This is a genomic window from Pantoea sp. SGAir0184 (assembly GCF_043544755.1).
The window spans coordinates 2856881-2914374 of record NZ_CP028050.1; the positions used below are offsets into that span (position 1 = coordinate 2856881).

The window sequence follows — 57494 nt, forward strand, 5'->3', positions numbered from 1 at the left end:
AGCCCGCCGCAAACAAAGGCGCTGATAAACAGCCCGAGCGTCACCGGCAGCGCCGCGCTCAGCTTAAGAAAAGTGTCGGCAAGAAAAGCGAAGTCGTTCATGCTGCTGCTCCTTAGTGCTGTGCCGCAGTGCGACTTTGCCATGCGCGGCCGAGGCGCGATTCCGCGCAGCGAAACGCATGGTTCGACAGCAGTGTCAGCAGCAGATAGCAGCCACCGCCAATCAGGTAAAAGGTGAAGTAATCGCGCGTTGAACCGGCCGCCACCTGGCTGGCGCGCATCAGCTCGACGATGCCGGTCACTGACACCAGCGCCGAATCTTTCAGACTCATCTGCCAGACGTTGGACATCCCCGGCAGCGCGTAGCGCACAATCTGCGGGACGAGGATGCGCTGGGCGATACGCCAGCGCGGCATCCCGATGGCTACCGCCGCTTCGACTTCGCCCTTCGCCAGCGCCAGGCGCGCAGCGCGATACACTTCACCCTGATAGGATCCGGAGATGAGCCCGATAGCCAGCGCGCCAATCAGGAACGGCGGTGCTTCAATAAAGCCGTCAGCACCAAACAGCTGGCCGACCAGCGTGATCAACCCCGATCCACCGAAGTAGAACAGGTAGATCACCAGCAGCTCCGGGATGCCGCGAAACACCACCGAATAGCTTTCACCCAGCCAGCGCAGCCAGCGCTGGTGCGAGAGTTTCGCCGCCGCCACGCCGGAACCGACCACGGCGCCAATCATCAGCGCCGCCAGCGACAGCAGCAGCGTGGTACCGGCGGCGCTCAGAATCAGGCGACCCCAGCCATCTGCACCAAAACTCAGCAGGCTCATCATCTTTCACCTCACTTACGGCGTTACGTCAGTTTTAAACCACTTCTCGCTCAGCTTTTTCACCGTGCCGTCCGCCAGCGCAGCGTGAATGGCGGCATCGAGTTTGGCCTTCAGATCGTTATCAGCCATGCGCACGCCCATCGCTTCGCCTTCCCCCCAGATCGGACCGCCCAGCTGCGGGCCGCTGAACGTCAGGTTGCTGTTCTCTTTACGCGCCAGCATCGACTGCGCGAAGGTCACGTCATCAAACACCGCATCAATACGGCCCGCCTGCAGATCGAGAATCGCATCCGCCGAAGCGGTGTATTCGCGCACGTCGGCCACATCTTTGAAGTATTTATCGATAAACGGCGTATACACGGTGCCGGACGCAATACCGATGGTTTTGCCCTTGAGCGCCGCCTTCAGCGGGGCGATGGCCGCATTGATGGCAGCCTCGTCGTCGTGCAGTTTGATGATGTTCTTATCGGCCGGCAGCAGCGGGTTATCTTTGCTGGTGATGAAGGTCGCCGGCGTTGACGCGTACGGCGTGGTGAAGTTGACCACTTTTTTCCGGTCCGGCGTAATCACAATCGCATCCATGATGACGTCATATTTCCCGGCGTTCAGTCCGGCAATCATCCCGTCCCAGTTCTGCAACACCAGCTTGCACTGAATGCTCATGCGCTTGCACAGATCTTCCATCAGTTCAGGTTCGAAGCCGCCCAGCTTGCCGCCCGGCAGCGTCAGGTTCCACGGCTCATAGCTGCCTTCAGTGGCGATGGTGATGGATTTCCACTCTTTAGCCTCGGCAGCCACGCCGGCCAGCATCAGGCTGGCAAACAGCGTGGTAAGGCAGAAACGGCGAAACGGGGCACGGTGTGTCATACGTCTTCTCCTGGTGGTTAACAAATCTGGCTGTCTCTGTTGGCTGATACAGCGCAAATGACATTTCATGTATATACAAGCTAGCTTGCGGCAGATCATTGTCGGCATAAGCTTTTTGTGAGCCAGCCAGAATAAATAGTCATCATTACCGCGCGGTCTTTACTTGTACATACAAGCTAGCAAGGGCTGTGCCAGATCGGCAAAGACGGTAAACGGAGGGGATCTGCGTCAGACGAAACGCGTCGTGCACACTTTCAGGGCAGGGGTTGCACAGCATTGGGGAGTGAGGCAGCGGATGTACATCCACCACATGAGAAACGGGGTCACCGTGATGGCGACCCGCATCAATTAAACGGATTTGCCCGCCTGCAGAAACGCCTGCAGCAGCGGCTTCAGCACGTGCTGCAACCGCGTGGCGCGATCCTGCTGCCAGGCAAACGGCGGCGCCTCATCCATGTAATTCAGCTGCGCCAGCTCCAGCTGCACCGCCTGCACGCCCTGCGCTGGCTGGCCGTAAGCGCGCGTGATATAGCCGCCTTTAAAGCGTCCGTTCACCACCCAGCTGTAGTCGCTTTGTGCGGCGCACACCTGCTCAATCGCCGCGATGCTGGCCGCCGAACAGCTGGCGCCATCGTTAGTGCCGATGTTCAGATCCGGCAGCTGGCCATCGAACAGGCGCGGAATCACCGAAGCGATGGAGTGCGCATCAAACAGCAGCGCATAGCCATGTTCGGCTTTCAGCCGCGCCAGCTCCTGCTGAATCTGCTGATGATAGGGTTGCCAGATAGTCTCGAGATAGCGCTGACGCGCCGCGCTGTCCGGCGTCATGCCGGGTTTGAAGGTCGGCGTGCCATCAAACAGCGTCTCCGGATAGAGCCCGGTGGTGGCCGTGCTGTACAGCGGCTGGTTGTCCGGCGGACGGTTGAGATCGATCACGAAGCGCGAGTAGTGCCCGATCAGCACGCTGGCACCGAGGTCGCGCACAAAGTCGTACAGCAGCGGAATATGCCAGTCGGTATCCGGCAGGCCGCGCGCGGCCTCGCTCAGCCCGGCGTCGACCTCCGGCGTCAGCTGGGTACCGGCATGCGGAATACTGACCAGCAGCGGCAGCTTACCGGCGGTGAAATGAAAAGGGGTCATTGCGCTTCTCCACGATAGATAACCTGGCACGGCAGTTCGCCGCCCAGCCAGTAAACCAGCTCAGCCGGGCGAGCCAGCGGCCAGTGGACAAAATTGGCTACTTTGCCTGGCTCCAGCGAGCCGTGCGTGGCCTGCAGGCCAAGCGCCTTCGCGCCCCACAGCGTGACGCCGGCCAGCGCTTCCTCCGGCGTCAGGCCAAACAGCGTACAGCCCATGTTCAGCATCAGCCGCAGCGACAGCGCCGGTGACGTGCCCGGATTGGCATCGCTGGCCAGCGCCATCGGCACGCCGTGCTGGCGGAACAGTTCGACCGGCGGACGCTGCGTCTCGCGCAGCAGATAGAACGCTCCGGGCAGCAGTACCGCCACCGTGCCATGCTCCGCCATCGCGCGCGCATCCTGTTCGGTGGCATATTCGAGGTGATCGGCAGAGAGCGCACCATAGCGCGCCGCCAGTGCGGCACCGCCGAGTGCCGACAACTGTTCAGCGTGCAGCTTTACCGGCAGGCCGAGCGCTGTGGCGGCATCAAATACCGCGCTCACCTGCTGCGGTGACAGCGCCAGGTGTTCGCAAAACGCGTCGACCGCATCCGCCAGCCCCTCCGCTTTCACCCGCGGCAACAGGCGCTGGCAGATAATATCGATCCAGCCCTGCGGGTTATCCCTGAACTCTGGCGGGAAGCCGTGCGCCGCCAGGCAGGTGGCCTGCACATCGGCAGGCACCGACTGCGCCAGCTCGCGGATAGCGCGCAGCAGAGTAAGCTCGCTCTCTTCATCCAGCCCGTAACCGGATTTAATCTCCACCGTGGTCACGCCCTCAGCCAGCAGGCGATCGAGCCGCCAGCGTGCCGAGTCGACCAGCTGCTGCTGGCTGGCCGCGCGCGTGGCGCGCACCGTCGACAGGATGCCGCCGCCCTGCGCGGCGATCTCCGCGTAGCTCACGCCGTTGAGCCGCTGTTCGAACTCCTGGCTGCGATCGCCGCCAAACACCAGATGCGTGTGGCAATCCACCAGACCGGGCGTAATGATGCCGCCGTCAAACTGCTGCTGCCGGCGCGGGGCAAAGTCCGGTAACGCGCTGCGCGGGCCGACCCACACCAGCTCGCCGTTATCCACCGCCACGGCGCCATCCTCAATCAGGTTATAGCGACCGTCACGCATGGTGACCACATCGGCCCCCAGCCACAGGCTGTCGATCTGTTTACTTGCCATCCCACTCCCCTTTTGTCTGGCGATTTACACTGCGCCTCAAAGTATGTATATGTATATACAACTTTCCGCCCTTGAGGATCAACCATGGCAGTTTATTTTGCCCCACGCGCACGGCTGGCCGACGGCTGGCAGGAAAACGTGCTGATCGCAACCGACGATCAGGGATTTATTCGCGCCCTTACCGCCGACAGTACGCCCGGTGACGCCGTGCGCCTGGCCGGCCCGGTGATTCCGGCGATGGCCAACCTGCATTCCCATGCCTTCCAGCGCGCCATGGCCGGGCTGGCGGAAGTGGCAGGCGATCCGCAGGACAGCTTCTGGACGTGGCGCGATCTGATGTACCGCATGGTGCAGCGCCTGTCGCCTGAGCAGGTCGGTGCCATCGCCACCCATCTCTACATTGATATGCTCAAGGGCGGCTACAGCCAGGTGGCGGAATTTCACTATCTGCATCACGATCCGCACGGCCAGCCCTATGCCGACGATGCGATGCTGCACCAGCTGATGCAGGCGGCACGCACTGCCGGTATCGGCCAGACGCTGCTGCCGGTGCTGTACAGCTACAGCGGCTTCGGTGCGCAGCCGGCCAGCGACGGTCAGCGACGCTTCATTCAGCACACCGATGCCTATCTGCAACAGCAGCAGCGCGTCGCGCAGTGGAGCGCGCAGCAGCCGCTGATCAACCACGGCCTGTGTTTCCACTCGCTGCGCGCGGTAAGCGAAGCCCAGATGCATGAGGTGCTGGCCGCCAGCGCTGCGCATCTGCCGTTGCACATTCACGTTGCCGAGCAGGAAAAAGAGGTTAATGACAGTCTGGCATGGAGCGGCGAACGGCCGGTGGCGTGGCTGTATAACCGCTTTGCCGTTGATGCACGCTGGTGCCTGATTCACGCCACCCATCTCGATCAGCAGGAGATCGCGCGCATGGCGGACAGCGGCGCGATTGCCGGTCTGTGTCCCACCACCGAGGCCAATCTCGGCGACGGCATCTTCCCGGCGGTGGAGTACATCGGGCGCGGCGGACGCTGGGGCATTGGCTCTGACAGCCACGTTTCGCTCAGTGCGCTGGAGGAGCTGCGCTGGCTGGAGTATGGCCAGCGGCTGCGCGATCGTCGCCGCAACCGCATCACGCTAACCGATCAACCTTCGGTCGGCGATCTGCTGTGGCAGCAGGCGGCGCAGGGCGGCGCGCAGGCCTGTGGCATTGCCAGCGGTGAGCTGGCGGTGGGCAAACGCGCCGACTGGCTGGTGCTGGAGGAGGATGCGCTGCTGGCCAGCGTCAGCTCCGCCGCGCTGATCAATCGCTGGCTGTTTGCCGGCAGCAGCCAGCAAATTCGAGACGTGTTTGTTGCCGGACAGCCGGTGATTCAGCAAGGCCACCACGCGGCGGAAGAAGCGGCCGCCGCTGGCTTTGCCCGGGCAATGCGGGCGCTGCAATGATCGCGCGCTTTGACTACGCGCAGCTGCCGGTCAGCCGCTGGCGCAACGGTGGCGGGGAAACGCGCGAAATTATCAGCTATCCGCCGGGCGCAGCAGAGTTCCAGTGGCGCGCCAGCATCGCCACCATCGACGCCGACGGGCCGTTCTCGCCCTTCCCCGGCGTCGATCGGGTAATTACCCTGCTTCAGGGCGATAGCGTGCTGCTGCGCTGTGAACAGGCCGAACAGCCGTTGCTGCCCCAGCAGCCGTGGGCCTTTCCCGGCGAATGGGCGATAGAGGCGCAGGTCAGCGGCAGCTGTCAGGACTTTAACATCATGACGCGGCGCGACAGCTGGCGCGCGGCGGTAAGCGTGGAGCAGCTGGCGGTCAGCAGCCTGCATGGCGTGGCGTATGTGCTGGCCGGTACATGGCGCAGCAGTGCGGGCGAGACGCTGCAGGCGCAGCAGGGGATGTGGTGGCTGCAGGAGCAGCAGCAGCTGGTGCCGCAAACGGCAGAGGCCAGCCTGCTGTTTATCGCGCTTAGCCGTGTCCCCTGAAGCGGCCCAGCAATTTGTAGCGTGAGCCTGGATAGAGCAGGCGCGCATAGGTGACGATTTTGTTGTCGCTCCACGTCTGGCGACGGATAAGCAGGCACGGCTCGTGCTCGTCCAGCGCCAGATGCTTACGCTGGCGCAAATCCGGCAGTACCGCTTCAACAATATGCTCACCGGCGGTCAGCGGGGCGACGCGCATCAGATAGGTGTACGGCGTCAGGCTGTGGTAATCCTGGCTGAGGTAGTCAGGCGCGACCAGCGGATTGACCAGACGATCTTCCAGCTGCACCGGCAGCTCATTTTCGTAGTGCACGATCAGCGAATGATACAGCGTCTGGCCGGTGGAGAGTCCCAGCACCGCCGCCTGTTCCGGATCGGCCTTCATCTGACCTATCGAGAGAATTTTGCAGCTGTGCGTATGGCCGCGCTGGGCAATTTCATCGGCGATGTTATGCACTTCCAGCATTGCGGTGTAGCCCTTCATCTCCGCGACAAAGGTCCCGACGCCCTGCATGCGCACCAGAAATCCTTCGCTGGTGAGCTCCCGCAGCGCGCGGTTGATGGTCATACGGCTGACGCCCAATTCATTGACCAGCTCGCTCTCCGACGGCACCCGCTGGTTGGCTTTCCAGTGACCTTCGCGGATCTGGCTGACGATTGCCTGCTTAACGCGCTGGTAAATGGGCGCGGGTTCATCCCCCATCGCTGCCGCCAGCTGTGCGATTGCCGTTTGCTCCGCCATTTCCTGTTCCTTTTCCGAATGATGTGTGAAGTTTACTGTCTCGCCGCCTAAATGTATATACATCCAATGGTGCATACCCTGCCCGCGTGGTGCAGCCGCCGCCCGCTTTTGGTGCAGCGCACCAGGCTGGAGGTTGCCGCACCCGCATTGCGGCACGTTTCACAGAATACGATCAATCTGGCACAGCGCTTGCTACTTGTATAGACAAGATTAGACACTTATGCTTCACTCACAACACTTATAGCGCCTCTGGCGGATGCCATCGCAACTTGCGCTCCGCCACAACGTGGCAGATAACTTGTATAGACAGGAGTAGACTATGTCAGGTTCGGTTCAGGCAATTCGCCTCGTTCCCGGTGAAGTGGACCTCGCCACCTTACGCCGTATTTATCAGGATAAGGTGACGCTGCAGCTGGCAGAGGAAGCGCGGGCGGATATTGACCGCGCACGTGAAACCGTCGAGGCCATCGTCGCCTCGGGCAAGGTGGTGTACGGCATCAACACCGGCTTCGGCAAGCTGGCGCAGACGCAGATCCCCGCCGAACGCCTGGCGGAACTGCAGCGTAACCTGGTGCTGTCACACAGCGTCGGCCTCGGCGATCTGCTGCCGGATAACGTCACCCGCCTGGTGGTCGCCAGCAAAATCATCAGCCTGGCACGCGGCCACTCGGGCATCCGCATGGAACTGATTGACGCGCTGCTGGCGCTGTTCAACGCCGGCGTGATGCCGTGCATCCCGGTGAAGGGATCGGTTGGCGCGTCCGGCGATCTGGCGCCGCTGGCGCATCTCTCCCTGATGCTGCTCGGTGAAGGCCAGGTACGTATTGACGGCCAGCTGGTGCCCGCCAGCGAAGGCCTGGCCCGCGTCGGCCTGCAGCCGATTGTGCTGGGGCCAAAAGAGGGTCTGGCGTTGCTCAACGGCACCCAGGTCTCTACCGCGCTGGCGCTGCGTGGGCTGTTTGAAGCCGAAAATCTGTTTGCCGCCGGGCTGATGGCCGGCGCGCTGTCGCTGGAAGCGATCAAAGGCTCGGTTAAACCGTTTGATGCGCGCATCCATCAGGCGCGCGGCCAGCACGGGCAGATTGCCGTCGCCGCTGCGGTGGCGACGCTGCTCGAAGGCAGCGAAATTCTCAGTTCGCACAGCAACTGCGGACGCGTGCAGGATCCCTATTCGATCCGCTGCGTACCGCAGGTGATGGGCGCCTGTCTCGATAACCTCAGCCACGCCGCGCGCGTGCTGCAGATTGAAGCCAACGCCGCTTCTGACAACCCGCTGGTCTTCAGCGACAGCGGCGACGTGATCTCCGGCGGTAACTTCCACGCCGAGCCGGTAGCCTTTGCCGCCGACATCATCGCGCTGGCGATTGCCGAAGTCGGTGCTATATCCGAACGCCGCCTGGCGCTGCTGCTCGACACCGGTCTCTCCGGCCTGCCGCCCTTCCTGGTGCGCGACGGCGGCGTGAACTCGGGCTTCATGATTGCGCAGGTTACCGCTGCCGCGCTGGCCTCGGAGAACAAATCGCTGGCGCACCCGGGCAGCGTCGACAGCCTGCCGACCTCAGCCAATCAGGAAGATCACGTATCGATGGCCACCTACGCGGCACGCCGCCTGGGCGAGATGTGCTTCAACACCGCTGCCGTGGTCGGCATTGAAGCGATGGCGGCGGCGCAGGGCATCGACTTCCACCGCCCGCTGCAAAGCTCTGCCGCGATCGAACAGGAGATGAGCCGCATTCGTGCGCAGGTCGCCTTCCTCGATCAGGACCGTTTACTGGCGCCGGACATTGATGCCATGCGCCTGTGGGCCAGCAGTTACGTCTGGCCTGAAACCCTTACTGCGCTGCTGCCAAGCCAGCGTTCTACTGCTAATTAAGGAACCGATGATGAGCGAAACTTTGACTCAGGCTGTTGCCCGTGAAATCCGTGCGCCGCGCGGTAATGAACTGCACTGCGCCAACTGGCTGATTGAAGCGGCATACCGCATGATTCAGAACAACCTCGATCCTGACGTGGCCGAACGCCCGGAGGATCTGGTGGTGTATGGCGGAATCGGTAAAGCCGCGCGCAACTGGGCGTGCTTTGAACAGATTCTGCGCTCGCTGCGCGCGCTGCAGCCGGAAGAGACGCTGCTGATTCAGTCCGGCAAGCCGGTCGGTGTGTTCCGCACCCATGCCGATGCGCCGCGCGTACTGCTGGCCAACTCCAACCTGGTGCCGCACTGGGCGACGTGGGATCACTTCCACGAACTGGATAAGGCCGGGCTGATGATGTATGGCCAGATGACCGCCGGTTCATGGATTTATATCGGCGCGCAGGGCATCGTGCAGGGTACCTTTGAAACCTTCGCCGAAGCCGGTCGCCAGCACTATAACAGTGACCTGACCGGCCGCTGGATCCTCACCGCCGGTCTGGGCGGCATGGGCGGCGCGCAGCCGCTGGCGGGCGTGCTGGCCGGTGCCTGCGTGCTGGCGATTGAGTGCCAGGAGTCGCGCATCGATTTCCGTCTGCGCACCCGCTACCTCGACCATAAAGCCTACAGCCTGGATGAGGCGCTGGCGCTGATCAAAGACGCCACCGAAGCCGGCCAGGCGATCTCCGTGGGCCTGCTGGGCAACGCGGCCGAGCTGGTCCCGGAACTGGTGCAGCGCGCGAAAGCGGGCGGCATGAAGCCTGATATCGTGACCGATCAGACCTCCGCGCACGACCCGATTAACGGCTATCTGCCGGTGGGCTGGGACGTGGCACGCTGGGAAGCTGAGCGCGTCAGCAATCCGAAAGCGGTAGAGAAAGCGGCACGCGCTTCCATGGCGCAGCACGTGCAGGCGATGCTCGACTTCCACCACATGGGTGTGCCGACCGTGGATTACGGCAACAACATTCGTCAGGTGGCGCTGGATGAAGGGGTGAAAAACGCCTTTGATTTCCCGGGCTTCGTGCCGGCGTATATTCGTCCGCTGTTCTGCGAAGGCAAAGGCCCGTTCCGCTGGGTGGCGCTCTCGGGCGATGCGGAAGATATCTATAAAACCGACGCCAAACTGAAAGAGCTGTTCCCGGAACACAAAAACCTGCACCGCTGGCTGGATATGGCGCAGGAGCGCATCGCCTTCCAGGGCCTGCCGGCGCGTATTTGCTGGCTGGGGCTGGGCGAGCGTCATAAAGCCGCGCTGGCATTCAATGAGATGGTGCGCAACGGCGAGCTAAAAGCGCCGATCGTGATCGGTCGTGACCACCTCGACTGCGGCTCGGTGGCGTCACCTAACCGTGAAACCGAGGCGATGAAGGATGGCTCGGATGCGGTGTCAGACTGGCCGCTGCTGAACGCGCTGCTGAACACCGCCGGCGGGGCCACCTGGGTGAGCCTGCACCACGGCGGCGGCGTCGGCATGGGCTTCTCGCAGCATTCCGGTGTGGTGATCGTCTGTGACGGTACGGCTGAAGCGGATGCGCGCCTTGGTCGCGTACTGTGGAACGACCCGGCCACCGGCGTGATGCGTCATGCCGATGCGGGCTACGAGCTGGCGCAGACCTGCGCAGAGCAGCACGGTCTCAATTTGCCGATGCTGAAGTAGTTCCAGGTGCGCATCAATGCGCACCCTACGGGAAGTTACCCCGGCTGGGCAATGCCGCAATGTCGGTCCGTTAAGCCTTAAAACTGTTCCCAAAGGTTGCACTGTACAAGGTCGGCATTGATGCCGACCGCGTGCAGCACCAGCACGGCGGTATCTTATCGCGCCCTGTAGGGTCGGCATTGATGCCGACCGCGCGCAGCGCCAGCACGACGGTTTCCCATCGCGCCCTGTAGGGTCGGCATTGATGCCGACCGAGTGCAGCACCAGCACGACGGTTTCCCATCGCGCCCTGTAGGGTCGGCATTCATGCCGACCTTGCCCCCATCCGCTTATGCCAATCCGCTATAGCCTATAGCCAAATTATTCCTTTCCACGATAGACGCCCCCCACGCTTACCACTACAGTGGACACTTAACTTCCCGCGTCGGAGATTGCGCAGCTGACGCTGCTGATGGAGCCTTACCTTATGAGCCTGCCTGCTGTCCTGCTGGAAAACGCCCTCACCTGGCGTCGTCAGTTACATCAACACCCTGAACTGGGTTACCAGGAGCAGCAGACCAGCGAGCTGGTGGCCCAGGTGCTGACCGATGCCGGACTGCAGGTGTTTCGCGGCCTCGCCGGCACTGGCGTGATCGGCACGCTGGAAAACGGTCCCGGTCCGGTCATCGGGCTGCGCGCCGATATGGATGCCCTGCCGATCACCGAAAAAGGCGAGCCGCAGTGGAAATCGAGCCGGCCTGGCGTGATGCACGCCTGCGGTCACGATGGCCACACCGCGATACTGCTGGCCGCAGCCTGTCAGCTGGCCGCCACGCGTAATTTCAAAGGTACGGTACACTTCCTGTTTCAGCCGGCCGAAGAGAATCTCGGTGGTGCGCGCAAAATGGTGGAGGAAGGTCTGTTTCAGCGCTTCCCGATGGATGCCGTGTACGCGATGCACAACTGGCCGGGATTGCCGGTGGGATCGCTGGCGGTAAATCCGGGCGCGATGATGGCATCGCTGGATTCGTTTGAGATTACGCTGCACGGCAAAAGCTGCCATGCGGCGATGCCGGAAAGCGGTGCCGACCCGATGGTGGTCGCCGCCGAGCTGATTCTGGCGCTGCAAACCATCCCGTCGCGCCGCCTGTCACCGCTGGCGTCGGCGGTGGTCAGCGTCACCCAGATTCACGGTGGCGAGGCCATTAACGTCATTCCGGAGCAGATCACGCTGCGCGGTACGGTGCGATGTCTGCAGACCGACGTGCGCAATCGCGTGCGCGGTCTGATTGAAGATTTTGTCACCACCCTGCCGCGCCCGTTTGGCGTCAGCGGCGAGATTCACTGGTATCCCGGCTATCCGGTTACCGCCAACCATGTCGCCCCGGCGGAGCAGGTGCGTGACGTGGCGTGCCAGCTGCTGGGTGAACAGCAGGTGCACTGGCAGGTTAACCCGTCGATGGCGTCTGAAGATTTCGCCTGCATGCTGGAAGCCTGTCCCGGCGCCTATTTCTGGCTCGGCGCTGACGGTGCCACGCCTTCAGCCCCGCTGCACAATGCCAACTATGATTTCAACGATGCGCTGCTGCCGATTGGTATTACGTTCTGGCAGCAACTGGTGGAGAGCGTACTGATTAAACGCTGATGGCGCTGCTCAGCAAACCATTTCAGCTGCGCAGGCGTGCCCCCCCTGCGCAACCGCTGCGGTGACCGCCGTCACCGCCCAGGTTTCTCGTGCATGGCCAGCCGGGCAGCCCGGTTAAATCCCCACCTGCTGTAACCGCGTTTCGGCATCGGCCATTGTTGCGGCTTCACCGGTCGCCACCAGACAGCACGCCAGCTGCAGGCGCAGCGCCTGCGGCACTGCGCGTTCACCGGCCAGCACCTCACGGATCCACGCTGCGGTATCCTGGGCGCCTTTGCTCTCTGCTAACGCCAGCGCGACCTCTGGCTGCCGCTCGACCCACACTTCCGCTTCTGCACCGGCACCGCGAATATAATTAATCGCCGGGCAGCGCTGCGGATTGGCATAGACCTCACCTTCAGTGCCGTTCAGCAGAATGGCCGGTGCATCGATATCCTGGAAGAATTTACCCACGCGCGGCACATATTCCGGATGCGACACGCTCGCCAGCCGCAGCGCGGCGCGTTCGGCAAACGGCGTCGCCAGCTTGGCCAGCGTGTGCGCGCTGTTACGCACGCCCATGCGCCAGCGCAGCGCCAGCTGTTTAGCCATTGGCGCACATAAATCATCGATGGTGATGAACGCCAGCTCGCCAGCGTCGAGTTTCGCCTGCGCCTGTTGCGCGCTGGCCACTGGCGCAATATCCAGCGCCGCCAGCACCGCTTCGCTGGTCACGCGGGTTGGGTCGTCGCTGACGCCGTGCAGCAACACCGGAAAACCGAGCTTCACCAGCAGCAGTGCCAGCAGCGGCGTCAGGTTGCCCTGGCGACGCGCGCCGTTATAGCTGGGGATCACAATGGGCATCGGACGCTGTGCCGGGGCCTGCAGCCGCATCATGCGCTGCTGCATCGCGTGGTAGAAGCCGCGCATCTCTGCTTCCCCTTCGCCTTTGATGCGCAGCGCAATCAGCACGCCACCCAGTTCGAGATCCGGCACCTCGTCCGCCAGCATCGCGCTGTAAAGCGCCACGGCAGTGTCAAAGTCGATATCGCGTGCGTGATTCTTGCCGCGGCCAATCTCTTTAATGATCTTATTCAGTTCCATCATACTTTCCCGCTTCCAGGGCGCGCCGTCACCCGGCGGCCAACAATCGTGCATCCGGCTGTTGCCGCATACTCAGGATTTCTTGCTGCGCTTCGCCGGTTTGTCCGCTTCCGGCACCGGCGGTTGTTCAATCGGAAACACCGGCAGCGCGGCCAGCAGGCGGCTGCCGTAGGTTTTGCTCAGCAGCCGGCGATCGTAAATGACGATTTCACCAAAACACTGATGGCTGCGGATCAGACGCCCGACCTGCTGGATCAGCGTAAACGATGCGCTGGGTAAACTTTGTACTTCAAACGGGTAGCGTTTGAGGCTCTTCAGCCACTCCCCTTCGGTCAAAATTACCGGACTGTCCACCGGCGGAAAAGCAATTTTATGGATGTGCACCTGCGACAACAGATCGCCTTTCAAATCGAGCCCTTCGGCAAAAGATTGCAGGCCAACCAGAATGCTGCTTTGTCCGGCGGTCACCCGTTGCCGGTGAAGCTCCACCAGCCGTGAACGCGGCTGATCGCCCTGCACCAGCATCGACAGACGCAGCTCCGGCACCAGGCTGACAAACTGCTGCATCGCCCGTCCGCTGGCAAACAGCACCAGCACGCCTTTGTGCTGCTGCGCCTGCATTTGCTGGCGGAAGAAGCGCGCCATCTCAGCGATGTGCTCCGCTTCATTGGCCAGCAGCGGCTCATAGCGCATTTGCGGGATGATCAGCTTGCCCTGATCGACATGATTAAACGGCGAGTCGAGTGCCACAAAGCGGTCGCCGGCCTTTTGGTTCAGGCCGGACATCTCCTGCAGGCGATTAAAGCTGTTCAGCGAACGCAGCGTAGCCGAGGTCACCACCACGTGCGGGATTTTGCGCCACAGCAGCTTTTCCAGCTGGTCGCTGACGCGAATCCCGGCGCAGTGAAACAGCAGATGCGCCTGGCCGTCACGAATTTCACGCGTCACCCATTTCGACACCGGCGCGTTGGACGCTTTTTCCATCGCCGCCAGCCGCCACAGTTTGCTGATGGATTCAAACCAGCCGAAGTGGCGATTGAGCTGCAGGATGGCTTTGTGCAGCCGCATGATATCGGCCTTGCCGGTCTGTTCGCCCAGCTCGTTGAGCAGCCCTTCGCTCAGGCCACGCAGCGCATCACTCAGCTTAAACAGCCGCGCGCACAGGGTCAGCAGTTCTGGCGGCAGCTCACCGAGCACAAAGCGAAACTCGCCAGGCTGATTGTCGCGCGGCAGCAGAGGATTGAGCGCGTTGCACAGCGTCTGCAGCTGTTCGCGCATCTCATCACAGTGTCCTTTCAGGCGCTCGGGATTGCTCAGCGGCGGCGGGGATTTCGGCCGGAACTGCGCCATGATGGTCTCCACCAGCCGCACAAACAGATCGAGCTGCAGGCTGCTCCAGCCCGGCGTAATCTCCGCGCTCATCTCCAGCGCATCCCGCGCCACTTCCGGCAGATGGTGCCCTTCATCCAGCACCAGCATCAGGTGTTTGGCCGGCGGCAGCACTGACTCATTCTCCATCGCCGCCATCACCAGCGCATGGTTCGCCACCACCACATCGGCCTGCTCGATTTCGCGTCGCGCCACAAAGAACGGGCATTCGCGGTACCAGCGGCAGTGGTGTGCCAGGCAGTTCGCTTTATCAGTGGAGAGGCGCTGCCACAGGCTGTCGTCAATCGCCACGTCGCTGTGATCGCGCAGGCCATCCCACTTATAGCTGCTGAGGTCTTTCTCCAGCCGCGCGCAGAATTTCTGCTCCTCTTTCGAACCGGTCATCGCCTGTTCGTCGAGATACAGCAGCAGATCGCCCTGCTGATCGTCCGTGGCTGCCAGCGCGGTCAGGTTGCGCGGACAGACATAGCGTCCGCGACCAAAAGCCGCGGTGAAGGTGAGGTCAGGAATGATTTTCTTTAATAGCGGCAGATCTTTGCTGAAGATCTGATCCTGCAGCGCCACGTTGGCGGTGCTGATGACTAAACGTTTCTCTTCGGCGCGGCTGACCGCAATGCCGGGAATCAGGTAAGACAGGGTTTTGCCGACGCCGGTGGGCGCCTCAATGGCCAGATGGCGACCCTCGTCACCGGCCAGACTCTTCGCCACTTCGGCGATCATCTGGCGCTGCGGCGCGCGCGGGATAAAGTCAGGAACCTGCTGCTGCAGCGCCTTATACCATTGCGCAATCTGGCTTTTTATCGCTGCTGTCAGGGCCATAGTGAATACTGTTGGTTAAACCGGCCTGTATTTTTACACAGTATTGCCGCAGCGTCAGCTTTCGCGCTCAGTTTTTCGCGCTGGATTCAGAATTTCGCGCATCGCACGGATCAGCGGCTCGCGCGCGCGGCCGCGCCGGAAGGCGAACGAAAACGGCGCGCGAAAGTGAAAATGGTGTGGCAGCAGGCGCAGCAGCTGGCCCTGCTGCTCGCGGCTGCGCGCGTAATGCTCGGGCAAAAAGCCGATATAGCGCCCGGAGAGAATCAGCGTCAGCTGCGCTTCAATGCTCTCCACCGACGCGGTGCTATGGCGGAAACCGCGCTTGTTGAGCTCCTGCTGGTTCCAGTAGCGCCGCGTTACCATGCCGGTCTGCTGCACGCGACGCACATCCGCATCGCCCTGCGCCAGCGCATGCTGCGGACTGCAGTACAGCCACTGCTGCTCCTCGTACAGCGGCAGCGTCACCAGATTGCTGGCGCGCAGCGGAAAGTGCCCGATGGCCAGGTCGAGCCGATCTTCCAGCACCTGCTGCTGCAGTTCGTTGGGCTCACACACGCTGAGGGTGAGAAACACCGCCGGAAAGCGCTGATTAAAACGGGCGATAACCGCCGGCAGATCCAGCGTGCTGTCGGTGACGGTGGCGTCGACCACGCCGAGCGCAAATGTGCCGCCCTGCGCGCTTTTCAGCGTCTCCACCTGCGACTGCCAGCCGCTCAGGGTCGCCAGCATTTCCCGGGTATAGGCGTAGAACTGTTCGCCTTTGCTGGTCAGCGCAAAGCCTGCGCGCCCGCGCTGGCACAGAATAAAGCCCAGCTGGCTTTCCAGTTCACTCATGTAGGCGCTGATGGCCGGTGTGGTCATGTTCAGCGCCTGCTGCGCACGCGAATAGCCCTGGTTTTCCACCACGCTGGCGAACACCTGCAGCAGTTTCAGATTGGGTAAGGTTGGCACCGCACTTCCTTCAGGGATTGCTGACAATAGTTAACGAATCGCTGAAGTGATTATCGACTGACAGGGATTTTTTCTGCAAGCCGCTTTGGCGATGATGCAGCCATTCCCTGAAAAAGAGAGCTTTCGCTATGTCGCAACAAAATTTGCTGTTCCCGGCGCGCGTGCTGCGTGGTGCGGGTGTGATTAACCAGCTGGGGGCCATCTGCGCCGGGCTGGGCCAGCGCGCACTGCTGATTGGCGGCCAGCGCGCGATGCAGGCGGTGGCGACGCAGGTGAAGACGCAACTCGACGCCGCTGGCGTCACGCTGCTGGCACCGGTGTGGTTTGGTGGCGAAACCTCGCTTAACCATATCGAACGGCTGGCGGCGTTAGCGATTGAACAACAGGCAGAGGTGCTGATCGGTGCGGGCGGCGGCAAGGCGCTGGACACGGTTAAAGCGGTGGGTGCGCAGCTCGGGCTGCCGGTGATAACCGTCCCGACAATTGCCGCCACCTGCGCTGCGGTGACCCCGCTGACCATTCGCTACGACGATAACGGCAACTTCTTTGATATTTTCCCGCTGCCACAGGCACCGGCGGCGGTGATCATCGACAGTGAGTTGCTGGCAGCCGCCCCTGCCCGCTGGCTGGCCGCGGGCCTCGGCGATACGCTGGCTAAATGGTATGAGTTCCGGGCGGTAAGCACGCACCATCCGGCACGCACCGGCAATGCGCTGTCATCGCTGGCGCACAGCCAGATCTGCTATGAGGTGATCGCGGAGCACGGTCCGGCGGCTTACGCAGCGGTGCTGCGCGGTGAGAGCGGCACTTCGCTCGATCAGGTGCTGGACGCGATTTTTACCTGGGCCGGTCTGACCTCGCTGATGAGCAATGGCGCCCACGCCGCCGCTGCGCACGCCATTTACGAAGGCTTTACCTTCTGCGACAAAACGCGCGAGTTTGGTCACGGCCTGCTGGTGGGTTACGGCAATTTGTGCCTGCTGGCGCTGGAGGATCGCAGCGACGAAGAGCTGGTGGATGAGATGCGCCTGGCGCGCGACTGCGGCGTACCGTTGACGCTGGCCGAGATTGCCGCGCTGGAGGAGAGCGAGCTGGCGTTGATTATACGCGAATCTATCCACGCGCCGGATATGGCGAACATGGCCGAACCGGTCAACGAAGCGCGGTTGCGGGCGGCGATGGCGCGGATTGAAGGGCTGGCGGAACGGGTTTGATTGCGGTCGCAATGGATGTGGTAAATCCCAGGTCACCGTAAACGGGAAATCCCAGGTCACCGTAAACGGCGACCCTACGGGCCAGCGCGCGCTTTTGTAGGGTGCGCATTTATGCGCACCGTCATCATCAGGTCGCGCTGACTTGACCGATCGGCATTTCGCCATGGCTGGCGCCCCACTGTTACCGGGTCGCCAGCAACGCCGCGACTTGCCGCACATCCGCCACGTTATCCAGCGTCAGACACAGCGTTTCCAGCTGCTGCACCTGTGCCGCCGGTAAGACGCGCGCGGCGAGGCTGCGGTATTTGGCGTGCAGCGCCGCGTCGCTCAGCGGATTCGCCGGCGATCCGGACGGCACCGCGACGTGCTGCTGCCACTGCATGCCCTGCACCGTTTCCAGCCGGACCCACGGCTCATCATCGCGCCCCTGCTGGTGGTCAATCTCCAGCTCAATACGCGCCATCAGCGCGGCAGCTTCCGCACTCAGGCGACGGCTGTCGTCATAACTCGCCAGCTCCGCGGAGCCGAACAGCGCACGCGCCGTCAGCGCATACGGCAGGCTCATTTGCGCGGCGGCGAGGCTGGTGAGCTCACGCGTGCCGCACATCTCCAGCAGGAACGGATTGAGCCCGACCACAATGCGCGCGATGTCCCCGGTCGCCACCGCATGCTGCTCAAGCAGCAGACCCAGCGCATCGATTGCCGCATGCGTACCGCGACAGGCGGCGTACGGCTTGATGGAACAGCGCGCCAGTTTCCACACCTCGCCCAGTTGGGCCGTGAGCGCGGCGGGCTGTTGCGTTTCACCGGCCAGCGTTTGCAGAAAGCCACCCCAGCGCGCCTCAAATACCGCAGCCGGTCCGCTGATGCCGCGCTGTGCCAGCAGCGCCGCCTGTACGCCCCCTTCCGCCGCGCGCGCCGCGTGCAGCTTTTTGGTTTGTGAGCCATCATGAATAAAGCCCCACAGGCCACCACTGAAGCTGGCAGCGATGCCCAGCGCCGAGGCACACTGCGCGGCCGGCAGCCGCAGCAAACAACTGACGGCAGCCGCCGCGCCAAAAACGCCACAGCTGGCAGTTGAGTGCCAGCCCGCACCGTTGTGCGCCGCATAACCCCCGCAGGCTTCCAGCACGCGACGGCCGATGTCATAACCCACGACCATCGCGGTGAGAAATGCCCGCCCGTCGACCGGATGCGTCGCCAGCGGCAGTGCCGCCAGCAGCGCCGGTAACACCACGGCACCGGAGTGATCGCAGCCACCGGTGTCGTCCAGTTCATACATGTGCGCCGCCACGCCGTTGAGCCACGCCGCCTGACGCGGGGAAGTTTGCTGCGCACAGCCCCACAGCTGCGCCACGGCGCTGCCGCCCTCTTCGGCCACCAGCGCCCGGCATTCGCGCCAGATCGGGCTGTCACAGCCCGCCAGCGCCGCGCCGAGCGTATCCAGCAGATGGCGCTTCGCCTGCGCTACCAGCGGTTCCGGCAGCTGGGCAAAGCGGGTGGCTGCGATGAAGTCCGCCAGCCGATCAAGCGTGGTGTCCATGTTCGCCTCCGCTGACCCGGGCAAACACCTCTGCCGGATGATCGGCATCGTTATCCGGCTGCGTCTGCCAGTGCGCGGCCACCTGGCCAGCAGTAGCGATCCACACGTCATGCTGCTGCAGCGTCTCCAGCAGCTGACGCAGCAGGCCAATGCGCCCGGCGGTGCCGATAATTTCCGGGTGCAGCCGCAGCAGGTAGCACAGGCCGAAACGGTGAAAACCGTGGAAATCCTGCGTCAGGTTGGCCAGCGTTTCGCCATAGGGCGCGATACGCGATTGTCCGGGCGGAATCGCCGGGCTGAGGTTGAAGGCAAAATAGGGCGCATCCTCCAGCGTGTAGTGCATGGGCAGCTCCACCAGCCGGGTGCCGGGGTGAAAATAGGGTAAATCATCACCGCGCCAGCTGGAGGACCAGCGGATGCCGTGCGTTGCCAGCGCCGCAGCAAGGCCCGGTTTCCACTGGCCGGCCGGCGTGCGAAACCCTGCAATCGGCTGGCCGGTCAGCTGCGCCAGCCGCTCGCAGCCGCGCGTTACACTGGTAATCTGCTGCGCCAGCGTCAGCGCAGAGAAGTCTTCGTGTCGCTCACCGCTGCAGGCGATCTCATGCCCGGCGGCGACGATACGCTGCAGCACCTGCGGCTGCTCTTCGGCGACGATGGCCGGCAAGCACCAGCTGGCCAGCAGCTGTTTCTCCGCCAGCAGATCCAGCAGGCGATCAACGCCGCGCAGCGTGCCATAGCGCCACACCGACAGGGTTTTATCGCGCCCGGCAACCGCAGGCGCCTGCGTCAGGATGCCGTGAATATCGTGATAGTCGATGGTAATGATGGCCGCCGATTGTTTGCCCGACGGCCAGCGTGAATGTTCAGTCATGTTGCTGCTCCTGCAAATACCACGCGGCCACCGCATCACAGCGCGCAAACCACACATCGTCGCGCGCCGTCATGTGGGCAAACAGCTGCTCCAGCAACAGCAAACGGCCAGGCTGCCCGGAAATTTTCGGGTGGAACAGCGTGGTCAGGCACAGTCCTTCGGCCATCGCGCCGTCAAATTCGCGCTGCCAGTTGTCACCGGTGTGCGCATAGCTGGCGATGCGGTCGCCGCCCTGTGGAAAATCCGGCTGGCGCGTGTAGGCCAGCGAGGCGTAATCATCCATCTCCCATTTGCCGGGAATCTCCACCAGCGGCGTATGCCCGGCGACGGCAATGCTGTACGGCCGATCGTCACCACGCATGCTGCTGGAGTAAATCACCCCGGCTTCCCGCAGAATCTGCGGCGTTTCGGCGTGCCAGTCGCCGGAAGGAGTACGAAAACCGCAGGCGCGGATACCAAGATGTTGCTGAAAGATGGCGGTAGAGCGCGCCATCACGGCGCGCTGTTCATCTGGCGTAATCGCCCAGAACGATTCGTGGCGATAACCGTGATAGGCCACTTCGTGGCCCTGTTCGATAATCGCCTGGCACTGCCGCGGCCACTGCTCCACCACCCACGCCGGGACAAAAAACGTGGCCGGCAGTTGGAAGGCGCGCAGCAGATCCAGCAGCCGACCGAGCGCGCGAAACGGCCCGTAGGCGCCAAAGGTGAAATACTCTGGTGTTGACCACAGGCTGCCATTAAGCATGGCATCGCCAGTGGGACCATCAAGATCAAACGCCAGCGCCATACAGCCACGCTTGCCCTGCGGCCAGCGTACTGCGCCCGGTTGTTGCATACGCCCGCTCCTTAGCCCTGATTCACCGTGGCTTCGGCAATGCCGTTGTCGCTCAGGCCCCATTTGCTGAGGATTTTCTGGTAGCTGCCATCGGCAATCATGGCATTAATGGCTGCCTGAATCGCCGTGGTCAGCTCACCGGCATCTTTACCCAGCGCCATGCCGGTGTACTGGAAGGAGAAGGCTTTATCCAGCGGCTTAAAGGTGCCTTTTTCCAGGTTCATGATGTACGGCAGGGTTTCGCTGCCCTGTACCGCACCATCCAGACGACGCTGACGCAGTTGCGTGCGCGCATCGGCGGTGCCTTCCGCGCCCACCACGATAATCGCAGGTTTACCGGCCGCTTCGCAGTGCGCTTTTGACCAGGTAGCAATCTCCTGCGGGAACGTGGTGCGGCGGCTGGTGCCTACTTTTTTGCCGCACAGATCGGTGGCGCTGTTGATATCGCTGCGCGCCGCCAGGGTGTAAAACTGCGGACCGGTTTTGAAGTAGTCGATAAAGTTAACCACCTTCTGCCGCTCTTTGGTGTCGGTCATGCCGGACATCACCAGATCGACGCGTTTGGTCACCACCGCGTTGACCATCTGTTCAAACGCGATCTCCTGCCAGTTAACCTTCACGCCCAGCTTCTCGCCAATTGCCTGGCCCAGCTCATAATCGACGCCGCTCAGCTGATTGGTGGCAGGATCTTTAAAATCCATCGGCGGGTAGTTCGGCATGATGGCGACGGTCAGCCCCTTCTCTTTGATACTGGCCGGTACGGCAATCTCCGCCCAGGCAGAGGATTGCAGCAGCAGCGCGGCACTGATGGCACTCAATAACAATTTTTTCATCTATTCACCCCGGTCACGTTAAAGAAGAATCGCGTTGATAAAGTTTTTCATCCGTGGGTTTTGCGGGTTCAGCAGAATCTCTTCCGGTGCGCCCTGCTCAATAATGCGTCCCTCATCCATAAACACCACCTGGTTGGCGACCTCACGCGCAAAGCCCATTTCGTGGGTCACCACCAGCATGGTGGTGCCTTCTTTTGCCAGCTGGCGCATCACCGCCAGCACTTCACCGACCATCTCCGGATCGAGCGCCGAGGTCGGTTCGTCAAACAGCATCAGTTTGGGTTTCATCGCCAGCGCGCGGGCAATCGCCACGCGCTGCTGCTGACCGCCGGAGAGTGACTGCGGATAGTCGTGCGCTTTGTGCGCCAGTCCGACGCGATCCAGCAGCGCCATCGCCTCTTCGCTGGCCTCGCGTTTCGGGCGCAGCAGCACGCGACACGGTCCCTCGATGATGTTCTCCAGCGCGGTCTTGTGCGGAAACAGGTTGAAGCGCTGGAATACCATGCCGGTCTGCAGCCGCTGGCGCGCAATCTGTTTGTCACTCAGCGGGTGCAGCTTGTTGCCGGCAATGCGATAGCCCGCCAGTTCGTTGTCGACCCAGATGCCGCCCTGATCCACTTTCTCCAGCTGGTTGATACAGCGCAAAAAGGTGCTCTTACCGGAACCCGACGGGCCGAGAATGCACATCACCTCGCCGTAGTTCACTTCCAGGCTGACGTCCTTCAGCGCGTGGAACTGATCGAAATATTTGTTCACCTTGACGGCGCGCACGATGTTTCTCATCTCTCACTCCCGGTTACTGGCGACGACGATGGCCGCGTGAGAAGTAGCGTTCCAGCTGGCTCTGTCCGAACGACAGCAGCGTCACGATAATCAGGTACCAGATGCCCGCCACAAACAGCAGCTCCATCACGCGCGCGTTGGCGAAGTAGATGGTTTGCGCGTTGTACAGCAGCTCGGAGTACTGAATCATGCTGGCCAGACTGGTGGTTTTGATCATGCTGATGAACTCATTGCCGACCGGCGGCAGAATCACCCGCATCGCCTGCGGCAGAATGATGCGCTGCAGCGCCTGCAAACGCGGCATGCCGATGGCTTTGGCGGCTTCATACTGACCGGTATCTACCGATAACAGCCCGGCGCGCACCACTTCTGAGGTGTACGCGCCCTGATTGATGCTCAGGCCGAGCAGAGCGGCGAGAAACGGCGTCATCACCGTGACGGTTTGCACGCTGAACAGACCGGGAATGCTGATGGTGGGAAACACCAGCGCCAGGTTGAACCACAGCAGCAGTTGCAGAATCAGCGGCGTGCCGCGAAAGATCCACGCATAGCCCACCGCGATATAGTGCAGCACCGGATTGGGCGACATGTACATGATGGCGGTGATGACGCCAAACAGGATGCCCAGCGCCATCGCCAGCACCGACATAATCAGCGTGTTAACCACGCCGTTAAGAATTGCCTGCGCGGTAAAGAACTGGCCGACGAACGACCACTCAATATTGCCGTGCGCAAAGGCGTTAACCAGCAGCGCCAGCAGCACGAGGATCACTGCCGATGCGGTGATGCGGCCATAATAGCGGCGCGGCACCACCTGATAGCGATCGAGATCGTAATGGGGCTGGACGCGGCCATTGTTGACCGATGGTTCAACCGGTGTGGTGTGTGACATAGGCTCTCCTCAGGCGCGCGGTCCGGCGTAATCATCGGCCCAGCGCTGCTGGTCCTGCATCAGGGTTTGCAGACGGGCCAGCTGCTCGCGCACCCGTGCCGGTGCGGTGCCGCCGTAGCCGCTGCGGGCTGCCAGCGCCGCTTCCAGCGTTAATGCCTGACGCACCTCGGGCGTGAGCCGTGTATCGACGCCGTGCAGCTGCGCATCGCTGAGATCGGCCAGGCCGCAGTTTTCGCGTTCACACAGCTGCACCAGCTGGCCGGTAATCTCGTGCGCCTCGCGGAACGGCACGCCGCGCATTGCCAGCCAGTCGGCCACTTCGGTCGCCAGCGTAAAGCCATCCGGCGCCTGCTCGCGCATCACCTCAGTATTGAATTTCAGCGTCGCCATCATGCCGGCCATGGCAGGCAGCACCATCAGCAGCGTGTCGACCGCATCAATCACGTTACGTTTGTCGTCGCTGAGATCGCGGTTGTAAGAGAGCGGCATGGCTTTCATGGTGGTCAGCAGCGCCATCAGGTTACCGACCAGCCGGCCGCTGCGGCCGCGCGTCAGCTCGGCAATGTCCGGATTTTTCTTCTGTGGCATGATCGAACTGCCGGTGGCGTAACTGTCGTGCAGCTCCACCCAGCGGAACTGCCGTGACGCCCACAGGCACACCTCTTCACACAGCCGGGACAGGTTGATGCCGATCATGCTGGTGACGAACAGGAATTCCGCGGCGTAGTCGCGGCTGGCGACCGCATCGATCGAGTTTTCGCACGGTGCCAGATAAGCGAGATCGGCAGCGGCCAGCTGTGGCTGACGCGCAATCGCCGAACCGGCCATCGCCGCTGCGCCCAGCGGACAGCGCGCGCTGCGGCGATCCCAGTCCTGCATACGCTCAATGTCACGCGCGAAGGATTGGGCATGCGCCAGCAGCTGATGGCCAAACACAATCGGCTGCGCCTGTTGCAGATGGGTGAAGCCGGGCGCGACGCTGTCGGTGTGTTGCGCGGCCTGCGTCACCAGCGCCTGCTGCAGCTGCAACAGCGCGCTCACCAGCTTACGGCCGTTATCCCGCAGGTAGAGACGCAGATCGTTGACGGTCTGATCGTTGCGTGAACGACCGGCACGCAGCTTGCCGCCCAGCGCGCCGAGGCGTTCTGTCAGCGCGCGTTCGATGAAGGTATGCACGTCTTCATCGGCGGCAATCGGCTGCAGCTGGCCAGCGCGATAATCGGCGTCCAGCGCGTCAATCGCCGCCAGCATGGTATCCAGCTCGTCAGCGCTCAATAGCCCGGCACGCGTCAGCTCGCGCGCATGGGCGCGGCAACCGGCGAGGTCATACGGCGCCAGCGCAAAGTAATAATCCGGGCTACGCGACAGCGCGGTTAAACTGGCTGCCGGAGCCGCTTTAAAACGTGCGCCCCATAACAGTTCGGCATTCTCAGACATGCTATTTCCCTCACAAATCAGCCGCAGCAATATGAAAAAGTTTGGATTCAGCCGGCAGCAATAATAAAAACTTATTTTATTGCCACGCTGGCAAATAGGTGGTATTTCAGATTCACTGTACTTTCACCGCAATTATTCCGGAGTTGAATAGCAAAAATGGAAAGTAAAGTTTCCCAGTCTGGAAACAATGCGAATAATCGCGGCGATAATGCGGTTCTGGCGCTGAGTAATATCGACTTAAAATTGCTGCGGGTATTTAAATGCGTGGTGGAAGCCGGCGGATTAACCGCTGCCAGTCACGAATTAAATATTGGCCTGGCGGCGATCAGTAAACAGGTTTCTGACCTGGAGATCCGGCTGGGCATGACGCTATGCAGCCGCGGCCGTGAAGGTTTTGAGCTGACGCAGTACGGCATCAATGTTTATCAGGCCACGCTGGAGCTGTTTGTATCGCTCAACCTGTTTCGCGAGCGGCTGCATAATAGTCGCAACGAGCTGCTGGGCGACATCGCGATTTGCGTGGTGGATAACACCATTAGCGATCCGCACTCGCCGGTCACCAGTGCGGTGCAACAGCTGCACCAGAAAGCGCCAAAGGTGCAGATTCGTCTGCAGACCGCCCAGCTGGATGATATTGAACGCGGCATAAGCGAAGGGCGTTTTCATTGCGGCATTGCGCCCGTGTATGAAATGAAAAATGAGTTTGATTACTTCGAACTTTATAAAGAATACGCAAAATTATATTGCGCTGCGTCACATCCTCTCTATTGCGGATCTTGCGATAAAAATATTTCGGTGGATGTATTACGTCAGCAGAAAATTATTAATCATTTATATGTTACCCCACGCGATGAACGCCGCCTGATTCCGGTGCAGGAGAGCGGTGTGCAGGCGGTGCAGGTGGAATCGGTGGCCATGCTGATTTTAACCGGTCACTTTATTGGATATTTACCGGAACATTATGCCGCTCCGTTTATTGCCCGCGGACAATTGTGTGAGCTGGGCGATGACACGCTGCGGCGCGAAACGGCATTTTGTCTGGTGATGAAGAAAGGCCGGAAAATAAATCCGATCATCCGGCTGTTTATGCAGGCGCTGGGGTTGAGCGATGCGGCGGCGGCGCACTGATTTGGTGCGTGTGACCGGGTTTCTGCTGGTACGGGATGGGAAAGTGTACGCTGATGCCCTCACCCCGGCCCTCTCCCACCGGGAGAGGGAGACGCAGCCTGCGGATAAGGGAGAGGCGGCGTCCGGTAACAGCAACCAGAACGCTTACGTCAGCCGCTTATACATCACCGTGGTAGCATCCAGCTCGCCGGCTGTGGATTCGGCATAGCACGGAATCGAACCCGCCACCTGCCAGCCGAGCGACAGATAGAGCGCGCTGGCAACATCGCCGCTGCGCGTATCCAGCACCAGCAGCGTTTTCCCCTGCTGCTGCGCCAGCTGTTCGGCACGTAACATCAGACGGCGCGCAATGCCCTGACGTCGCGCACGCGGATGCACCAGCAGCTTGCTGATCTCCGCACGATGGCGGCCGTTGGGCATACTGCTGAAGCCCAGCATCACCGTGGCCACTATCTCGCCCGCTTGCCAGGCCACCAGCAGCTGGTTATCGCCGCTCGCCAGGCTGTAAATTTTGTCCTGCCAGAAACGCGCCATCACTGCGCGATCGTCCGCGTCAATGAAGCCGACGCTGGCACCGTCTGCCACGCAGCCGTGCAGCACCTCACACAGTGACGCCAGCAGCGGCTGCGCCTGGGTGGCGCTGAGAGAGTCGATTTCAATCATGGTTTGCACACCACCAGAAAGTAGCGCGCGCCGCATTCGGCATGCGCCTGAAAAGAGGAACGCCCGCTGAGGTGGAAGCGCAGGCAATCGCCGGCCTGTAGCGTCCAGCTCTGCGTCTCCATGGTGATGGTCAGCTCGCCCGACTGCAGCCAGATGTGCTGTTCCAGCCCCTGTACCGGCGGCGCATCATAATCTATGCGCGCGCCTGGACGCAGCACGCCCTCCACCAGCTCCGCTTTAAACTGACTGGCCGGCGGCGAGACGTTGCGCCGCTGGAAGCCGCTGAGCGTGTCCTGCCAGACCGGCTGCTGCTCCGCTTTCAGCAGCAGCGCCGCTTCTTCTTCTACTTCGCTGAGCAGTCGCGACATGGTTAAACCGTAGGCCACGCACAAGCGATTAAGCAAAGCGGCGGTAGGGCTGGTCTCGGCGCGCTCAATGCGCGACAATGATGCCCGGCTAATGCCGGTTGCCAGAGCCAGTTCATCCAGCGACCAGCCGCGCTGCAGGCGTAATTCCGCCAGACGTGCCGCAAGCCGATCTTCCGTATTTAGAGCAGACATCTTTAACCTCTCATTTTCGGGAAATAAATCTCACATAAGAGATAAAGCCCGAAATCGTGCAGTGGGTCAAGTTGTACAATAAAATAATCATTGTACAAGCTCACTCTGGCGGTTAAGGTGTTGTTATGCAGGTCAGAATTTTAGAGGATGCCATGGCCTTATACAGTATCGGTGATGTTGCCGAGCGCTGTGGAATTAACCCGGTAACCCTGCGCGCCTGGCAGCGTCGTTATGGATTGTTAAAGCCGCAGCGCACTGAGGGTGGTCATCGACAATTTGATGATGAAGATGTTCAGCGGATCGAAGAGATCAAACGCTGGATAGAGAGCGGTGTGCCTGTTGGCAAAGTCAAAGCCCTGCTTGAAGGAGAGACCTTCAACGTGCATGACGGCTGGACGGCGCTGCAGGAAGAGCTGATGAGCGTGCTGCGCCACGTACGCGCCTCCAAACTGCGCACCAAAATCGCCACCATTGGCCGTGAACACCCGGTCGATGCGCTGATTGACCACGTTTTTGTACCGGTACGCCAGCGTCTCGGGCTGGATCAAAATACCGCCCGCACCATGTGCAGTCTCTTGGACGGCGCGCTGATTGATTATGTCGCGTTCTGTCTGGCAGGCGCGCGTAAAAAAGCCGGCAAAGATGCCTTAATGATTGGCTGGGGCGTAGAAGATCGCACCCGCATCTGGCTGGAAGCCTGGCGCTTAGCGCAGCAGGGCTGGCGCATTGATGTGCTGGCAGAACCACTGGATATGCCGCGTCCGGAGCTGTTTCCCGGCCAGCATCTGTTTATCTGGACCGGTAAAAAGCCGACGCGCCGCCAGCTGGAGCAGTTCGAACACTGGCAGGCTCAGGGCTTCTCGATTCACGTCCACGAACCCACCTGAAAAATCGCACATGCGGCCTTTGCCTTACCGCATGTGCGCGTTATCATGCCGCACTTCATGACTTTTCTCAGGTTTACCTATGAACTGGAATAAAATTCTCATTGGCACCCTGTTTGCCATCATGGCGATTGGCGGCATGGGCGGCATGATGCTGGTTGGCTACAGCCTTATTCTGCATACCCACTGAGTGCGTGCTGCAACCGCTCCAGCAGCCGGTCGCAGATCAGCGCCAGCAGCGCCACCAGCAGCGCGCCCTGAATCACATAAGCGGTATTGAAGCCGCTCAGACCGATAATCACCGGCGAACCCAGACTCTCCGCCCCGACGGTTGAGGCGATGGTCGCGGTGCCGATGTTGATCATCACAGAGGTGCGCACGCCTGCCATAATCACCGGTGCCGCCAGCGCCAGCTCTATCTGCCACAGACGCCGCCACGGCCCCATTCCCAGACCGACGGCGATCTCACGGCTGCTGGCCGGAACGCTGTCCAGTCCCGCCAGCGTGCCTTGCAGAATCGGCAACAGCCCATACAGAAACAGCGCCATCACCGCCGGCGCAGCGCCAAAGCCCATGACCGGCACGGCAATCGCCAGCACCGCCACCGGTGGAAAGGTCTGGCCGGCAGCCGCCAGCGTCTCCAGCAGCGGGCGGAACGCCCTGCCGCCGTGACGGGTAGCGAAGACCGCACAGCCAACGCCCACCACAATCGCCAGCGCGCTGCCGCTGATCACCAGCAGCAGATGGGCCAGCGCCAGCTGCCAGAAACTCTCCTGCTGGTACAGCGGACGCTCCAGCTGTGGAAACCAGTGCGCAAACAGCGGCGCACTGTGCGGTAACCCCCACAGCAACAGCAGAAATATCCCCAGCAGCCAGTAGAGCGGATCGCGCAGCACTCGCATCAGCCCGCCTCCTGCTGTCGCAGCAAATCGCTAAAGTGCAGCACGCCCAGCGGCTGCTGATGCTGATCGACAACCGGTAATTTGTCGGTGCGGCGCGCAATAAACTGCGACAGCGCCTCGCGCAGCGTCAGCCCGGCGGCGATCGGTTCCGCCTCCAGCCACTCACCGCGTCGTGCCGCACTGCCGGCCCGCCCCAGCGCCAGCAGACGCACGCCCAGCTCGCTGCGGCCAAAGAACTGGCGCGCGAAATCACTGGCAGGCTGCGTCAGCAGGTCAATCGGCCGTCCCTGCTGCACAATCTCTCCGCCGTCCATCAGCACCAGCTGATCGGCGAGAGTTAACGCTTCGTCGATATCGTGCGTCACCAGCACCACAGTGCGCCCCGACAGCTGCTGAATGCGCAGCATCTCCTGTTGCAGCGCCTGCCGGTTGACCGGATCGAGCGCGCCGAACGGTTCATCCATCAGCAGCAGTTCCGGGTCGGCCGCCAGCGCGCGCGCCACACCAACACGCTGCTGCTGGCCGCCGGAGAGCTGGTGCGGATAGCGCGACGCCAGCTGACTGTCGAGATTGAGCAGCGCCAGCAGCTCCTCAACCCGTGCGGCAATTTTTTCCCGCGGCCAGCCGAGCAGCGATGGTACGGTGGCGATATTTTTGGCCACATTCCAGTGTGGAAACAGGCCGATGGACTGAATGGCATAGCCAATGCGCCGCCGCAGCGCGCGCGCATCCATCTGCTCGATCGGCTCACCGGCAAAACGGATTTCGCCGCTGTCATGCTCAACCAGCCGGTTTATCATCTTCAGCGTGGTGGATTTACCCGAGCCGGACGTGCCAATCAGCACGGTAAAACTGCCCTTCTCAATCTTCAGCGACAGGTTGCGAATCGCCTCTTTACCGGCGAACGCTTTGCTCACCTGATGAAATTCAATCATGTCCTCTCTCCAGCAGTGCCGACAGCAATCGCAGCAGCGCATCGAATATCACCGCCAGCGCCACCACCGGAATCACGCCCAGCAGCACCAGATCCAGTGCGCTGCTCAGCAGTCCCTGAAACACAATGGCGCCGAAGCCGCCGGCTCCAATCAGTGCGGCGACTACCGCCAGCCCGACGGTTTGCACCACCACCACGCGCAGTCCGGAGAGCCACACCGGCAGCGCCAGCGGCAGCTCGGCGTGCCAGAACTGCTGCCAGCCGCTCATGCCCATGCCGCGCGCGGTTTCACGCACCTCCTGCGGCACCTGCTGTAGCCCCGCGACCACGCTGCGCACCAGCGGCAGCAGTGCATACAGCACCAGCGCAATCAGCGCCGGCGCGACGCCAATCCCGCTGATACCGAGGCGCGCCAGCTGCGGAAAATGCGCCGCCAGCCCGGCCAGCGGTGCAATCAGCAGGCCAAACAACGCCACAGACGGCACGGTCTGGATCAGATTCAGCACGCTGAAGGCGGCATGTTGCCAGCGGGCGCGACGCGCGATGGCGAGTCCCAGCGGCAGACCAATCAGTAAGGTGGGCAGCAACGTGCCGCCCAGCAGCAGCAGATGCTGGCTGAACGCGGCGTTAAAGACGGCGGTGCGATTGCTGTACTCTTTCAGCAGCGACAGCGCGTCAAGCTGACCACTCAGCAGCAGTATCAGCGGCGGCAGCCACAGTTGCAGATTAAGCAGAATACGCAGCGGCGTCTGCTGGCTAAGCTGGCGAATCGCTTCGGCGGCCAGCAGCAGCGCTAATCCTGCCGCACACCAGAGGCCGCTGCCCAGCGCGCTGCGCGCCAGCGGGCTGCCGCTGCGGGCCAGCTCACTGGCGGCGTGGCCGCCGATGCCAATCAGCAGGGCGAACAGTACCTCCGCGCCCAGCAGCTGCGCCAGCGCCGCACCGCGACCTGGCGGCCACCACAATCCCAGCCATAGCCATAACAGCGGCAGCAGCAGCAGCCAGCCTGCCGTTACCTGCCAAAGCATCAGCGGCTGTCCGGAGACCAGCCGGTTGGCCGCATAGCTCAGCAGCGGTAGCGCTCCCAGCGCCAGCGTGATCAGCAACGTCAGCACCAGCAGCACCGGCTGCTGGCGCGGTCGGTTTATCCGTGACAGCACCGCTTACAGCAACTTATTCTGCTGCAGCCACTGCTGCGCCACCTGGCTGGCGTCCTGACCGTCAACGGCGATTTGCGCGTTGAGCTGCTGCAGGGTTTTCTCATCCAGCTTGCTGAATACCGGCTGCAGCCAGTCGGCAATCTGCGGGTACTGTTGCAGCACGCTGGCGCGGATCACCGGCGCGGGCGCGTAAATCGGCTGTACGCCCTTCGGGTCGCTCAGGGTTTGCAGGCCGAGCGCCGCGACCGGGCCGTCGGTACCGTAAGCCATCGCCGCATTGACGCCGGACGTTTGCTGGGCGGCCGCTTTGATGGTAACAGCGGTGTCCCCGCCGGCCAGCGACAGCAGCTGTGACTGGCCCAGCTTGAAGTTGTAGGCTTTCTCAAACGCCGGCAGCGCATCGCTGCGCTCGATGAACTCCGCCGACGCCGCCAGCTTAAAGGTGCCGCCTTTTTTCAGGTAAGCGCTGAGATCGTCGAGGGATTGCAGGTTATTCTGCTGCGCGACATCGCCGCGCACCGCAATGGTCCAGGTGTTGTTAGCCGGTGCTGGCGTCAGCCACACCAGATGATTTTTCTCTGCATCGAGCTTTTTCACCTTCTCATAGCCCTGCTGCGCGTTTTTCCACGCCGCGTCCTTCTCATCATTGAAGAAGAACGCCCCGTTGCCGGTATATTCCGGATAGATATCCAGCTCACCGGCGGTGATTGCGCCGCGCACCACCTGCGTGGTACCGAGCTGGATTTTATTCACGGTTTTTACCCCATGCTGGTTCAGCACCTGCAGAATGATGTTGCCGAGCAGCGAACCTTCAGTATCGATCTTGGAACCTACCTTGACCGGGTCCGCTGCCTGCACGGCCCCGACACTCATCGCGAATGCGATCATCCCCAATAAACCCTGCTTAATCATGGCGCTTTCCTCAGCATTATTTTCTTTCAGTGATTATCAAGCGTAGCCTGGCGAAACGGGATGGGTGCGGTCAAGCGGCGCAATTCGTTCTTTTTCTGCTATCCGTTGCCGGTTTTATAGAACGCTTTGGTTGCACTTATAACCAAATAGAATTTTTCACATCCGTGGCGCGGCTTATGCTCATAGCCCCAATCATTACAATAAATCACACAACATCATGTCTGACTTAACTTCTTCGGCGCACGTGGCGCTGGCAGGGAATACGCCGCAGGGCGAGACGCAGTGGATTCGCAGTGCAGCCGACGTGACGCGGCTGGTCAACAACAGTAACGCCTCGCGCAGCAATGCGCGCATCGTCATCGCCATTGCGCTGGGCGGGGTTTTTCTCGATGCCTACGATCTCGGTGCGCTGGCCTTCGGTATTAAAGATGTCACGCGCGAATTCAATCTGACGCCCGCCGGCACCGGCATGGTGGCGTCGGCTATCACCTTTGGCGCGATTGTTGGCGCGCTGATCGGTGGCTATCTCACCGATAAAATTGGTCGCTATCGGGTCTTTATGGCCGATATGTTCTTTTTCGTGGTAGCGGCACTGGCCTGTGCCTTTGCGCCGAACGAGTACGTGCTGGCGGCGGCGCGCTTTGTGATGGGGCTCGGCGTCGGCATCGATCTGCCGGTGGCGATGGCGTTTCTGGCGGAGTTTTCCCGACTGCGCGGTCAGGGCAATAAGGCCGCCAGCGTCGCGATGTGGTGTCCCACCTGGTACGCGGCGATCAGCATCTCCTATCTGCTGGTGCTGCTGCTGTATGCGGTGCTGCCAGAGAGCCATACTGACTGGCTGTGGCGGCTGATCCTCGGCTTTGGCGCGGTACCGGCGCTGTTGATCATCGCCATCCGCAGTCGTTACATGAGCGAATCACCGATCTGGGCGGCAAATCAGGGCAACCTGCAGGGTGCAGCGGCAATCCTGCGGCGGTCATATAACATCAACGCGGAGGTCGCGCAGGATGCCGATCTCACTGCCGCACAGCCAGTACGTAAAGCCAGCTGGCGCAACTACGGCGCGCTGCTGCAGGGCGTTTACCGCCGCCGTACGCTGCTGGCAACGATAACCTCGATTGCCTCGTCGTTTGCCTATAACGCCGTGGCCTTTGGCCTGCCGGTGATCATCTCCAGCTTCCTCGCGCAGTCGATGCTGACCACCATTCTGGTCTCTCTGGCGCTTAACCTGCTATTTGCGTTTGTTGGCGGCCTGCTGGCGGTACGGCTGGTGCCGCGGCTGGGCGCATGGAAGATGTCGGTGGCCGGTTACGCCTGCCAGTGTGCGGCGCTGCTGGGTCTGGCGCTGATTGGTCGCCCGGCCGGCGGCGAGGAAGCGGCCCTGGCGATTGCCATGCTGGCGCTGTTCCTGTTCGGCCAGGGGTTTGGTCCGGGTTCGCACACCATGACCTTTGCCTCGCTGAGCTATCCGGCTTCGCTGCGCGGCGTGGGCGTCGGCTTTAACCAGACGCTGATGCGCGCCAGTTCGACGGTATCCCTGTTTGTGTTTCCGCTGCTGGTGGCGGCGTTCGGCACCGGCGTGTTCTGGGTGATCCTGCTCGCACCGCTGGCCGGATTACTGGCGCTGCTGGCGATTCGCTGGGAACCGTCAGGCTATGACGTCGATGCGGAAGATTTTCAGTAAGCGGATAACGCCTCAGCGATGAGGCGTTGGCTCAGGCGGTGAGGCGGAAATCGCCCAGCGTGTTGGGGATGCGCGGAAAAGTGTGCAGGAACCACGGCGTGAATTTTGCCGGATTGTCGCGCATCTCCTGCTGAATCTGTTCGACTGAGCGGTAACACCAGTCGTCAGCCTCATCAAGGTTGAGCACCGGCACTTCGTCACTGATGGCGAAAAACACGTGACCGTACTCATGTTCGATCAGACCGTTGCTGAGCGGCAGGTTATAGCTCAGTTCAAACACCGGCGTTAACGCCAGATCCAGTCCCATCTCTTCACGCAGGCGGCGCTCAGCCGCATCGCGCGTCGGCTCCTGCGGGTAAGGATGGCTGCAGCAGGTATTGCTCCACAAACCGCCGCAGTGATACTTGCTTTGCGCCCGGCGCTGCAGCAACAGTTCATGGCACGAATTGAACACGTAAACCGTTACCGCACGATGCAGCAATCCTTTCTCATGCACTTCCAGCTTTTCCATCTTGCCGGTGGGACGATCGAGGTGGTCAACGAGGATAACTTCAATGGCGGGCATGACAACTCCTTCGGAAAATTCCCCACTATTGTACACAATAGCGGAAGCGGCAGCGGAGAAAATCGCGCACATTCCGTGCGCTGGCGCGATAAGCAGTAAGCTTAGCAGCCAGCAGATAATTCAGCAGAAAAAGGCGGGGAAAAGCGTGACAGCGGCGCAAAAAACGCGCCGCTGTGCTCTCTGACGGGATGAATTACAGTTTGAAGCCGTGCACCACCTGCTCAAGCTGCACGCTCTGCTCTTCCATGGCGCGCGCCGCTGCCGAGACCTGCTCCACCAGCGCCGCGTTCTGCTGGGTGCTGCCGTCGAGCTGGGTAATCGCCACGTTCACCTGTTCGATCCCCATGCTCTGCTCACGGCTGGCGGACATGATTTCGCTCATCAGCGTTGTGACGCTGCTGACGCCCTGCATCAGCTCGTCCATGGTTTGTCCGGCCTGCTCCACCAGCTGGCTGCCGGTGTCGATATTGGCCACAGACTCCTCAATCAGCTTCTTGATTTCGCGCGCGGAGTTGGCGGAACGCTGCGCCAGATTGCGTACCTCCGAAGCCACCACGGCAAACCCGCGGCCCTGTTCACCGGCGCGTGCCGCTTCTACCGCCGCGTTGAGCGCCAGAATGTTGGTCTGGAAGGCGATGCTGTCGATGACGCTGATGATATCCACCACCTTACGCGAGGAGTGATGGATTTCGCCCATGGTGCTGACCACCTGACGCACCACTTCACTGCCGCGCGCCGCCACCTGGGACGCGCCATCTGCCAGCTGGTTAGCGTGCGTGGCGTTGTCGGCGTTCTGACGCACCGTGCCGGTCAGCTCTTCCATCGACGCGGCGGTTTGCACAATGGAACTCGCCTGCGATTCAGTCCGCGCCGAGAGATCGGCGTTGCCGCTGGCGATTTCACGTGAAGCCGCGGTAATCGCCAGTGCGCTGTCGCCCACCTGGCGCATCAGCCCCTGCAAATGGGCGATGAACTGGTTAAAGCTTTGCGCCACAGCGTTGAATTCCGGGCTATTGCTGGCCGGCAGACGCTGCGTCAGATCCGCACCACCGGTCGACAGCGCTTCGATGTTTTGATGCAGCAGATTCAGGCGTTTCATCATCGCGCGGACAAAGCCAAGCAGCACCAGCAGCAGCAGAATCGCCAGCGGGATCTGGACCAGGCCGAGACGGGTCAGCATGCTGTGCGTCTGCGCATCCAGCAGCGCTGACGGCACGTCGCTGGCCAGATACCACGGGCTGCCGGGAATGGCCTGCAGGAACAGCGTGTGCTCACCATCTTCTCCGCTGAAGGTGGTTTGCGACGGCTGAGAACCGGCCTGTGCCAGCAGCCCTTTCAGCGCCGCCGCCATTGGCAGCTGGGTATCAGCCAGATTTTCCAGCTTCGGTGTACCCTCCAGCAGCGCGGCATTACCGACCACTTTGCCGTCCGCTTCGACAATCAGTACGCGGCCATGAATCGCCTCACCCATCTGCTGCGCCAGCTGGTTGAAAAAGCCGAGCGTGACGTCAATGGTTGAGACGCCCCAGACAGTGCCGTTACGGTAAATCGCCATCGCGCAGTTGGTGCGCGGCTGCGGGCTGGCGGCATCCTGATAAGCCTTCGCCCACGCGCACTGGCCCTTCTCGGCGGCCATGCCGTCTTTGTACCACGGCTGCTCCCAGTATTTGTCGGCAGCATCGGAGTTCCAGTAGGTGTTGACCTGCAACTGGTTGCTGGCGTTACGCGCAAAGAACGAGCTGTCTTTCTCTTTCGCCGGATCGCGCCGGTTAGGTAACGGCCAGATACCGCCGCCGAACACGTTGCTGTCCTGATACTGGTTAACCAGCGCCGGCAGCAGCGTATCAATGGCGGCGCTGTCCATCACGCCCGCCGCTTCGGTAATGGCACGCTGCTGTGCCTGCACGCGGTTCATCTGCTCGACGATACGTCCGGCGAGACCATCCACCTCATAGCGCACCAGCCGGCTTTCGTTCTGGCTAAGCTGCGGCGCGATGAACTGGTTAATCACCAGGACGGTGACCAGCATAAGAACAACGAAGAATGCGACTAAAGTCGCGGTAAAACGGGATTGTGTGGTTTTTAACATCGGTGTGCCCTTACCCTGGTGTGGCGAGTTGCCTGATCGAGGTTAACGGCTTGTTACAGAGGAACTTGAGGTGCGCAAGATCACAAAATGGTTAACTGATTGAATAGCGTGATCATAAGAGCGCTTATTGTCACTGGCCTTACCCTGCCGTTCCTCAGCAATGAAGAGACTGCAAAGAATGAAATGTAACTTTATTGTGCTCCTGACCAGGCATTAACGATTAATCCTGCGCCGGAAATAAACAGAATGGCGTCTATCAGCACGGCAGATTGTGTGACTGACAGTCTCTGGACTATCACCTTCGTGCTCAGGGTGCCCAGCATAATGCCACTGCCCACTAACACACCGGTGAGCACAATCTGCATTGAGAGCGCATGCTGAAAGGCAAACGTACTGACCTTGCTGAAATATAACAGCAAGGCGCTCGATGCTTCCGTGCCAATAAACGCGCCACGGCTCAATCCATAGGCGGTAAAAATCAGCACGCTCACCGGTCCGGTGGAGAGAACCAGTCCGGTCAGAAAACCCACCACGCCACCACAAAGCCCTAACTGCTTTATCGAGAGCGTCCAGTGACTGTTTTTCAGGTTGCGTCTGACCAAAATCATCACCCAGAAAAACAGACCCAGCGCGCCATCAATGATCCAGGCGGGTAAAGAGAGCAGCACATGCGCGCCTAACGACGCAGCTGGCACGCCAGGCAGGCTATAGGCCAGAGTGGCGCGCCAGTCGATTTCACGCCACCAGACCGCGATGCGCGAGAGATTTCCCAGGATTGCGGCGATAGCCATGACCGGCATCGCCACTTTGGGGCCGAAATTGCTGACCATCAGCGGCAGCAGCAGTAACGAAGAACCGGTGCCGATGATGCCACTCAGCGCCCCGGAGAGGATCGCGATCAGCGTCACAAAGAGATAATCACCCACTGACTTTCCTCATTTTCAACGGCAAAGCACGCATCTTAATGAGGGCGATTCGATCATAATATCGATAAATATTGCCCACCACTGATACTAAAAGTCACAGATGAAAAAACGTAACCTGCCGCCGTTGAATGCATTGCGGCTGTTCGAAACGGCCGCGCACGCCAACAGCCTGAGTGACGCGGCTGAGGAATTAGGGATGACTCACGGTGCCGTTAGCCGCCAGATCAAAGTGCTTGAAGCGTGGCTGGGGCAACCGTTATTTGAACGCCAGGGACAACGCAGCGTGGCGGCGGAACATGCCCGGGCTTTTGCCGCAGAGATCAGCACCGCTTTTGACATCATCAGCGATGCTGCGGTGCGCTTTGGCAAAACACCCAACACCCGCACGATACGCGTCAATGCGCAAACCACCTTTGCGATGCACTGGTTGATCCCGCGCCTGCCGGCATTCCATAGCCAATATCCTGACATTGAAATCTCGGTATCCACCTCAAACAGTTCGGAGGTGAAAGGGCTATCTGGCTTTGACGTATTGATTCGCCGGGATGCGCTGAACAAACCTGAATGGCGTTACTTTGAGAAGAAAGCATTATTTGAGGAAAAGCTCACCCTGATTGCCGCGCCGAAACTGTTAGCCACAAAAGCGCTGAACACTCCTGCAGACCTGGCGACCCACGTTGTCGTGTTATCCAGTACGCGGTCAGGCGAGTGGGAACGGTGGATGAAGCAGGCTGGCGTCGGGGAGGTGCGTCCGGAACGTTTTCAGCGATTCGAACACAATTATATTAGTCTGCAGGCGATTATTGATGGCGTCGGTGTGGGTATCGGTGGAATACAAATGCTGGGACATGATCTGCAGGGCAACCGGCTTGTCACCCCGTTAGCTGTTGAGGCGAAGGGGAGCCGCTACGTGGCGTTAATTGCGCCTGACGTGGACAAATCATCTTCGCTAAACCGCTTTGTCGCATGGCTGGAACGGGAAGCATCCGCTTAATACCCGCCTGGTCGCTGCCAGAGGGGTATGTCGGGGCTTATTCGGCAGGCACTACGGTGCGGACTCCACCACTTCCTGGCGCGGACGGAACACATGATCGCTGCCCTGCGACAGCAAACGCTGCAGCAGCTGCTGGCCGCCGCGATCGTCCGCCTGGGCAAACAGCCGCTCGGCTTCGGTGATCGGCGTCGCCCACAGCAGATTTGGCCGATCGCCGTCGCGCTTCGGCAGCCGCAGTTGCGCGTTTTCGCCCGCCAGCCCGTTGGCCAGCAGGAAGCTTTCAAAGCCGACCGGCGCGACCTCCGACGCCAGCGTGTGCCCTTCGCCAATCCACGTCAGCCGCGCCCACGGCAAATGAGCAAACTCCGCCAGCGCGCTGGCCATCTGTACCGCGTTGGCCTCGGTCATCACTTCGCCGTCCACCGCCATCGCCAGCTCTACACGCCGGTACTGCGGTGCCAGCTCATCAAACAGGTAATCCACCTGCGGCATCGGCCGGATACTCATGCCGAGCGTGAAGAAATACCACACGCCGTTATGCCAGTGCTGCGAAATCGCCATCGGCGGCCAGTTGCCCTGATCGATGGCGTAATATTTTACCGACTCACCAAACTGCGCCTGGTAACGTTGCAGCAGCTCGCTCTGCACGCGATCCCACTGCTGGCCATCGTGCCAGTCACGCCAGAAATGACGCTGCTGTTCGGCGCGCGCGTAGTAATCGTTGGTGGAGGCTGAACCGAGCGGCGCGGTGAGACGGTTCTCTTTGATGCAGCCCGCCGAGAAGCTGACCTGCTTGTCCTGATACAGGCTCCAGCCGGGGATTACCGCCAGCAGCTGGCCGTAATACCACAGCGCGGCACCGTCGTCGCTGGGCTCCCACAGAATCTGCAGGCCGGCCGGATCGAGCATCGGCTCCGCTTCCAGCGTGCGGCAATAGCTGGCGCTGAGCAGCGGCGCAATACCCTGCTCCATCGCTTCGCGATCTTCCTGCGCCGGTGCCGGCAGCAGATTGCGCAACCAGCAGCCGCGCACGGCGTACTGACTGCGGAACAGGTCGTTCGGCCAGATATAAAAATAGGCGGTACGCGCATCCTGTTCAACGATGGCGGTTAAAGTGTGTTGCTGATTCGGCACCTCAGCAATCAGAGGTTGGTGTGTCATAACGCCTCGACAATGCCTGGAGGGATCCATTTTCCCCGAGAATAGAGCAGGATCGGCACTCGCGCCATGTGACACAAGGGTAAAACTCTCAAAGTGCGCCAGGCCATCGTTCAGCCCGGCTTAAGAATGGCGGGGGCAGCGACGGCGAAGCTTCAGATTTTTTTGCGATTCTTTTACCGCTTCGCATGCTATTGTCAGCGCACTCTTCTGTTGCGGAGCTGTCGTCATGGTGCTGCAAACCCTCGATCTCAATCTGCGCGAAATCGTGATTCTCGCCCTGCTGCTGTGGCTGTTTGTCCGCTATACGTGGGTGATGACAGCCCTGACGCTGATCGTCGGTGCCATCGCGCTGCTGGAGCTGCTGCCGCTGGATATCTACTACACGCTGGTGCCGCTGGCGCTACTGGGCGTTGGCCTGGGCATGCTGCTGCATCACTATCAGCAGCGCCAGCTCCTGCTGAAACGCGAGGCGCGCACGCCGCGCAGCTACACCAGCAAGCAGGATGAATTTCACCTGTAACGCGGATCGCGCCCCATGCGCTGCATGGCACGCGCCCAGGCGCCACGCTGGATTGACCAGCGCAACAGGGCGGCAATCAACGCGATCTGCTTATCAATCCGCCATTGCGTCACTGGCCCGATCGGCTGTTGCATCAGCTGTTGCGCCCAGTCGGGCAGCAGACCACAGCCAGCCCGCAGCATGACGCGCATCGCCGGTTTCGCCTGCCAGCTGGGGTGCCGGCGCGTTAAGCAGCAGCTGCATCACTTCGTGAGTGCGCGCATCGTAAACCAGCTCTGCACGCATCGTCTGTAAATAGGCCTCAACCGCCTCTACGCTTTTCGGCACCTGCTGCGCACCAAGCGCTTCCGCCACCCGCGCCGCTTCGGCGTAATAACGATCGCGATCGGCGAGGCTGAGCTGTGGATTTTTGTAGCGCAGATGCGCGGCCAGGAAGCGGCTGGTTTCTGCAACGTGCACCCAGGTGAGCAGATGCGGATCGCTGGCGGCATAAGGTTTGCCGGTGTTATCGATGCCGGTGACGCGCAGATGGATGCGTTTAACCCGCTCAATCAGGGTATGCGCATCAGCGGTGTTGCCGAAGGTGGTGACCGCGATGAACTGACTGGTGCGCCGCAGCCGGCCGAGCATATCCTGGCGGAAACTGGAGTGATCCCACACGCCCGCCAGCGCCGCCGGATGCAGCATCTGTAGCATCAGCGCGCTGATGCCGCCGCACAGCATCGCGGGAAAGTCGCCGTGCACCTGCCAGATGATGTGGTCAGGGCCGAACAGGCCGGGATCGCCCGGCGGTTGAGAGATGTCAAACTCGTTGAGCGACAGGCCGTTAAGGCGAAAGACCTGCTGTTCGATGCGGTGGCGGAGATTCATTTGTTCGTTCTTGCGCTAATGACCTTTCCCTCACCCCAGCCCTCTCCCGCGCGCGGGAGAGGGGGCAGTTCGCTGAAGCGGGCAGGTCAGAGGATAATATCCGCTAAAAGTCGGTTTGATCGGTTCCCTCTCCCGCCGGGAGAGGGTGAGGGAAAAATCAGGATAACAAACCCTCAATTACAAATAATCGAACTGCGCATCCTGGGTTCTGACTGAATCCAGACCGATCATCACGTTGAATTTGCCCGGCTCGGCGACGTGCTGCATCTTCTGATTCCAGAACTTCAGCGCATCGACATCAATCTTAAAGCGCACGGTCTGCGACTCGCCGGCCTTCAGCATAATGCGCTGGAAGCCGCGCAGCTCCTGCACCGGACGGCTGATACTGGCAACCGGATCGTTCAGGTACAGCTGCACCACCGTGGCACCATCGCGTTTGCCGGTATTCGTCACCGTCACGCTGGCTTCCACCGTGCCGTTACGCGGCATGGTTGGTGCAGACATCTTCACCGGCGACACGCTGAACTGGGTATAGCTCAAACCGTAACCAAACGGATAGAGCGGACCGTTGACCGCGTCGTAATAGTGCGAGGTGTACTTGTTCGGCTTCTCGAAATTGTACGGACGGCCGGTTGGCAAATGATTGTAATAAATCGGAATCTGCCCGACCGAGCGCGGGAATGACACCGGCAGTTTGCCCGATGGGTTGTAATCACCGAACAGCACATCGGCGATGGCGTTACCGCCCTCGGTACCGCTGAACCAGGTCTCCAGCATCGCATCCGCCATGCGGTCCTCATTCACCAGCGCCAGCGGACGGCCATTCATCAGCACAATCACCAGCGGTTTCCCGGTGGCTTTCAGGGCCGCCAGCAGCTTCTGCTGGCTCGGCGGGATCACCAGGTCGCTGCGGCTCGACGCTTCATGCGCCATGCCCTGCGCCTCGCCCACGGCCGCCACTACCACGTCCGCTTTTTTCGCCTGCGCGACCGCTTCGTCAATCAACTGCTGTGGCGAACGGGCATCGACGCTGACCGCCTGCTCATACAGGTTGAGGAAGTTCTGGATACCTTTGTTATCAGAAATATTGGCCCCTTTGGCATACAGCACGGTGCCTTTGCCGGCCATGGCGCTGCGCATGCCCTGCAGCAGCGAGACAGATTGCTTCGCCACGCCCGCAGCCGACCAGCTGCCCATGATATCGCGCTGGCTATCGGCCAGCGGTCCCACCAGCGCCACGGTGGCCTCTTTCTTCAGCGGCAGGGTTTCATGCCAGTTTTTCAGCAGCACCATACTGCGGCGCGCCACGTCGCGCGCTTCCGCCCGGTGCAGGCGGCTTTCCGCATTGGTGTCCTGCGGATCGCTGCCTTTCGGTCCGAGATGGCTGTACGGATCGTTGAACAGGCCCATGTCATATTTAACGTTGAGCACATGACGGGCCGCATCGTCGATTTCCGCCATGCTCACCGCGCCGCTTTTCACCAGCCCCGGCAGGTATTTGCTGTAATACTCGTCGCTCATACTCATGTCGATGCCGGATTTCAGCGCAATGCGCACGGCATCCTGCGGATCGCTGGCGACGCCGTGTTTGATTAACTCTTTAATGGCGCCGTGATCGCTGATGGTGATGCCTTTGAATTTCCAGTCGTTGCGCAGAATATCTTTCAGCAGCCAGCTGTCGGCGGTGGCCGGCGTGCCGTTCAGCGAGTTGAGCGCCACCATCACGCCGCCGCTGCCGGCATCCAGTGAAGCTTTATACGGCGGCAGATAATCCTGGAACAGGCGCTGCGGGCTCATGTCGACGGTGTTGTAATCACGACCGCCTTCCACTGCGCCGTAAGCTGCAAAGTGCTTAACGCTGGTCATGATGGCGTAGCGGTCGGCGGCGCTCTTGCCCTGCATGGCTTTGACCATCGCACTGCCCATCTGCGAAGTGAGATAGGTATCCTCGCCAAACCCTTCAGAGCCGCGGCCCCAGCGCGGTTCGCGCGACACATCCACCATTGGCGCCCAGGTCATGTTGAGGCCATCGTCTGCCGCTTCATAGGCCGAGATGCGCCCCACTTCGCTAACGGCTTGCAGATCCCAGCTGGCGGCGAGGCCGAGCGGGATCGGGAAAATGGTGCGCTGGCCGTGCACCACGTCATAAGCAAAGAACAGCGGCACCTTCAGGCGGCTGAGCTGCATCACCTGATCCTGCATGGCGCGGATATCCGGACGCGTTACCGTATTGAAAATCGCCCCGACCTGGCCGTGCTGAATCATGTCGCGAATCGCCTCTTTTGGCGTATCCGGACCGACGCTGATCAGGCGCATCTGCCCAATCTTTTCATCCAGCGTCATTTTGCTCAGCAGCTGATTAACAAAGGCGTCGCGCGCCTGTTCCGTCATTGGATGGGGGCCGAACAGGTCATCCGCAAACGCGGGTTGCACGGCAAGGGAAACAGCGAGGCTAACAGAGTAAATCCATTTCATCAGGTCGGGTTCTCTTAAGTAACTGCGCAATATCGAAATAACCGGGGCAGTGTGCCACAAGATGAGGATAGCAGGTAGCCGCCATTGTCACACTGCGCCCCCGTGGCCGACGCGTGCTACAGTAGAAACGCCACGTTAACGACAAGGATAGGCTAATGAATAACAACACCTCACACCCTGCCCTGCTGTCCGAGCTGCGCCGTCTGGTCGGCGCATCACAGCTGCTGACCGACGCGGAGCAGACCGCGCGCTATCGTAAGGGTTTCCGTTCCGGCGAGGGCGATGCGCTGGCGGTGGTTTTCCCCGGCTCGCTGCTGGAGCTATGGCGCGTGCTGCAGGCGCTGGTACAGGCCGATGCCATCGTGCTGATGCAGGCCGCCAATACCGGCCTGACCGAAGGTTCAACGCCCAACGGCAACGATTACGATCGCCCGGTGGTGATCATCAGTACCCTGCGTCTCGACAAACTGCAGCTGATCGACGGCGGCAGGCAGATTCTCGCCTTCCCCGGCAGCACGCTGTATCAGCTGGAGAAAACCCTTAAACCGCTCGGGCGCGAGCCGCACTCGGTGATTGGCTCCTCGTGCATCGGCGCCTCGGTGCTGGGCGGCATCTGCAATAACTCCGGCGGCTCGCTGATCAAACGCGGCCCGGCCTACAGCGAAATGGCGCTGTTTGCGCAGGTGGACGCCGACGGCAAGCTCCGGCTGGTCAACCATCTGGGCATTGACCTCGGTCATTCGCCGGAAGAGATTCTTGGCCGGCTGGACGACGAGCGCTGGCAGCCGGATGATGTGCGCTGGGATGCGCGTCACGCGTCCGACCACGAATACGCCGAACGGGTGCGGGACATTCATGCCGATACGCCGGCGCGTTTCAACGCCGACCAGCGGCGCCTGTTTGAGGCGTCAGGCTGCGCCGGCAAACTGGCGGTGTTTGCCGTGCGGCTCGACACCTTCCCCACCGAGCCGAAGCAGCAGGTGTTTTACATTGGCACCAACGACCCGGCGACGCTCGGCGAGCTGCGTCGCCACATGCTGGCGGAGTTTACCCATTTACCGGTCGCCGGTGAGTACATGCACCGCGATATTTTCGACATCGCCGAGGTCTACGGCAAAGACACCTTTGTGATGATTGATAAACTCGGCACCGACAAGATGCCGCTGTTTTTCACCCTCAAAGGCCGGGTGGATGCCTGGCTCAGCAAGCTGAGCTTCGTTAAGCCGCACCTGACCGATCGCCTGTTGCAACGCATCAGCCGCTGGTTCCCGGCGCACCTGCCGAAGCGCCTGAAGCAGTATCGTGACAAATACGAGCACCATCTGATGCTGAAGATGTCCGGCGACGGCGTGGCCGAAGCGCAGGCGTATCTGCAGGAGTATTTCCGCGAAGGCGGCGGTGAGTTCTTTGCCTGCGACGCCAAAGAGGGCGCGCACGCCTTTCTGCATCGTTTTGCCGCAGCCGGTGCCGCCGTGCGTTATCACGCAGTGCACGCTGACGAAGTGGAGGATATTCTGGCGCTGGACATTGCGCTGCGCCGCAACGATCAGGAGTGGTTTGAGCGCCTGCCGCCGGAGTTTGATAACGATCTGATTCATCGCCTTTACTACGGCCACTTCTTCTGCCACGTGTTTCATCAGGATTACATTGTGAAGAAAGGCGTAGATGCCCATGCGCTGAAGGAGAAGATGCTGGCGATCCTCGCGGCGCGCGGCGCGGAGTATCCGGCAGAGCATAACGTTGGCCATCTGTATGCGGCCAAACCGCAGCTGCAGGCGTTTTATCGCCAGCTCGATCCGACCAATACCTTTAACCCGGGCATCGGGAAAACCAGTAAGCAAAAAGGCTGGGCGGTGAAAGCCTGAGTCAGATCTGCCGGACCCGTAGCGGCGCGATTTATCGCGCGGGTTTGCTGCATCAGAGGCAAACCTTAGCGCAATGAATTGCGCCGCTACGGTCTCATGCCATTATGGCAACGCTTCACCTTCATTCTGCGTCGCCGGCAGCGCGCGGCGTTCAATAATCATGGTCTGCGGCGTCGACAGCACGATGCCCTCTTTGCGCAGGCGCGTCAGGATATCGAACAGCAGATCGCTTTTCGCACCGGAAATCTGGCGCTGGCTGGCGACGTTGCCGGTCACGCTCAGCACAATGCCGGCCGGCGTCAAATCTTTAAACGAAACTGACGGCTCCGGCGTTTCGAGAATACGCTCGTTCTCGCGGTACACGTCCAGCAACAGCTCGCGCACCTGCACCGGATCGATATCCAGCGGGAAGGTCAGCTGAATCGTCACCACGCCCTGCGCATTGCCCATGGTGGCGTTACGCACGTTCTGCGAAATCAGCTGCGAGTTCGGCACAATCACCGTGGATTTATCGCCCAGCTGAATCTCAGTCGCACGCACGTTAATACGACGAATATCCCCTTCAATGCCGCTGATGCTCACCAGATCGCCGACCTTCACCGGACGCTCGGTCAGCAGGATCAGACCGGAGATGAAGTTCTTCACAATCTCCTGTAAGCCGAAACCGATACCCACCGACAGGGCGCTGACGATCCACGCCAGCTTGTTCCACTGCAGCCCCATAATCGACAGCGTCAGCAGGATAATCAGCACGTAGCCGATATTGCTGAACAGCGTCACCAGCGACACGCGCATGCCGATGTCCATGGTGGTCTTCGGCAGGAACTCTTTGTCCAGCCAGCGCCGCACCGAGCGCAGCACGTAGATACCCACCACCAGACACAGAATGGCGTTCACCATGTGCGCCGGCACAATGTTGAGCGACTCCAGCCCTTTGCCACCCCAGAACTCAATGACTTTCTGGATCAGCTCAATCGGCGTGGACGAGGCAAACGTGCCGTTGAGCAGCGCCAGCGCGACAAACGCCACCAGCAGAGTTTTACCTACGGCGCTGAGCAGCGTTGCGGCCTGCTGCAGGTAGCGCTCGTCAATATTCAGCGAGGTCTGCAACCGCTTGCCGGTCGCGTTGTTGGTGGAGAACAGGCTTTCACAACCGTCGTTGATCAGATGACTGAGGAAGTAGAACGAGCCAAACAGGATGCCGCACCAGATCACTTCATAGCTGAGGAAGCGCGCCAGCGTGACGTAGCCGACAATCAGCGAAACCAGAATCGCCACGGCGGTGACCGTCAGCGCCAGCTGCACCAGGCCGACGACTGTGGGACGCGCTTCCGGCGGATTGCCGGCCTGCGCCATGCGACGACGCACGCGATTGGTGCGCATGCTGATCGCCAGCCCGGTGCTGCCAATCAGCAGCGCCGTCAGGCCGTTAGCAAAAATGGTGGTGTTCAGGCTGGTGCCGACCGTGTAGTTAAACGACTCGGCGGTCTGGAAGATAAACACCAGCGCGGCGGTAATCGGCGGGAACGGCTTCAGCGCCAGCGCCACTTCACTGGAGATGCTCGGCAGACGCCAGCTCGGGCGGCGCGTTGACAGAAATGCGCGGCCGAGACCGGCGATCAGTCCGCAGTAAACGCTAAGCTGCACCAGACGGCTGATAAAATCCTGCACGTCACTGGACACTTCATCGCGGCGCACAAACGCCAGCGAGAGAAAATTAAAGGTCAGCACCACGGCCGCCAGCGTGGTCAGCGCAATCGCCGCCGCGAGGAAGCTGCGGCGCAGCCGCCCTTCCGGCAGTTTGTGAATGCTGACCCACGCCAGAAACTCTTCGCTGTAACGCCGGCCCAGCGTCATCACCAGCAGCGCCGCCAGCAGCCAGCCGACCGTGCCCACGCGCCAGCCCGGCTCCCACGACAGCGCGGCGGTATCCTGCAGCTCGCTGATAAAGTCGCCAATTTTTTCGCCATCCAGGTCCTGACGGCTGAACAGCGGTGACCAGAAGCGTGGCCCTAAAATACTGCCGGAGTTGAGCGCCAGCTGGCTTTTCAGCTGATCGCGCCGCAGGTTGACGATCTGCGAGGATAGCACCAGCGCCCCGTTTTTGATGCCGTCGGCCTGCTTGATCTGATCATCCAGTTTGCCCTTCTGATTCTCCAGCGCGGCGCGTTTGCGCGTCACTTCCGGCGTCTCTTTCACGCCGCTGTCCGCCTTCGGCGCCGGGCCGAGCACCGCCAGCTGCGCATCCAGCTGCTGACGCTGCGGAATCAGCGCCTGGCCGAGGGTTTCCGCATTACCTGACAGCTCCAGCGCCATCTCATTGAGCTGGTTGAGCTGGTTTTCATTGGTATCGCCAGACACCTGGCCCTTAATTTTGTCGAGGATTTTCTGCATCTTCGGCAGTTCAACCGCCGGATTGACCTTCGGTGCCGCGTCTTCTTCCTGCTGCGCGGGCGCGGCGTTGTCATCCGCATAGCTGAGCGCCGGCGTGAATAACACCAGTAGCAGCAGGAACGGGGTAAACAGAGAACGAAACTTGAACATATGAGTGAGATTCCAGCGCAATAACAGCCTATAAACGCAAGGTTGACCGTGAATGGTCGCCAGTGTAGGACTTTGCCGTCAGGGAAACTATAGGAATGGTGGCGTAAAACATTGGTGCTAACGATAAGAAATTTTGTTCATTTAAGCGCCGTTGACCGTCAGTCACGCGCCACCCCGGCACACGGCGCACTCCCTTGCGCCGCTACGCTGAGTAACGGGTTGCGCTACTCCACGTCCGCACTGCTGGCAAGCTGCGACGCTTTCTGCTTTTTGTACGCCAGCGCGGCCGCCGGCACCGGCGCCGCCTTGCCGGTTTCCAGCCAGTCGCGCAGGCGGTTGGCATCGGCAAAGTGGGTATATTTGCCAAACGCATCCAGCACCACCAGCGCTACCGGGCGGTTATTAATCATGGTACGCATTATCAGGCAGTGACCGGCCTCGTCGGTGTAACCGGTTTTGGTCAGCTGAATGCGCCAGTCATTTTTGTACACCAGATGGTTAGTGTTGCGGAACGGCAGCGCGTAGCTGGGGTGTTTAAACACCGCCGTCTCCTCTTTGGTGGTGCTCAGCTGGCCAATCAGCGGATACTGGCGCGTGGCCTTGAGCAGCTTCACCAGATCTTCCGCACTGGAGACGTTATGCAGCGACAAACCGGTCGGCTCCACATAGTGGGTGTGCGTCATGCCGAGCGCGCGCGCTTTGGCGTTCATGGCGCGTATAAAGGCATCGTAACCGCCGGGATAGTGATGCGCCAGGCTGGCCGCCGCGCGGTTTTCCGAGGACATCAGCGCCAGCAGCAGCATGTTGCGGCGGCTGATTTCACTGTTGAGCTTCACGCGCGAGAATACGCCGCGCATTTCGGGCGTCTGGCTGATATCCACCGACAGCATTTCGTCCATCGGCAGCCGGGCATCCAGCACCACCATCGCGGTCATCACTTTGGTGATCGACGCGATAGGCCGCACCCGATCCGGATGGCTGGAAAACAGCACTTTGTTATTATCGAGATCGACAATCAGCGCGCTGCCGGAGGCGATTTGCGGCTGGGCAATCGGCGCCAGATCGGCCAGTTTTGCTGCGGCGGCGAGCGCCGGAGTCATCGCAGCTGGCGCGGCGACAAACAGCGCCAGCGACAGCAAAGAAATACGCATTTTTACAGACATCGTGTCAAAAAAATCCGGTGAGGAGGTTTGCGCTGTGTTGTAACACAGGCCGCCGGCGTCAGGCCTGATGCGACGCGGGCTGGCTGCGCTATCATACGCGCTCGTCTGAGAAATTTCTTAGGGAGATTGTTTCCGGGCGTTAAAAAAGGCGGGCATGACAGACACTGCCAGGCGCAGCGGGATCAGTCAGGTCGCCATGGCTGACGACCTGACCCCTATCACGGTCAGAACAAGCGTGGTCCGTAACCCCACAGAATCACCGTCAGCGCCAGCAGCACCTCGAACACCAGCACGCCAATCGCCAGCGTCGAGCCGGAGAAGCGCAGGCTCTCTTCACGGTCAATGTTGAGGAATACCGGGATGCCGACGTACAGCAGATAGCCGGTGTACATCAGCGCTAACGCTCCGGCCAGCACGCACAGCCACACCAGCGGATAGAGCGCCACCAGCCCGCTGATAAACAGCGGCGTCGCCACATAGCCGGCAAACACGGTACAGCGCTGGATGCTGGGACGCTGCGGATAGTCGCGCGCCATCCAGTGAATGACGCGGCCCATCACCGCCACACCGCCTAAGATGATCAGGTAAAACAGAATGCCGAGACCAATACCGGTCAGCATGTTGAGTTGCACGAACTGCCCTTCGCCCAGATTCCAGCCCAGCTGCGTAGTGCCAATAAAGGCGCAGATCACCGGGATCGCCGCCATCAGCAGAACGTGATGGGTGTAGTGGTGCGAAACGCTCTCGTTTTCCTGCTTGATATCACGCATCTCCTGATTGGGATGCGCCAGAAGACCCCAGACATGATTCATACAATCACTCCTCTGATGCGACGGGCTGCCCCAGCGATCAGGCTGTCCAATGCAGGCAGCTTCAGTTCAAGTATAATCGGCGCGGCTGTTTTTGCGGCCAGCGGCACAAAAAAAGCCGCAGCCAGCTAGACTGTTAGCTGTATCGCTTACCCAGGGAGGAGCAATTGCATATCGATATCAATGGATTAATCACCCAGTACGGTTACCTGGCGCTGCTGATTGGCTGCATTGCCGAAGGGGAAACCTTTACCCTGCTGGGCGGCGTCGCGGCGCACGAGGGCCTGCTGCACTTCAGCGGCGTGGTGCTGGCGGCGATGGGCGGCGGCATTATTGGCGATCAGCTGCTGTTCTGGCTTGGCCGCCGCTATGGCACGCGCATTCTGCGGCGCTTCCGCAAACATCAGGACACCATTAAAAAAGCTAACCGGCTGATTCAGAAGCACCCCAGCCTGTTTGTGATTGGCGTGCGCTTCATGTACGGCTTTCGCCTGATTGGACCGATTATTATTGGCACCAGCCGTCTTAAGCCGCTGCGCTTTTTCGTGCTTAACGTCATTGGCGCCGCGCTGTGGGCGCTGATTTTTGTCACCCTCGGCTACTTCGCCGGTGAAATTATTACGCCGTGGCTGCACAAGCTTGATCAGCACCTCAAGCACTTCATCTGGCTGGCGGCGGCAATTGTGTTCGGCATCGTGCTGCGCTTTGTGATTCGCCGCTGGAACCGCCGCCGCGCCGGTTAACTGTGGTAACCCTTGAACTGCGGGTTGGCCAGCATGAAGCCGCCGTCGACCACGAATGACTGCCCGGTGGTGTAAGTGGCCCATTCCGAGCACAGCCACGCCACCAGACTGGCGATTTCGCGCGTATCGCCAGGGCGGCCAATCGGGATTTCCGGCATGCGCCGGCTGTGCGCCTCGTTGTTGCTCATGTCGTTCATCGGCGTGGCAATAGCGCCCGGCGCCACGGCATTCACCAGAATGTGGTGCGGCAGCAGGCTCAGCGCCATTGATTTGGTCAGCCCGCCAAGCGCATGTTTGGCTGCGGTATAGGCAGCGGCATCCGGCAGCGGCGTATGCTCATGCACCGAGGTGATGTTGATGATGCGCCCGCCGTCGCCCTGATCGACCATATGCCGCGCGGCAATCTGCCCGCAGACAAAGGCGCCGTCAACGTCAACGGTAAAGACTTTGCGCCAGTCCTCAAAGCTCACATCGAGAAAATCGGCTTTGGTCATCACGCCGGCATTGTTCACCAGCACATCAATGCGACCCAGCGAGTTGATCAGCTGCGCCAGCTGCTGCCCGCCAGCCTGCGGATCGGACAGATCGAGCTGCCGCACCTGGGCCTGCTGGCCTTTACTCTCCACCAGCCGCGCGGTCTCCTGCGCGCCCTCTTCATCCGAGCGCCAGGTAATGCCGACTGTGTAGCCGGCCTCAGCCAGCATTAAGGCGCAGCTGCGTCCAATCCCCGAATCTGAAGCGGTCACTACGGCGACTTTCTGTTTGCCCAGTGTCATAACGTTCTCCTGCCTGATGGGTGTCTTCACAGTATAGAAGTTATCGTTCTGTGCCACGTCGCAGCCGATTCTGCCGTTTCGTCTATAGTTAACAATCGGATAGCGTTCAGGAGGCAGGATGAGCAAGATTAAACGCAGAATTGACGACCACGGCGTCATCGGTGATTTACGCACCTGTGCCCTGATCGCGAACGACGGCACCATTGATTATCTCTGCTGGCCCGAACTCGATAGCCCCTCCGTGTTTGCCGCCCTGCTCGACAGCAACGAAGCCGGCCTGTTTTCGCTGGCACCGCAGTGGCAAAACGCGCGCCAGCAGCAGCTCTACCTGCCCGATACCAACATTCTGCAAACCCGCTGGCTTGATGAGGCCGGCGTGGCGGAAATCACTGATTACATGCCGATCTGCGACGAGCGCAGCAAAGTGCCGCGCCTGGTGCGGCGGGTAAAAATGATCCGCGGCACCGCCACCTTTGATCTGCGCTGCGCGCCGCGTCACGACTATGCCCGTGCGGAAACGCGCACGGAGACGCGCCCCGGCGGCATCGCCTTTGTCGCTGAAGGCCAGCCGTCGCTGCGCCTGAGCGCCACGGTGGTGATGACGCGCGAACCGGACAGCGCGGTGGCGCAGTTTACCCTGCAGGCCGGTGAGCACGCCGAATTTGTGTTTGGCAACGATGACGATCCGCAGGTGCAGCATATCGCGACCGAGCGCTGCTTTCGCGATACGGTGGATTACTGGCGGCGCTGGAGCAGTCACAGCTCCTATCGCGGCCGCTGGCGCGAGATGGTGACGCGCTCGGCGCTGGCGCTCAAGCTGCTCACCTCGCACCAGCACGGCTCGATTGCGGCTGCCGCCACCTTTGGCCTGCCGGAAGAGCTGGGCGGCGAGCGTAACTGGGATTACCGCGCCTCGTGGATCCGCGATGCCTCGTTCAGCATGTACGCGCTGATGCGGCTCGGCTATGTGGAAGAAGCGCGTGACTTCACCCATTGGGTCGGCCGCTGCGTTGAGCACAGCCACGACGATACGCCGCATTTGCAGGTGATGTACCGTCTCGACAGCGGCACCGAGTTGCACGAGACCGAACTGCTCAACCTCTCCGGTTACGCCAACTCGCGCCCGGTGCGCATCGGCAATGATGCCTGGCGCCAGACGCAGCTGGATATTTATGGCGAGCTGATGGATGCGGTCTACCTTGCCAATAAATACGGCGAAGCCATCTCGCAACGCGGCTGGCGCCATGTGTCCAGCATGATTGACTACGTCTGCGTTAACTGGAACCAGCCGGACGCCGGTATCTGGGAGATGCGCGGCGAGCCGGAGCACTTTCTGCATTCGCGCCTGATGTGCTGGGTGGCGCTAGACCGCGCACTGCGGCTGGGTATGAAGCGTTCGCTGCCGATGCCGTACGATCGCTGGGATCGGGTGCGCAGTGAGATCCGCGACGACATCTGGCAGAACTTCTGGAACGATGAACTCGGCCACTTCACCGCCACGCGCGGCGGTAAATACCTGGATGCGTCGATGCTGCTGATGCCGCTGGTGCGCTTTGTCAGCTCGACCGATCCGGAGTGGATCGCCACGCTGGATGCCATTAAAACCCATCTGGTGAGCGACGGTTTAGTGCGGCGTTATAACATCAGTGAGACGCCCGCCGATGCGCTGACCGGTGGCGAGGGCGCGTTTGCCGCCTGTTCGTTCTGGTATGTGGAGTGTCTGGCGCGCGCCGGGCGGGTGCATGAGGCGCACTTCGAGTTTGAAAAGCTGCTGAGCTACGCCAATCCGCTGGGATTGTACGCCGAGGAGTTTACCTCGCACGGCAACGCGCTGGGCAACATGCCGCAGGCGCTGACCCATCTGGCGTTGATCAGTGCCGCGTTTTTCCTCAACCGTAAACTGAGCGGCGAAGTGACGCTGTGGCAACCGTAAGAAAATTCACATTTTGGGCGGCGTGGCAAAGAGAATAGTCTGTGAAACGCCGCGTTTTGCGTAAAGTATCTTCAACCAGCGAAAATCCTGATTCCCATCATTGCGCCTATGCACATATAATGCGCAGCGGGTTATTCTGACCCTGATGGGTTCGACACACTGACAAGCCATGAAAATGGCCATAACGACTTGTAAAAACATGAAAAAAAGCATTCGCGCGTTCGCTTCACTCGCCCTCGTACTGGCGGCGTTCAGCCAGTCGGCCTTTGCAGTCGTCTATCCGCTGCCTCCAGCGAATAGCCGCCTGATTGGCGAAAATATTGAAATCACCGTGCCAGACGACAGCAAACTGCCGCTGGAAGCGTTTGCGGCGCAGTACCAGATGGGCCTCAGCAACATGCTGGAAGCCAATCCGGGCGTGGACGTTTACCTGCCGAAAGCAGGCACTAAAATGGTGATCCCGCAGCAGCTGATTCTGCCTGACGCACCGCGTGAAGGCATCGTGATCAACAGCGCCGAGATGCGTCTCTATTACTACCCGAAAGGCACCAAAACTGTCGTGGTGCTGCCGATCGGTATCGGCGAGCTGGGTAAAGATACGCCGGTTAACTGGACCACCGCGGTTGAGCGCAAGAAGAATGGCCCAACCTGGACGCCAACCAAAGCGATGCACGCAGAGTACGCGGCGCGCGGCGAGAGCATCCCGGCCGTGTTCCCGGCAGGTCCGGATAACCCGATGGGCCTGTACGCGCTGTACATTGGCCGTCTGTATGCGATTCACGGCACCAACGCCAACTTTGGTATCGGCCTGCGCGTGAGCCACGGCTGCGTGCGTCTGCGTGCGGACGACATCAAATGGCTGTTCGACAACGTGCCGGTCGGTACGCGCGTCCAGTTCATTGACCAGCCGGTAAAAGCCACCGTTGAGCCAGACGGTTCGCGCTACATCGAGGTTCACAATCCGCTGTCGACCACCGAAGAGCAGTTCAACTCACGTGAACTGGTGCCAATCAGCCTGACGTCCGCCGTGACCAAAGTGGTGGCCGATGCCAGCACCAATCAGGATGCCGTGAACAACGCCATCCAGGCACGTACCGGTATGCCGACCAAAATCAACGGTCAGCCGGGCGAAGCCCAGCCTGCGCCGGTGATGGTACAAGAGTCTTCTGACGCGATGCCGAAAGAAGAGCCGATGACGCCGCAGGGTGCCACCGCCGTCGCGCCACAGGCCGATGCGCAGCAGCCCGCTGAAGCCGCCCCGGTTGAGCAGGCCGCGCCGGCACAGCCTGCCAGCAACGGCAACAGCCTGTAAGGGTTTGCTGTCGATGATCAAGCCAGCCGCAGGGCTGGCTTTTTTATTGCCCGATCGCCGGGGTCGCCATCAGTTGCGCCCCTGCAGATCATTGTGCGGTTGTGTCGCGGTGCAGTTGCGCGCTCAATCGTGCGGTCGGCGTAACGCCAGCCAGCCCGCCACCAGGGTAAACACCAGCACCACCAGCACTAACAGCAGAAAGCCGTGCGGATTGTTCGCCAGCGGAATGCCGCCCACATTCATGCCAAAAAAACCGGCTACGATATTGATGGGCAGCGCCAGCACGGTGATTGAGGTGAGCAAAAACAGCGTTCGGTTGCTCTGCTCCATCAGGCGGGCAGCGATCTCCTCCTGCAGCAGGCGAATGCGCTCCATCAGGCTGGCAAGATCGTTAAGCGCCACGCTGAACTCCTCGGTGAAAATCCGCAGCTCACTGAGCGGTTCCCGGTTGAGCCAGTTTGGCGGCCGGTTAAGCAGGCGAAACAGCGCGGCCGGCTCCGGCGCCAGCAGCCGCTGGACGCGCAGCAGCATGCGGCGCAGATGGCCCAGCTCGCTGCGGTTGGCTTTGATCGCCGCGCTCAGCAGCCGCTCTTCTATCGCATCCACCGCCTGGCTGGAGCGCCGCACCACCTGCTCCAGCTGCACTTCCTGTTCGCCGAGCAGCCACAGCAGCATCGCATCCGGCGCGCTGAAGCACAGCCGATCAATCTGCTGATGCATACGTTCAATCATGCCAACCGGGCGATAGCGCGCGCTGACCATCACCTGCGGCCGGCACCAGATCCACAGCGTCGCATTTTGCGTGTTGCGCTCCTCTTTACTGAAGGTGACGTCATTCAGCACCGCCAGCAGCGCATCGTTTTGCTGCGCCAGCCGGGTGCGCGGTGAGGCCGAATGAATCTCATCGAAAAAATCGTCATCTACGCTGAAGTGGTCCTGAACCCAGCGCTCGGCGCGGGCATGATTCAGGTTAATGTGCAGCCAGAGAAAGCAGCCGTCGGGTAAGGTGTGCCGCGCCAGCTGCGCGGCCTCGCGCGCGTTGAGCCGCTGTGGCGGCGCATCCGGGTTGAACAGGTAACCGTGAATCAGTCCGGCGACTTCGTTGTTGAAGTCGGGCAGCGAGGCAAGCGGCAGGACAGGCTGGAGCATAGCGGCGTGAAGATCCTAGAGCGGTCAGATCCACAGCCTGCGACAGGTCTGTTACAGCATGATGACAGCCCGTGCTGGCATCATCATTCTGTCATACAAAACCCGTATCACACTGCAGTTAACGGGTGCCATTCGTGCATCGTTAATTCACCCCGGGGGGTGTGTTATGGCTGAAAACAGTTTCCCTGCATCATCGTCCGCCCGCGGACGGCCCAATCTGCACCCGCGCAGCGGTCGCGCGTCGCGCGTGCTCTTTCTACTGTTGCTGGTGGCCGGGCTGCTCTTTACCGGCATCAACCTGTTTAACGACGTAGAAGAGACCGGCGCGGTCGTCACCAGCTATACGCCGTTCCTGCTGCTCGGCGTGGCGCTGCTGATTGCGCTCGGCTTCGAGTTTGTTAATGGCTTCCACGATACCGCCAACGCCGTCGCCACGGTGATCTACACTCACTCGCTGTCGCCGGGCGTGGCGGTGGTGTGGTCCGGCTTGTGTAATTTCCTTGGCGTACTGCTCTCGAGCGGCGTGGTGGCGTTTGGCATTATTTCGCTGCTGCCGGTGGAGCTGATTCTGCAGGCGGGCAGCGGTCACGGCTTTGCTATGGTGTACGCGCTGCTGTGCTCGGCGATTGTCTGGAACCTCGGCACCTGGTATTTCGGCCTGCCCTCTTCCTCTTCGCACACGCTGATCGGCTCGATTATTGGCGTGGGCGTGGCGAATGCGCTGCTGCACGGCCGCAGCGGCACCAGCGGCGTCGACTGGGATCAGGCGGTTAAAGTCGGTTACGCCCTGCTGCTGTCGCCAGTGATTGGCTTCATCTGCGCCGCCGTGCTGCTGCTGGCCATGAAGGCATTGGTACGCAATCGCCAGCTGTATCAGGCGCCGGAAGGTAATCAGCCGCCGCCAGCGTGGATTCGTGGTCTGCTGATCCTCACCTGTACCGGCGTCTCGTTTGCCCACGGCTCGAACGACGGTCAGAAAGGCATGGGGCTGATTATGCTGATCCTGGTCGGCACCATGCCGATCGCCTATGCGCTCAACCGCTCGCTGCCGCCGGAGCAAATTCCGCGCGTGGCGGCGTTAACTCAGGTCACCGAACAGCAGCTGCTGACGCTGCAGCCGCCGCCCGCCGCGATGCCGGCAGCGCGTGAGGTGCTGACGGAATATGTGCGCACCAGCCAGAACCGGCCGCAGGTGCTGCCGGCGCTTGGCATAATGCTCGGCGATATCGGCGAACAGATTCGCCAGTACGGTTCGGTAGAAAATATTCCGGCGCAGGCGGTCACCAACACGCGCAACGATATGTATCTCGCCTCGGAGACCATCAAGCATCTGCAATCGGCCAACGTCGCGCTGCCGGAAGAGACGGCGCGTAACCTGACGGCGGTGAAGCACGAGCTGGACGCGGCTACGCGCTTTATCCCGATGTGGGTCAAAGTGGTGGTGGCGATTGCGCTGGGTCTCGGCACCATGGTCGGCTGGCGCCGGATTGTGGTTACGGTGGGTGAGCGCATCGGCAAAACCCATCTCACCTATGCGCAGGGTGCCAGTGCGGAGCTGGTGGCGATGGCCACCATTGGCGCAGCCGATGCCTTTGGTTTGCCGGTGTCGACCACCCATGTGCTGTCGTCCGGCGTGGCCGGTACCATGGCGGCCAACCGATCCGGCCTGCAGCTCGCCACCCTGCGTAATCTGGCGCTGGCGTGGGTGCTGACGCTGCCGGTATCGGTGCTGCTGTCAGGGCTGCTGTATGCGCTGTTTATTCATCTGGCCTGATAGGCTCTGAAGACTGCTGGTGCAGGCGCAGTGTAATCAGGAACGCGCCCAGCACCATCAGTGCTGCCGCCAGATACACCGACTGCATGCCCCAGTGGCCGATTAACAGCCCCGCCACTGGTCCGGTCAACCCCAGCCCCAAATCGAGAAACGCCGAATAGGTACCGAGCGCCGATCCCTGATCCTGCTGCTGTACCCGCTTCACCGCTTCCACGCCCAGCGCCGGGAACACCAGTGAGAAACCGCCGCCGGTGAGGAAGGCGCCAATATCCACCAGCCAGCTGGTGTCCGCCTGCCAGATCAGCAGCAGACCGGCGCCCTCCAGCACGAAGGAGATCAGCGAGACCTGCAGCCCGCCGAAGCGCGTGATATAGCGCCCGCACGCCAGCCG

49 protein-coding genes and 1 pseudogene (2 of these 50 running past the window's edge) are annotated in these 57494 nt (G+C 61.0%); 16 read left to right on the forward strand and 34 right to left on the reverse strand.

The genetic code is table 11. From position 1 onward, the window contains the following. The 5 genes from C1N60_RS13540 to hutI all read right to left on the reverse strand — a co-directional run. Positions 1-101: the start of an ABC transporter permease gene (locus tag C1N60_RS13540; protein ID WP_394520973.1), read on the reverse strand. Its footprint begins 628 nt before the window's first position; only the first 101 of its 729 coding nucleotides appear in the window; the start codon lies at positions 99-101; its stop codon lies beyond the left edge, outside the window. A gap of 11 nt (positions 102-112) precedes the next feature. Next, a complete protein-coding gene (locus C1N60_RS13545) occupies positions 113-832 on the reverse strand; it encodes an ABC transporter permease (protein WP_394520974.1) in 720 nt (239 codons plus the stop codon). A gap of 12 nt (positions 833-844) precedes the next feature. Then, positions 845-1696 carry a transporter substrate-binding domain-containing protein gene (locus tag C1N60_RS13550; protein WP_394520975.1) on the reverse strand — a complete coding sequence of 284 codons (852 nt, stop codon included), beginning with the start codon at positions 1694-1696 and terminating at the stop codon, positions 845-847. Positions 1697-2044: 348 nt separating this feature from the next. Next, entirely contained in the window at positions 2045-2836 is a 792-nt protein-coding gene (gene hutG / locus C1N60_RS13555; protein WP_394520976.1) for an N-formylglutamate deformylase, read from the reverse strand. After that, positions 2833-4047 (reverse strand): imidazolonepropionase, encoded by a 1215-nt coding sequence (gene hutI / locus C1N60_RS13560; protein WP_021508433.1) that lies wholly within the window; start codon positions 4045-4047, stop codon positions 2833-2835. Before hutI ends, hutG begins: the two co-directional genes overlap by 4 nt. A gap of 84 nt (positions 4048-4131) precedes the next feature. Here hutI and C1N60_RS13565 point away from each other — a divergent pair, with 84 nt between their 5' ends. Continuing rightward, a complete protein-coding gene (locus C1N60_RS13565; RefSeq protein WP_394520977.1) occupies positions 4132-5487 on the forward strand; it encodes a formimidoylglutamate deiminase in 1356 nt (451 codons plus the stop codon). Further along, positions 5484-6023 (forward strand): HutD/Ves family protein, encoded by a 540-nt coding sequence (locus C1N60_RS13570; RefSeq protein WP_394520978.1) that lies wholly within the window; start codon positions 5484-5486, stop codon positions 6021-6023. Before C1N60_RS13565 ends, C1N60_RS13570 begins: the two co-directional genes overlap by 4 nt. Here C1N60_RS13570 and hutC read toward each other — a convergent pair. Then, positions 6007-6762 (reverse strand): histidine utilization repressor, encoded by a 756-nt coding sequence (hutC, locus tag C1N60_RS13575; protein ID WP_021508436.1) that lies wholly within the window; start codon positions 6760-6762, stop codon positions 6007-6009. The two genes, C1N60_RS13570 and hutC, sit on opposite strands and share 17 nt — an antisense overlap. Before the next feature lie 319 nt (positions 6763-7081). Between hutC and hutH the strand changes: the two genes are divergently transcribed. The 3 genes from hutH to C1N60_RS13590 all read left to right on the forward strand — a co-directional run bounded on the left by hutH (position 7082) and on the right by C1N60_RS13590 (position 11955). Next, positions 7082-8635, forward strand: a complete 1554-nt coding sequence (hutH, locus tag C1N60_RS13580) for a histidine ammonia-lyase (protein WP_394520979.1) — start codon at positions 7082-7084, stop codon at positions 8633-8635. A gap of 10 nt (positions 8636-8645) precedes the next feature. Beyond that, complete coding sequence (gene hutU / locus C1N60_RS13585; RefSeq protein ID WP_058757813.1) at positions 8646-10331, forward strand: urocanate hydratase; 1686 nt, start codon at positions 8646-8648, stop codon at positions 10329-10331. Positions 10332-10797: 466 nt separating this feature from the next. Continuing rightward, positions 10798-11955 carry a M20 aminoacylase family protein gene (locus tag C1N60_RS13590; RefSeq protein ID WP_021508439.1) on the forward strand — a complete coding sequence of 386 codons (1158 nt, stop codon included), beginning with the start codon at positions 10798-10800 and terminating at the stop codon, positions 11953-11955. A gap of 114 nt (positions 11956-12069) precedes the next feature. Here C1N60_RS13590 and ybiB read toward each other — a convergent pair whose 3' ends face one another. The 3 genes from ybiB to C1N60_RS13605 form a co-directional block, all read right to left on the reverse strand. After that, positions 12070-13038, reverse strand: coding sequence for a DNA-binding protein YbiB (ybiB, locus tag C1N60_RS13595; protein WP_394521754.1), 969 nt, complete (start codon positions 13036-13038; stop codon positions 12070-12072). Positions 13039-13110: 72 nt separating this feature from the next. After that, complete coding sequence (gene dinG, locus C1N60_RS13600) at positions 13111-15246, reverse strand: ATP-dependent DNA helicase DinG (protein WP_394520980.1); 2136 nt, start codon at positions 15244-15246, stop codon at positions 13111-13113. A 54-nt stretch (positions 15247-15300) separates the two neighbouring features. Continuing rightward, entirely contained in the window at positions 15301-16197 is an 897-nt protein-coding gene (locus C1N60_RS13605; protein WP_058780844.1) for a LysR family transcriptional regulator, read from the reverse strand. A 128-nt stretch (positions 16198-16325) separates the two neighbouring features. Between C1N60_RS13605 and C1N60_RS13610 the strand changes: the two genes are divergently transcribed. Beyond that, complete coding sequence (locus C1N60_RS13610) at positions 16326-17411, forward strand: iron-containing alcohol dehydrogenase family protein (protein WP_394520981.1); 1086 nt, start codon at positions 16326-16328, stop codon at positions 17409-17411. A 181-nt stretch (positions 17412-17592) separates the two neighbouring features. Here C1N60_RS13610 and C1N60_RS13615 read toward each other — a convergent pair whose 3' ends face one another. The 7 genes from C1N60_RS13615 to argH are packed head-to-tail and all read right to left on the reverse strand — an operon-like array spanning position 17593 to position 24608. Then, a complete protein-coding gene (locus C1N60_RS13615) occupies positions 17593-18954 on the reverse strand; it encodes an MmgE/PrpD family protein (protein WP_394520982.1) in 1362 nt (453 codons plus the stop codon). Next, positions 18938-19825, reverse strand: a complete 888-nt coding sequence (locus C1N60_RS13620) for a polysaccharide deacetylase family protein (RefSeq protein ID WP_159378338.1) — start codon at positions 19823-19825, stop codon at positions 18938-18940. The genes C1N60_RS13615 and C1N60_RS13620 overlap by 17 nt, the downstream gene beginning before the upstream one ends. Beyond that, positions 19818-20663 (reverse strand): polysaccharide deacetylase family protein, encoded by an 846-nt coding sequence (locus C1N60_RS13625; protein ID WP_394520983.1) that lies wholly within the window; start codon positions 20661-20663, stop codon positions 19818-19820. Before C1N60_RS13625 ends, C1N60_RS13620 begins: the two co-directional genes overlap by 8 nt. 11 nt (positions 20664-20674) lie before the next feature. After that, positions 20675-21496, reverse strand: a complete 822-nt coding sequence (locus C1N60_RS13630) for an ABC transporter substrate-binding protein (protein ID WP_021508447.1) — start codon at positions 21494-21496, stop codon at positions 20675-20677. Positions 21497-21514: 18 nt separating this feature from the next. Then, complete coding sequence (locus C1N60_RS13635) at positions 21515-22279, reverse strand: amino acid ABC transporter ATP-binding protein (RefSeq protein WP_021508448.1); 765 nt, start codon at positions 22277-22279, stop codon at positions 21515-21517. Between the two features lie 13 nt (positions 22280-22292). Continuing rightward, on the reverse strand, positions 22293-23171 hold the full coding sequence (locus tag C1N60_RS13640) for an amino acid ABC transporter permease (protein WP_021508449.1): 879 nt from the start codon (positions 23169-23171) through the stop codon (positions 22293-22295). A 9-nt stretch (positions 23172-23180) separates the two neighbouring features. Further along, entirely contained in the window at positions 23181-24608 is a 1428-nt protein-coding gene (argH, locus tag C1N60_RS13645; RefSeq protein ID WP_394520984.1) for an argininosuccinate lyase, read from the reverse strand. A gap of 156 nt (positions 24609-24764) precedes the next feature. Here argH and C1N60_RS13650 point away from each other — a divergent pair, with 156 nt between their 5' ends. Further along, positions 24765-25736: a LysR family transcriptional regulator gene (locus C1N60_RS13650; protein WP_021508451.1), complete on the forward strand. Its 972-nt coding sequence runs from the start codon at positions 24765-24767 to the stop codon at positions 25734-25736. A 144-nt stretch (positions 25737-25880) separates the two neighbouring features. Here C1N60_RS13650 and C1N60_RS13655 read toward each other — a convergent pair whose 3' ends face one another. After that, positions 25881-26399, reverse strand: coding sequence for a GNAT family N-acetyltransferase (locus C1N60_RS13655; protein ID WP_010615951.1), 519 nt, complete (start codon positions 26397-26399; stop codon positions 25881-25883). Further along, positions 26396-26959, reverse strand: coding sequence for a helix-turn-helix domain-containing protein (locus tag C1N60_RS13660; RefSeq protein ID WP_394520985.1), 564 nt, complete (start codon positions 26957-26959; stop codon positions 26396-26398). The genes C1N60_RS13655 and C1N60_RS13660 overlap by 4 nt, the downstream gene beginning before the upstream one ends. A gap of 152 nt (positions 26960-27111) precedes the next feature. Here C1N60_RS13660 and C1N60_RS13665 point away from each other — a divergent pair, with 152 nt between their 5' ends. Continuing rightward, complete coding sequence (locus C1N60_RS13665; protein ID WP_031279872.1) at positions 27112-27846, forward strand: MerR family transcriptional regulator; 735 nt, start codon at positions 27112-27114, stop codon at positions 27844-27846. 167 nt (positions 27847-28013) lie between these two features. Here the strand turns inward: C1N60_RS13665 and C1N60_RS13670 are convergent, their stop codons facing one another. The 4 genes from C1N60_RS13670 to C1N60_RS13685 are packed head-to-tail and all read right to left on the reverse strand — an operon-like array spanning position 28014 to position 31751. Next, positions 28014-28745, reverse strand: coding sequence for an ABC transporter permease (locus tag C1N60_RS13670; protein WP_021508456.1), 732 nt, complete (start codon positions 28743-28745; stop codon positions 28014-28016). After that, positions 28745-29680, reverse strand: a complete 936-nt coding sequence (locus tag C1N60_RS13675; RefSeq protein ID WP_021508457.1) for an ABC transporter ATP-binding protein — start codon at positions 29678-29680, stop codon at positions 28745-28747. Before C1N60_RS13675 ends, C1N60_RS13670 begins: the two co-directional genes overlap by 1 nt. After that, positions 29673-30839: an ABC transporter permease gene (locus C1N60_RS13680; RefSeq protein WP_394520986.1), complete on the reverse strand. Its 1167-nt coding sequence runs from the start codon at positions 30837-30839 to the stop codon at positions 29673-29675. The genes C1N60_RS13675 and C1N60_RS13680 overlap by 8 nt, the downstream gene beginning before the upstream one ends. A 3-nt stretch (positions 30840-30842) precedes the next feature. Beyond that, entirely contained in the window at positions 30843-31751 is a 909-nt protein-coding gene (locus C1N60_RS13685) for a glycine betaine ABC transporter substrate-binding protein OsmF (protein WP_058780854.1), read from the reverse strand. A 217-nt stretch (positions 31752-31968) separates the two neighbouring features. Between C1N60_RS13685 and C1N60_RS13690 the strand changes: the two genes are divergently transcribed. Further along, on the forward strand, positions 31969-33435 hold the full coding sequence (locus tag C1N60_RS13690; protein WP_058775318.1) for an MFS transporter: 1467 nt from the start codon (positions 31969-31971) through the stop codon (positions 33433-33435). 31 nt (positions 33436-33466) lie between these two features. Here C1N60_RS13690 and idi read toward each other — a convergent pair whose 3' ends face one another. From idi to C1N60_RS13705, 3 genes are all read right to left on the reverse strand, one after another. Then, positions 33467-34000: an isopentenyl-diphosphate Delta-isomerase gene (gene idi / locus C1N60_RS13695; RefSeq protein WP_394520987.1), complete on the reverse strand. Its 534-nt coding sequence runs from the start codon at positions 33998-34000 to the stop codon at positions 33467-33469. A 193-nt stretch (positions 34001-34193) separates the two neighbouring features. After that, positions 34194-36089, reverse strand: a complete 1896-nt coding sequence (locus C1N60_RS13700) for a methyl-accepting chemotaxis protein (RefSeq protein ID WP_058769488.1) — start codon at positions 36087-36089, stop codon at positions 34194-34196. Between the two features lie 191 nt (positions 36090-36280). Next, positions 36281-37015 carry a sulfite exporter TauE/SafE family protein gene (locus C1N60_RS13705; protein WP_394520988.1) on the reverse strand — a complete coding sequence of 245 codons (735 nt, stop codon included), beginning with the start codon at positions 37013-37015 and terminating at the stop codon, positions 36281-36283. Positions 37016-37115: 100 nt separating this feature from the next. Between C1N60_RS13705 and C1N60_RS13710 the strand changes: the two genes are divergently transcribed. Further along, positions 37116-38009: a LysR substrate-binding domain-containing protein gene (locus C1N60_RS13710; protein ID WP_394520989.1), complete on the forward strand. Its 894-nt coding sequence runs from the start codon at positions 37116-37118 to the stop codon at positions 38007-38009. Between the two features lie 51 nt (positions 38010-38060). On the opposite strand, the gene C1N60_RS13715 is transcribed toward C1N60_RS13710, so the two are convergent. Further along, positions 38061-39170 (reverse strand): suppressor of fused domain protein, encoded by a 1110-nt coding sequence (locus C1N60_RS13715; protein WP_136548117.1) that lies wholly within the window; start codon positions 39168-39170, stop codon positions 38061-38063. Between the two features lie 226 nt (positions 39171-39396). Here C1N60_RS13715 and C1N60_RS13720 point away from each other — a divergent pair, with 226 nt between their 5' ends. Continuing rightward, complete coding sequence (locus tag C1N60_RS13720; RefSeq protein WP_394520990.1) at positions 39397-39690, forward strand: hypothetical protein; 294 nt, start codon at positions 39397-39399, stop codon at positions 39688-39690. On the opposite strand, the pseudogene C1N60_RS13725 reads toward C1N60_RS13720, so the two are convergent. Beyond that, positions 39681-40560 (reverse strand): annotated as a pseudogene (locus C1N60_RS13725) (oxygenase MpaB family protein). The gene C1N60_RS13720 and the pseudogene C1N60_RS13725 sit on opposite strands and share 10 nt — an antisense overlap. A gap of 177 nt (positions 40561-40737) precedes the next feature. Further along, entirely contained in the window at positions 40738-43035 is a 2298-nt protein-coding gene (gene bglX, locus C1N60_RS13730) for a beta-glucosidase BglX (RefSeq protein WP_031279874.1), read from the reverse strand. Positions 43036-43190: 155 nt separating this feature from the next. Between bglX and dld the strand changes: the two genes are divergently transcribed. Beyond that, positions 43191-44900, forward strand: coding sequence for a D-lactate dehydrogenase (gene dld, locus C1N60_RS13735; protein ID WP_058781288.1), 1710 nt, complete (start codon positions 43191-43193; stop codon positions 44898-44900). Positions 44901-45002: 102 nt separating this feature from the next. Here the strand turns inward: dld and C1N60_RS13740 are convergent, their stop codons facing one another. The 3 genes from C1N60_RS13740 to C1N60_RS13750 form a co-directional block, all read right to left on the reverse strand. Next, positions 45003-47444: a DUF3772 domain-containing protein gene (locus C1N60_RS13740; protein ID WP_150361788.1), complete on the reverse strand. Its 2442-nt coding sequence runs from the start codon at positions 47442-47444 to the stop codon at positions 45003-45005. Positions 47445-47668: 224 nt separating this feature from the next. After that, on the reverse strand, positions 47669-48607 hold the full coding sequence (pbpG, locus tag C1N60_RS13745; protein ID WP_058769479.1) for a D-alanyl-D-alanine endopeptidase: 939 nt from the start codon (positions 48605-48607) through the stop codon (positions 47669-47671). 224 nt (positions 48608-48831) lie between these two features. After that, entirely contained in the window at positions 48832-49419 is a 588-nt protein-coding gene (locus tag C1N60_RS13750; RefSeq protein ID WP_021508475.1) for a Yip1 family protein, read from the reverse strand. A gap of 164 nt (positions 49420-49583) precedes the next feature. On the opposite strand from C1N60_RS13750, the gene C1N60_RS13755 reads away from it, so the two are divergent. Further along, positions 49584-50159 carry a DedA family protein gene (locus tag C1N60_RS13755; RefSeq protein ID WP_021508476.1) on the forward strand — a complete coding sequence of 192 codons (576 nt, stop codon included), beginning with the start codon at positions 49584-49586 and terminating at the stop codon, positions 50157-50159. Here the strand turns inward: C1N60_RS13755 and C1N60_RS13760 are convergent. Then, a complete protein-coding gene (locus C1N60_RS13760; protein WP_394520991.1) occupies positions 50156-50935 on the reverse strand; it encodes an SDR family oxidoreductase in 780 nt (259 codons plus the stop codon). The genes C1N60_RS13755 and C1N60_RS13760 overlap by 4 nt on opposite strands. Before the next feature lie 118 nt (positions 50936-51053). On the opposite strand from C1N60_RS13760, the gene C1N60_RS13765 reads away from it, so the two are divergent. Both C1N60_RS13765 and C1N60_RS13770 read left to right on the forward strand, forming a co-directional pair. Then, on the forward strand, positions 51054-52868 hold the full coding sequence (locus C1N60_RS13765) for a glycoside hydrolase family 15 protein (RefSeq protein ID WP_394520992.1): 1815 nt from the start codon (positions 51054-51056) through the stop codon (positions 52866-52868). A gap of 199 nt (positions 52869-53067) precedes the next feature. Continuing rightward, positions 53068-54180, forward strand: coding sequence for a L,D-transpeptidase family protein (locus C1N60_RS13770; protein WP_058775308.1), 1113 nt, complete (start codon positions 53068-53070; stop codon positions 54178-54180). Between the two features lie 123 nt (positions 54181-54303). Here the strand turns inward: C1N60_RS13770 and C1N60_RS13775 are convergent, their stop codons facing one another. Further along, positions 54304-55329, reverse strand: coding sequence for a transporter (locus C1N60_RS13775; protein ID WP_058775307.1), 1026 nt, complete (start codon positions 55327-55329; stop codon positions 54304-54306). Between the two features lie 166 nt (positions 55330-55495). On the opposite strand from C1N60_RS13775, the gene C1N60_RS13780 reads away from it, so the two are divergent. Further along, entirely contained in the window at positions 55496-57103 is a 1608-nt protein-coding gene (locus C1N60_RS13780; protein ID WP_338670395.1) for an inorganic phosphate transporter, read from the forward strand. On the opposite strand, the gene C1N60_RS13785 is transcribed toward C1N60_RS13780, so the two are convergent. Beyond that, positions 57087-57494 carry the 3' portion of an MFS transporter gene (locus C1N60_RS13785; protein WP_222951147.1) on the reverse strand. It continues 792 nt past the right edge of the window, so 408 of the gene's 1200 nt are visible here — the last part of the coding sequence; the start codon falls outside the window, past its right edge; its stop codon occupies positions 57087-57089. The two genes, C1N60_RS13780 and C1N60_RS13785, sit on opposite strands and share 17 nt — an antisense overlap.

Excerpts from the sequence above, each read along its gene's own strand:
- C1N60_RS13545 (WP_394520974.1), bottom strand. The coding sequence starts at position 832 with ATGATGAGCCTGCTGAGTTTTGGTGCAGATGGCTGGGGTCGCCTGATT.
- C1N60_RS13550 (WP_394520975.1), bottom strand. The coding sequence starts at position 1,696 with ATGACACACCGTGCCCCGTTTCGCCGTTTCTGCCTTACCACGCTGTTT.
- hutG (WP_394520976.1), bottom strand. The coding sequence starts at position 2,836 with ATGACCCCTTTTCATTTCACCGCCGGTAAGCTGCCGCTGCTGGTCAGT.
- hutI (WP_021508433.1), bottom strand. The coding sequence starts at position 4,047 with ATGGCAAGTAAACAGATCGACAGCCTGTGGCTGGGGGCCGATGTGGTC.
- C1N60_RS13565 (WP_394520977.1), top strand. The coding sequence starts at position 4,132 with ATGGCAGTTTATTTTGCCCCACGCGCACGGCTGGCCGACGGCTGGCAG.
- C1N60_RS13570 (WP_394520978.1), top strand. The coding sequence starts at position 5,484 with ATGATCGCGCGCTTTGACTACGCGCAGCTGCCGGTCAGCCGCTGGCGC.
- hutC (WP_021508436.1), bottom strand. The coding sequence starts at position 6,762 with ATGGCGGAGCAAACGGCAATCGCACAGCTGGCGGCAGCGATGGGGGAT.
- hutH (WP_394520979.1), top strand. The coding sequence starts at position 7,082 with ATGTCAGGTTCGGTTCAGGCAATTCGCCTCGTTCCCGGTGAAGTGGAC.
- hutU (WP_058757813.1), top strand. The coding sequence starts at position 8,646 with ATGAGCGAAACTTTGACTCAGGCTGTTGCCCGTGAAATCCGTGCGCCG.
- C1N60_RS13590 (WP_021508439.1), top strand. The coding sequence starts at position 10,798 with ATGAGCCTGCCTGCTGTCCTGCTGGAAAACGCCCTCACCTGGCGTCGT.
- ybiB (WP_394521754.1), bottom strand. The coding sequence starts at position 13,038 with ATGGAACTGAATAAGATCATTAAAGAGATTGGCCGCGGCAAGAATCAC.
- dinG (WP_394520980.1), bottom strand. The coding sequence starts at position 15,246 with ATGGCCCTGACAGCAGCGATAAAAAGCCAGATTGCGCAATGGTATAAG.
- C1N60_RS13610 (WP_394520981.1), top strand. The coding sequence starts at position 16,326 with ATGTCGCAACAAAATTTGCTGTTCCCGGCGCGCGTGCTGCGTGGTGCG.
- C1N60_RS13615 (WP_394520982.1), bottom strand. The coding sequence starts at position 18,954 with ATGGACACCACGCTTGATCGGCTGGCGGACTTCATCGCAGCCACCCGC.
- C1N60_RS13620 (WP_159378338.1), bottom strand. The coding sequence starts at position 19,825 with ATGACTGAACATTCACGCTGGCCGTCGGGCAAACAATCGGCGGCCATC.
- C1N60_RS13625 (WP_394520983.1), bottom strand. The coding sequence starts at position 20,663 with ATGCAACAACCGGGCGCAGTACGCTGGCCGCAGGGCAAGCGTGGCTGT.
- C1N60_RS13630 (WP_021508447.1), bottom strand. The coding sequence starts at position 21,496 with ATGAAAAAATTGTTATTGAGTGCCATCAGTGCCGCGCTGCTGCTGCAA.
- C1N60_RS13635 (WP_021508448.1), bottom strand. The coding sequence starts at position 22,279 with ATGAGAAACATCGTGCGCGCCGTCAAGGTGAACAAATATTTCGATCAG.
- C1N60_RS13640 (WP_021508449.1), bottom strand. The coding sequence starts at position 23,171 with ATGTCACACACCACACCGGTTGAACCATCGGTCAACAATGGCCGCGTC.
- argH (WP_394520984.1), bottom strand. The coding sequence starts at position 24,608 with ATGTCTGAGAATGCCGAACTGTTATGGGGCGCACGTTTTAAAGCGGCT.
- C1N60_RS13650 (WP_021508451.1), top strand. The coding sequence starts at position 24,765 with ATGGAAAGTAAAGTTTCCCAGTCTGGAAACAATGCGAATAATCGCGGC.
- C1N60_RS13655 (WP_010615951.1), bottom strand. The coding sequence starts at position 26,399 with ATGATTGAAATCGACTCTCTCAGCGCCACCCAGGCGCAGCCGCTGCTG.
- C1N60_RS13660 (WP_394520985.1), bottom strand. The coding sequence starts at position 26,959 with ATGTCTGCTCTAAATACGGAAGATCGGCTTGCGGCACGTCTGGCGGAA.
- C1N60_RS13665 (WP_031279872.1), top strand. The coding sequence starts at position 27,112 with ATGGCCTTATACAGTATCGGTGATGTTGCCGAGCGCTGTGGAATTAAC.
- C1N60_RS13670 (WP_021508456.1), bottom strand. The coding sequence starts at position 28,745 with ATGCGAGTGCTGCGCGATCCGCTCTACTGGCTGCTGGGGATATTTCTG.
- C1N60_RS13675 (WP_021508457.1), bottom strand. The coding sequence starts at position 29,680 with ATGATTGAATTTCATCAGGTGAGCAAAGCGTTCGCCGGTAAAGAGGCG.
- C1N60_RS13685 (WP_058780854.1), bottom strand. The coding sequence starts at position 31,751 with ATGATTAAGCAGGGTTTATTGGGGATGATCGCATTCGCGATGAGTGTC.
- C1N60_RS13690 (WP_058775318.1), top strand. The coding sequence starts at position 31,969 with ATGTCTGACTTAACTTCTTCGGCGCACGTGGCGCTGGCAGGGAATACG.
- idi (WP_394520987.1), bottom strand. The coding sequence starts at position 34,000 with ATGCCCGCCATTGAAGTTATCCTCGTTGACCACCTCGATCGTCCCACC.
- C1N60_RS13700 (WP_058769488.1), bottom strand. The coding sequence starts at position 36,089 with ATGTTAAAAACCACACAATCCCGTTTTACCGCGACTTTAGTCGCATTC.
- C1N60_RS13710 (WP_394520989.1), top strand. The coding sequence starts at position 37,116 with ATGAAAAAACGTAACCTGCCGCCGTTGAATGCATTGCGGCTGTTCGAA.
- C1N60_RS13715 (WP_136548117.1), bottom strand. The coding sequence starts at position 39,170 with ATGACACACCAACCTCTGATTGCTGAGGTGCCGAATCAGCAACACACT.
- C1N60_RS13720 (WP_394520990.1), top strand. The coding sequence starts at position 39,397 with ATGGTGCTGCAAACCCTCGATCTCAATCTGCGCGAAATCGTGATTCTC.
- bglX (WP_031279874.1), bottom strand. The coding sequence starts at position 43,035 with ATGAAATGGATTTACTCTGTTAGCCTCGCTGTTTCCCTTGCCGTGCAA.
- dld (WP_058781288.1), top strand. The coding sequence starts at position 43,191 with ATGAATAACAACACCTCACACCCTGCCCTGCTGTCCGAGCTGCGCCGT.
- C1N60_RS13740 (WP_150361788.1), bottom strand. The coding sequence starts at position 47,444 with ATGTTCAAGTTTCGTTCTCTGTTTACCCCGTTCCTGCTGCTACTGGTG.
- pbpG (WP_058769479.1), bottom strand. The coding sequence starts at position 48,607 with ATGTCTGTAAAAATGCGTATTTCTTTGCTGTCGCTGGCGCTGTTTGTC.
- C1N60_RS13750 (WP_021508475.1), bottom strand. The coding sequence starts at position 49,419 with ATGAATCATGTCTGGGGTCTTCTGGCGCATCCCAATCAGGAGATGCGT.
- C1N60_RS13760 (WP_394520991.1), bottom strand. The coding sequence starts at position 50,935 with ATGACACTGGGCAAACAGAAAGTCGCCGTAGTGACCGCTTCAGATTCG.
- C1N60_RS13765 (WP_394520992.1), top strand. The coding sequence starts at position 51,054 with ATGAGCAAGATTAAACGCAGAATTGACGACCACGGCGTCATCGGTGAT.
- C1N60_RS13770 (WP_058775308.1), top strand. The coding sequence starts at position 53,068 with ATGAAAAAAAGCATTCGCGCGTTCGCTTCACTCGCCCTCGTACTGGCG.
- C1N60_RS13775 (WP_058775307.1), bottom strand. The coding sequence starts at position 55,329 with ATGCTCCAGCCTGTCCTGCCGCTTGCCTCGCTGCCCGACTTCAACAAC.
- C1N60_RS13780 (WP_338670395.1), top strand. The coding sequence starts at position 55,496 with ATGGCTGAAAACAGTTTCCCTGCATCATCGTCCGCCCGCGGACGGCCC.